Origin of the sequence: Anaplasma bovis, from assembly GCF_036903315.1 — a bacterium.
Taxonomy (GTDB): Bacteria; Pseudomonadota; Alphaproteobacteria; order Rickettsiales; family Anaplasmataceae; genus Anaplasma; species Anaplasma bovis.
Genome location: NZ_JAWLNY010000002.1, coordinates 1 through 46,863, shown reverse-complemented (window position 1 = coordinate 46,863; position 46,863 = coordinate 1). Strand labels below are relative to the sequence as shown.

At 44.0% G+C, this 46,863-nt stretch carries 58 protein-coding genes and 1 tRNA gene; 50 read left to right on the top strand and 9 right to left on the bottom strand.

Annotated features, from left to right (window positions below; all coding sequences use genetic code 11):
• The first annotated feature begins 59 nt into the window (after positions 1-59).
• The 28 genes from rpsJ to R4I06_RS00440 all read left to right on the top strand — a co-directional run bounded on the left by rpsJ (position 60) and on the right by R4I06_RS00440 (position 17,768).
• Positions 60-377 (top strand): 30S ribosomal protein S10, encoded by a 318-nt coding sequence (gene rpsJ, locus R4I06_RS00575; protein ID WP_334413549.1) that lies wholly within the window; start codon positions 60-62, stop codon positions 375-377.
• A 31-nt stretch (positions 378-408) separates the two neighbouring features.
• On the top strand, positions 409-1,068 hold the full coding sequence (gene rplC / locus R4I06_RS00570; protein ID WP_334413557.1) for a 50S ribosomal protein L3: 660 nt from the start codon (positions 409-411) through the stop codon (positions 1,066-1,068).
• 21 nt (positions 1,069-1,089) lie between these two features.
• Positions 1,090-1,716 carry a 50S ribosomal protein L4 gene (rplD, locus tag R4I06_RS00565; RefSeq protein WP_334413548.1) on the top strand — a complete coding sequence of 209 codons (627 nt, stop codon included), beginning with the start codon at positions 1,090-1,092 and terminating at the stop codon, positions 1,714-1,716.
• Entirely contained in the window at positions 1,709-1,999 is a 291-nt protein-coding gene (locus R4I06_RS00560) for a 50S ribosomal protein L23 (protein ID WP_334413547.1), read from the top strand. Before rplD ends, R4I06_RS00560 begins: the two co-directional genes overlap by 8 nt.
• Complete coding sequence (gene rplB, locus R4I06_RS00555) at positions 1,996-2,826, top strand: 50S ribosomal protein L2 (protein WP_334413546.1); 831 nt, start codon at positions 1,996-1,998, stop codon at positions 2,824-2,826. The genes R4I06_RS00560 and rplB overlap by 4 nt, the downstream gene beginning before the upstream one ends.
• Positions 2,827-2,832: 6 nt before the next feature.
• A complete protein-coding gene (gene rpsS / locus R4I06_RS00550) occupies positions 2,833-3,117 on the top strand; it encodes a 30S ribosomal protein S19 (RefSeq protein ID WP_334413545.1) in 285 nt (94 codons plus the stop codon).
• A gap of 2 nt (positions 3,118-3,119) precedes the next feature.
• Positions 3,120-3,458: a 50S ribosomal protein L22 gene (gene rplV / locus R4I06_RS00545; RefSeq protein WP_334413544.1), complete on the top strand. Its 339-nt coding sequence runs from the start codon at positions 3,120-3,122 to the stop codon at positions 3,456-3,458.
• A 3-nt stretch (positions 3,459-3,461) separates the two neighbouring features.
• Entirely contained in the window at positions 3,462-4,097 is a 636-nt protein-coding gene (gene rpsC / locus R4I06_RS00540; RefSeq protein ID WP_334413543.1) for a 30S ribosomal protein S3, read from the top strand.
• Positions 4,098-4,113: 16 nt separating this feature from the next.
• Positions 4,114-4,527, top strand: a complete 414-nt coding sequence (gene rplP / locus R4I06_RS00535; protein ID WP_334413556.1) for a 50S ribosomal protein L16 — start codon at positions 4,114-4,116, stop codon at positions 4,525-4,527.
• 12 nt (positions 4,528-4,539) lie between these two features.
• Positions 4,540-4,746, top strand: a complete 207-nt coding sequence (gene rpmC, locus R4I06_RS00530) for a 50S ribosomal protein L29 (protein WP_334413542.1) — start codon at positions 4,540-4,542, stop codon at positions 4,744-4,746.
• On the top strand, positions 4,739-4,969 hold the full coding sequence (rpsQ, locus tag R4I06_RS00525; protein ID WP_334413555.1) for a 30S ribosomal protein S17: 231 nt from the start codon (positions 4,739-4,741) through the stop codon (positions 4,967-4,969). The genes rpmC and rpsQ overlap by 8 nt, the downstream gene beginning before the upstream one ends.
• 6 nt (positions 4,970-4,975) lie before the next feature.
• The gene (rplN, locus tag R4I06_RS00520; protein WP_334413541.1) at positions 4,976-5,335 is read left to right on the top strand and encodes a 50S ribosomal protein L14; all 360 of its coding nucleotides are present in this window, start codon (positions 4,976-4,978) and stop codon (positions 5,333-5,335) included.
• The gene (rplX, locus tag R4I06_RS00515) at positions 5,335-5,649 is read left to right on the top strand and encodes a 50S ribosomal protein L24 (protein ID WP_334413540.1); all 315 of its coding nucleotides are present in this window, start codon (positions 5,335-5,337) and stop codon (positions 5,647-5,649) included. Before rplN ends, rplX begins: the two co-directional genes overlap by 1 nt.
• A 9-nt stretch (positions 5,650-5,658) precedes the next feature.
• Entirely contained in the window at positions 5,659-6,192 is a 534-nt protein-coding gene (gene rplE / locus R4I06_RS00510; RefSeq protein WP_334413539.1) for a 50S ribosomal protein L5, read from the top strand.
• A gap of 13 nt (positions 6,193-6,205) precedes the next feature.
• Positions 6,206-6,511: a 30S ribosomal protein S14 gene (rpsN, locus tag R4I06_RS00505; protein WP_334413538.1), complete on the top strand. Its 306-nt coding sequence runs from the start codon at positions 6,206-6,208 to the stop codon at positions 6,509-6,511.
• A gap of 19 nt (positions 6,512-6,530) precedes the next feature.
• Entirely contained in the window at positions 6,531-6,929 is a 399-nt protein-coding gene (rpsH, locus tag R4I06_RS00500) for a 30S ribosomal protein S8 (RefSeq protein WP_334413537.1), read from the top strand.
• Between the two features lie 12 nt (positions 6,930-6,941).
• Positions 6,942-7,487, top strand: coding sequence for a 50S ribosomal protein L6 (gene rplF, locus R4I06_RS00495; protein WP_334413536.1), 546 nt, complete (start codon positions 6,942-6,944; stop codon positions 7,485-7,487).
• A gap of 29 nt (positions 7,488-7,516) precedes the next feature.
• Complete coding sequence (locus tag R4I06_RS00490; RefSeq protein WP_334413535.1) at positions 7,517-7,885, top strand: 50S ribosomal protein L18; 369 nt, start codon at positions 7,517-7,519, stop codon at positions 7,883-7,885.
• Between the two features lie 9 nt (positions 7,886-7,894).
• The gene (gene rpsE, locus R4I06_RS00485; protein WP_334413534.1) at positions 7,895-8,416 is read left to right on the top strand and encodes a 30S ribosomal protein S5; all 522 of its coding nucleotides are present in this window, start codon (positions 7,895-7,897) and stop codon (positions 8,414-8,416) included.
• Positions 8,417-8,428: 12 nt separating this feature from the next.
• Positions 8,429-8,869: a 50S ribosomal protein L15 gene (gene rplO, locus R4I06_RS00480; RefSeq protein WP_334413533.1), complete on the top strand. Its 441-nt coding sequence runs from the start codon at positions 8,429-8,431 to the stop codon at positions 8,867-8,869.
• Between the two features lie 27 nt (positions 8,870-8,896).
• Complete coding sequence (secY, locus tag R4I06_RS00475; protein ID WP_334413532.1) at positions 8,897-10,207, top strand: preprotein translocase subunit SecY; 1,311 nt, start codon at positions 8,897-8,899, stop codon at positions 10,205-10,207.
• Positions 10,189-10,842: an adenylate kinase family protein gene (locus R4I06_RS00470; protein ID WP_334413531.1), complete on the top strand. Its 654-nt coding sequence runs from the start codon at positions 10,189-10,191 to the stop codon at positions 10,840-10,842. The genes secY and R4I06_RS00470 overlap by 19 nt, the downstream gene beginning before the upstream one ends.
• Before the next feature lie 60 nt (positions 10,843-10,902).
• Positions 10,903-11,274: a 30S ribosomal protein S13 gene (rpsM, locus tag R4I06_RS00465; protein WP_334413530.1), complete on the top strand. Its 372-nt coding sequence runs from the start codon at positions 10,903-10,905 to the stop codon at positions 11,272-11,274.
• 9 nt (positions 11,275-11,283) lie between these two features.
• A complete protein-coding gene (gene rpsK, locus R4I06_RS00460; protein ID WP_334413529.1) occupies positions 11,284-11,658 on the top strand; it encodes a 30S ribosomal protein S11 in 375 nt (124 codons plus the stop codon).
• Positions 11,659-11,679: 21 nt separating this feature from the next.
• Positions 11,680-12,771 carry a DNA-directed RNA polymerase subunit alpha gene (locus R4I06_RS00455; RefSeq protein ID WP_334413528.1) on the top strand — a complete coding sequence of 364 codons (1,092 nt, stop codon included), beginning with the start codon at positions 11,680-11,682 and terminating at the stop codon, positions 12,769-12,771.
• A 29-nt stretch (positions 12,772-12,800) separates the two neighbouring features.
• Positions 12,801-13,193 carry a 50S ribosomal protein L17 gene (gene rplQ / locus R4I06_RS00450; protein WP_334413527.1) on the top strand — a complete coding sequence of 131 codons (393 nt, stop codon included), beginning with the start codon at positions 12,801-12,803 and terminating at the stop codon, positions 13,191-13,193.
• Between the two features lie 34 nt (positions 13,194-13,227).
• The gene (pheT, locus tag R4I06_RS00445) at positions 13,228-15,621 is read left to right on the top strand and encodes a phenylalanine--tRNA ligase subunit beta (protein ID WP_334413526.1); all 2,394 of its coding nucleotides are present in this window, start codon (positions 13,228-13,230) and stop codon (positions 15,619-15,621) included.
• A 128-nt stretch (positions 15,622-15,749) separates the two neighbouring features.
• The gene (locus R4I06_RS00440; protein ID WP_334413525.1) at positions 15,750-17,768 is read left to right on the top strand and encodes a ComEC/Rec2 family competence protein; all 2,019 of its coding nucleotides are present in this window, start codon (positions 15,750-15,752) and stop codon (positions 17,766-17,768) included.
• A 14-nt stretch (positions 17,769-17,782) separates the two neighbouring features.
• On the opposite strand, the gene R4I06_RS00435 is transcribed toward R4I06_RS00440, so the two are convergent.
• From R4I06_RS00435 to rpmH, 3 genes are read right to left on the bottom strand one after another with little or no spacing between them, the layout of a single operon-like run.
• The gene (locus tag R4I06_RS00435) at positions 17,783-19,105 is read right to left on the bottom strand and encodes an alanine:cation symporter family protein (RefSeq protein WP_334413524.1); all 1,323 of its coding nucleotides are present in this window, start codon (positions 19,103-19,105) and stop codon (positions 17,783-17,785) included.
• 39 nt (positions 19,106-19,144) lie between these two features.
• Positions 19,145-19,498, bottom strand: a complete 354-nt coding sequence (rnpA, locus tag R4I06_RS00430; protein ID WP_334413523.1) for a ribonuclease P protein component — start codon at positions 19,496-19,498, stop codon at positions 19,145-19,147.
• The gene (gene rpmH, locus R4I06_RS00425) at positions 19,489-19,623 is read right to left on the bottom strand and encodes a 50S ribosomal protein L34 (RefSeq protein ID WP_334413522.1); all 135 of its coding nucleotides are present in this window, start codon (positions 19,621-19,623) and stop codon (positions 19,489-19,491) included. Before rpmH ends, rnpA begins: the two co-directional genes overlap by 10 nt.
• Positions 19,624-20,092: 469 nt before the next feature.
• Here rpmH and R4I06_RS00420 point away from each other — a divergent pair, with 469 nt between their 5' ends.
• The 4 genes from R4I06_RS00420 (at position 20,093) to pstB (ending at position 23,383) form a co-directional block, all read left to right on the top strand.
• Positions 20,093-20,953: a 4-hydroxybenzoate octaprenyltransferase gene (locus R4I06_RS00420; RefSeq protein WP_334413521.1), complete on the top strand. Its 861-nt coding sequence runs from the start codon at positions 20,093-20,095 to the stop codon at positions 20,951-20,953.
• A 204-nt stretch (positions 20,954-21,157) separates the two neighbouring features.
• A complete protein-coding gene (locus R4I06_RS00415) occupies positions 21,158-22,012 on the top strand; it encodes a 4-hydroxybenzoate octaprenyltransferase (protein WP_334413520.1) in 855 nt (284 codons plus the stop codon).
• Between the two features lie 9 nt (positions 22,013-22,021).
• Positions 22,022-22,516 carry a flavin reductase family protein gene (locus R4I06_RS00410; protein WP_334413519.1) on the top strand — a complete coding sequence of 165 codons (495 nt, stop codon included), beginning with the start codon at positions 22,022-22,024 and terminating at the stop codon, positions 22,514-22,516.
• 105 nt (positions 22,517-22,621) lie between these two features.
• Positions 22,622-23,383, top strand: coding sequence for a phosphate ABC transporter ATP-binding protein PstB (gene pstB, locus R4I06_RS00405; protein ID WP_334413518.1), 762 nt, complete (start codon positions 22,622-22,624; stop codon positions 23,381-23,383).
• Between the two features lie 41 nt (positions 23,384-23,424).
• On the opposite strand, the gene tgt is transcribed toward pstB, so the two are convergent.
• On the bottom strand, positions 23,425-24,618 hold the full coding sequence (gene tgt / locus R4I06_RS00400) for a tRNA guanosine(34) transglycosylase Tgt (RefSeq protein WP_334413554.1): 1,194 nt from the start codon (positions 24,616-24,618) through the stop codon (positions 23,425-23,427).
• 246 nt (positions 24,619-24,864) lie between these two features.
• Here tgt and rpmF point away from each other — a divergent pair, with 246 nt between their 5' ends.
• From rpmF to R4I06_RS00380, 4 genes are all read left to right on the top strand, one after another.
• Positions 24,865-25,041, top strand: coding sequence for a 50S ribosomal protein L32 (gene rpmF, locus R4I06_RS00395; RefSeq protein WP_334413517.1), 177 nt, complete (start codon positions 24,865-24,867; stop codon positions 25,039-25,041).
• 8 nt (positions 25,042-25,049) lie between these two features.
• On the top strand, positions 25,050-26,081 hold the full coding sequence (gene plsX / locus R4I06_RS00390; RefSeq protein ID WP_334413516.1) for a phosphate acyltransferase PlsX: 1,032 nt from the start codon (positions 25,050-25,052) through the stop codon (positions 26,079-26,081).
• Position 26,082: 1 nt separating this feature from the next.
• A complete protein-coding gene (locus R4I06_RS00385; RefSeq protein WP_334413515.1) occupies positions 26,083-27,042 on the top strand; it encodes a beta-ketoacyl-ACP synthase III in 960 nt (319 codons plus the stop codon).
• Positions 27,043-27,206: 164 nt separating this feature from the next.
• Positions 27,207-27,362, top strand: coding sequence for a 3-oxoacyl-[acyl-carrier-protein] synthase III C-terminal domain-containing protein (locus R4I06_RS00380; protein ID WP_334413514.1), 156 nt, complete (start codon positions 27,207-27,209; stop codon positions 27,360-27,362).
• 13 nt (positions 27,363-27,375) lie between these two features.
• Here the strand turns inward: R4I06_RS00380 and R4I06_RS00375 are convergent, their stop codons facing one another.
• Positions 27,376-27,813, bottom strand: coding sequence for a nucleoside deaminase (locus R4I06_RS00375; RefSeq protein ID WP_334413553.1), 438 nt, complete (start codon positions 27,811-27,813; stop codon positions 27,376-27,378).
• 127 nt (positions 27,814-27,940) lie between these two features.
• Here R4I06_RS00375 and R4I06_RS00370 point away from each other — a divergent pair, with 127 nt between their 5' ends.
• The 3 genes from R4I06_RS00370 (at position 27,941) to R4I06_RS00360 (ending at position 31,267) form a co-directional block, all read left to right on the top strand.
• Positions 27,941-28,363: a hypothetical protein gene (locus tag R4I06_RS00370; protein ID WP_334413513.1), complete on the top strand. Its 423-nt coding sequence runs from the start codon at positions 27,941-27,943 to the stop codon at positions 28,361-28,363.
• 5 nt (positions 28,364-28,368) lie between these two features.
• Positions 28,369-29,823 (top strand): replicative DNA helicase, encoded by a 1,455-nt coding sequence (locus R4I06_RS00365; protein WP_334413512.1) that lies wholly within the window; start codon positions 28,369-28,371, stop codon positions 29,821-29,823.
• Positions 29,824-30,184: 361 nt separating this feature from the next.
• On the top strand, positions 30,185-31,267 hold the full coding sequence (locus tag R4I06_RS00360; RefSeq protein WP_334413511.1) for an FAD-dependent oxidoreductase: 1,083 nt from the start codon (positions 30,185-30,187) through the stop codon (positions 31,265-31,267).
• A gap of 27 nt (positions 31,268-31,294) precedes the next feature.
• Here R4I06_RS00360 and R4I06_RS00355 read toward each other — a convergent pair whose 3' ends face one another.
• Together R4I06_RS00355 and R4I06_RS00350 are read right to left on the bottom strand one after the other, a co-directional pair.
• Positions 31,295-32,248, bottom strand: coding sequence for a hypothetical protein (locus R4I06_RS00355; protein ID WP_334413510.1), 954 nt, complete (start codon positions 32,246-32,248; stop codon positions 31,295-31,297).
• A 35-nt stretch (positions 32,249-32,283) separates the two neighbouring features.
• Positions 32,284-33,138, bottom strand: a complete 855-nt coding sequence (locus R4I06_RS00350; RefSeq protein WP_334413509.1) for a polyprenyl synthetase family protein — start codon at positions 33,136-33,138, stop codon at positions 32,284-32,286.
• A 336-nt stretch (positions 33,139-33,474) separates the two neighbouring features.
• On the opposite strand from R4I06_RS00350, the gene R4I06_RS00345 reads away from it, so the two are divergent.
• From R4I06_RS00345 to ruvX, 3 genes are all read left to right on the top strand, one after another.
• Positions 33,475-33,547: transfer RNA gene (locus tag R4I06_RS00345), tRNA-Glu, on the top strand.
• A gap of 164 nt (positions 33,548-33,711) precedes the next feature.
• The gene (locus R4I06_RS00340) at positions 33,712-35,499 is read left to right on the top strand and encodes a ribonucleoside-diphosphate reductase subunit alpha (RefSeq protein WP_334413508.1); all 1,788 of its coding nucleotides are present in this window, start codon (positions 33,712-33,714) and stop codon (positions 35,497-35,499) included.
• Positions 35,500-35,576: 77 nt separating this feature from the next.
• On the top strand, positions 35,577-36,053 hold the full coding sequence (gene ruvX / locus R4I06_RS00335) for a Holliday junction resolvase RuvX (RefSeq protein ID WP_334413507.1): 477 nt from the start codon (positions 35,577-35,579) through the stop codon (positions 36,051-36,053).
• 135 nt (positions 36,054-36,188) lie between these two features.
• On the opposite strand, the gene R4I06_RS00330 is transcribed toward ruvX, so the two are convergent.
• Positions 36,189-37,469 (bottom strand): adenylosuccinate synthase, encoded by a 1,281-nt coding sequence (locus R4I06_RS00330; protein WP_334413552.1) that lies wholly within the window; start codon positions 37,467-37,469, stop codon positions 36,189-36,191.
• Between the two features lie 272 nt (positions 37,470-37,741).
• Entirely contained in the window at positions 37,742-38,275 is a 534-nt protein-coding gene (locus R4I06_RS00325; protein ID WP_334413506.1) for an OmpA family protein, read from the bottom strand.
• 322 nt (positions 38,276-38,597) lie between these two features.
• On the opposite strand from R4I06_RS00325, the gene R4I06_RS00320 reads away from it, so the two are divergent.
• The 8 genes from R4I06_RS00320 to R4I06_RS00285 form a co-directional block, all read left to right on the top strand.
• Positions 38,598-40,070, top strand: coding sequence for a gluzincin family metallopeptidase (locus R4I06_RS00320; protein ID WP_334413505.1), 1,473 nt, complete (start codon positions 38,598-38,600; stop codon positions 40,068-40,070).
• A gap of 32 nt (positions 40,071-40,102) precedes the next feature.
• Positions 40,103-42,085, top strand: a complete 1,983-nt coding sequence (tkt, locus tag R4I06_RS00315; RefSeq protein WP_334413504.1) for a transketolase — start codon at positions 40,103-40,105, stop codon at positions 42,083-42,085.
• 28 nt (positions 42,086-42,113) lie between these two features.
• Entirely contained in the window at positions 42,114-42,371 is a 258-nt protein-coding gene (locus tag R4I06_RS00310; RefSeq protein ID WP_334413503.1) for a monovalent cation/H+ antiporter complex subunit F, read from the top strand.
• The gene (locus R4I06_RS00305; protein ID WP_334413502.1) at positions 42,368-42,649 is read left to right on the top strand and encodes a monovalent cation/H(+) antiporter subunit G; all 282 of its coding nucleotides are present in this window, start codon (positions 42,368-42,370) and stop codon (positions 42,647-42,649) included. The genes R4I06_RS00310 and R4I06_RS00305 overlap by 4 nt, the downstream gene beginning before the upstream one ends.
• A gap of 20 nt (positions 42,650-42,669) precedes the next feature.
• Positions 42,670-43,686 (top strand): DUF4040 domain-containing protein, encoded by a 1,017-nt coding sequence (locus R4I06_RS00300; RefSeq protein ID WP_334413551.1) that lies wholly within the window; start codon positions 42,670-42,672, stop codon positions 43,684-43,686.
• A gap of 36 nt (positions 43,687-43,722) precedes the next feature.
• Positions 43,723-44,052: a cation:proton antiporter subunit C gene (locus tag R4I06_RS00295; RefSeq protein WP_334413501.1), complete on the top strand. Its 330-nt coding sequence runs from the start codon at positions 43,723-43,725 to the stop codon at positions 44,050-44,052.
• A 33-nt stretch (positions 44,053-44,085) separates the two neighbouring features.
• Positions 44,086-46,026, top strand: coding sequence for an Rne/Rng family ribonuclease (locus tag R4I06_RS00290; RefSeq protein WP_410519360.1), 1,941 nt, complete (start codon positions 44,086-44,088; stop codon positions 46,024-46,026).
• A 256-nt stretch (positions 46,027-46,282) separates the two neighbouring features.
• On the top strand, positions 46,283-46,863 hold a 581-nt coding region (locus tag R4I06_RS00285; RefSeq protein ID WP_334413550.1), incomplete at its 3' end, for an Hsp70 family protein.

Genomic DNA, 46,863 nt, shown 5'->3' with positions numbered 1-46,863 from the left:
GAGGTAGAACTGTGGGTTCTGGTATTATCACTGAGATTTTAGGATAAAAAAGGGTAGATATGGTTACGCAGAAGATATACATTGAACTCAAGGCTTTTGATCATTGCCTCCTAGATAGGTCTGTAAGGAGTGTCATTCTGGCAGCAAAGAGGAGCGGGGCCAAAGTAAACGGGCCTGTGTTCTTTCCTCGTAGGATTGCGAAGTTCATTGTGAATCGCTCTACGCATGTGGATAAGAAGTCCAGGGAGCAGTTTGAGATTAGGACTCACAAGAGGCTGATTAGTTTGCCTAAAGCAACTTCTGCTGTATTGCAGTCTCTCATGAGTTTGCAACTTCCCGCAGGGGTCGATGTTAAGGTCAAGGTTGTAGGGGGGTAAAGCAGTGTCTGGCTGTAGAGTGGGATTATGGATGAAGAAAGTTGGCACTACTGCCATTTTTGATCCTGAGACGGGGAGTAGAGTTCCGGTAACTTTGTTATTTCTGGAGGACACTGTTGTCGTGGGCACCAAGGTTGCTAGTGTGCAAGGGTATAATGCCATTGTACTGGGGTACAAAAGTTCTTCTTCATGCAATAAGCCGCAAGCGAAAAGTTTGGAGGCTTTGGGATTGGAAGGCAGTCGCAAGCTGTTTGAGTCTAGAGTTAGTGCGATAGAGGGAGAAGTTACTCCTGGTAACAACGTGTGCGTTGATCATTTTGTGGAAGGGCAGTTTATTGATGTTACGGGCAAGACTATAGGTAAGGGTTTTGCTGGTGTTATGAAGCGGCATAACTTTGCTGGACTCAGAGCTTCTCACGGTGTTTCTATTTCGCATAGGTCTCAAGGGTCTACGGGGCAGTGTCAAGATCCGGGTCGTGTGTTTAAGGGAAAAAAGATGGCTGGACACATGGGGAGTAATAGGGTAACTGTGCAAAATCTTCAGGTGCTTACTGTAGATAAAGAAGAGTCTTTGCTTGTGGTCAAGGGCACTAGTGTTCCTGGGCATAATGGTTCATATGTGTTTGTGAGGGATGCTGTAAAGAGGCCTGCGCCGAGAGATGGTCTTTCCTTCGTTAGTGTTGCGAGTTAGGGAGAATTTGGGTCGTCTGTTATGGAAGTTGATGTTTTTAATGTTAGGAATGAGGTTGTTGGCAAGATTGATTTGCCCCATTCCGTGTTTAGTGTTGAAATGAAGCGCGCAGTTCTTAAGGAGGTCGTTAATTGGCAGCTGGCTAAGAGAAGGGCTGGCACTCATAAGACTAGGGGCATTAGTGATATATCTGGTACTACCGCGAAGCCGTACAGGCAAAAGCATACAGGTAGGGCTAGGCAGGGTAGTCTACGCAGTCCCCAATTTAGAGGTGGGGCGGTGATTTTCGGGCCAGTGAACAGAAGTCATGCCTATTCTTTGAATAAGAAAGTGAGAAGGTTGGGCCTGAAGATAGCCCTTTCTGCTAAGGTTGCAGAGGGGAAGTTGTTAGTTCTTGATGGTATGGATGCAGATATGGGTAAGACATCTGATGCTTTGGCGATGTGTGCTGCATTTGCTGGCTATGATTCATATCTGTTGGTATCTGAGGACGCTACTGGTGGCGTTGAGCGCTCTTGTAGGAATTTGCACCATGTAAATTTGTTAAGATGCGTAGGTATTAACGTTTTAGATGTACTTAGGCATGATTGTGTGGTACTTACCGTTGGAGCGGTGAAGTTTTTGGAAAATAGGTTGTGTAATGAGTGATTATCTCTCCATGATGGATTCTCCTGTGGTGACTGAGAAGGCTGTTGCGCTGACTGAGAAGCATAATAGGTATGTGATCTACGTTGCAGTGAAAGCGAAGAGGCCTCAGATAAAGAAGGCCATAAAGCTGTTGTGTGGAGAAGAGCCTTTGAATGTTTGTTCTCTTAGAGTTAAGGGCAAAAGCAAGCGTTGCAAAGGTATAAAGGGGGAGAGGAAGGACAGGAAGAAAGTTTATTTTTCTCTGCCGGAAGGTAGGGAGTTCAAGATTGTAGGGGCGAAATGAATCTTAAAGTTTTAAGTTGCGTCACTCCGTCTCTAAGAGGCACCGTACTCGTTGACAAGACGGCACTTTGGAAGGGAAAGCCTGAGAGGTCCTTAGTCTCTGGAAAGGGGTCTTGTGGAGGCAGGAATGCTCGGGGTGTTATTACTGTGCGTCATCGTGGTGGCGGTCACAAGCGTAAGCATAGGGTTGTGGACTTTAAAAGGGATAAAGAGGGTGTTGCTGCTGTTGTAGAAAGGATAGAGTATGATCCCAACAGGACGGCATTTTTGGCGCTGCTCAAGTATGAGGATGGCGAGCTTTCTTACATTATTGCGCCTCATGGATTGAAGGCATCTGATACCGTGGTAGCTGGAGCGGGTTCTGATATTTTGCCTGGCAACTGTTTGAGATTGTCTGCGATTCCTTCCGGTACTTTCGTGCACAATATTGAACTAAAGCCGGGTGCGGGTGCTACTGTTGCTAGGGCTGCTGGTAGTTATGCTCAGGTTATGGGTAGAGACGGGGCCTATGTGATTTTGAGACTTTCTTCGGGAGAAGTTAGAAAGGTTCTCGCAGTATGTAGGGCTGTTATAGGTGTAGTTTCCAACTTAAATAATCAGAATATAAAGCTTGGTAAGGCTGGTAGGAGTAGATGGTTGGGTCTTAGGCCGAAAGTTCGTGGTGTTGCTATGAATCCTGTGGATCACCCACATGGTGGGGGACAAGGTAAAACGTCTGGGGGTAGGAACTCTGTGACTCCGTGGGGTGTTCCGACGAAAGGTAAGAAGACGAGGAAGCGCGGAAAGAGTAGCGACAAGTACATTAAAGTTTCATCCGTTAAGAGGTAGGTTGCGATGTCTAGATCTGTTAAAAAGCCTCCCTTCTGTGCTCCTCATGTCGTTCGCCTCGCGAATAGGGCTATCTCCTCAGGTAGGATGGGTGTCGTGATAAATATTCACTCTAGGTCTTCTGTGATTTTGAATAAATTTGTGGGGCTGACTTTTGGGGTGTATAACGGTAAAGTATACGTGCCTGTCAAGGTTACAGATAGCATAGTAGGTAGGAAGTTTGGTGAATTTTCTCCCACCAGGAAGTTTCAGGGGCATGCGGGGGATAAGAAGGTGTCCAGGAAGGGGTAGGTATGTCTGTTACTATTGTTGCTAAAGGTTCTGGTCTTAAGTCTACGCCCGCCAAGTTGGGGTTAGTTGCAGATTTGGTCAGGGGGAGAGATGTCTCAGAGGCGGTTATGTACTTGACTTTCTGTAACAAGAAGGCTGCTTCTATTGTTGCGAAGGTTCTAAAATCTGCTATTGCCAATGCTAGAGCTAATTATGGGGCAGACGTAGATGATTTATATGTAAAAGAGATTCTTGTGGGTAAGTCATTTACGTTACGCAGGGTTAGGCCTAGGGCTCGTGGTAGGGCTTATAGGATTAACAAGCGCTACGGAAGCGTTGTTGTGAAGTTGTTGAAAAGGTAGATTATGGGGCAGAAGTCTAATCCTATTGCGTTGAGATTAAAGATAGTTGGTACGTGGGATTCCTTGTGGTATGCCAACAGGGATTACGCGTCTAAGCTGCACGAGGATCTTTTGCTGCGCAGCTTCGTGAAGAAGTCTTTTAGCCATGCTGCTGTTAGTAAGATAGTTATTGCTAGGAAGGTTGATGCGGTTGTTGTTAATATACATTCCGCTAGGCCTGGGGCTATTATAGGCAAGAAGGGTACCGATATAGACAGAATAAAACAGAAAATTGCTCAGATGGTGAATCGTGACGTGGAGTTGCACATAGTTGAAGTGAAGAAGCCCGATTTAAAGTCTGCGCTTGTTGCGGAAAATATAGCACAGCAGTTGGAAAAGCGTGTTTCTTTTAGACGGGCAATGAAGCGTGGTGTTCAGAATTGTCTGAAGTTGGGTGCTAAGGGTATAAAGGTAAGTTGTTCTGGTAGGCTGGGTGGCGCAGAAATTGCTAGAACTGAGTGGTATAAAGAGGGCAGTGTTCCCTTACATACTTTTAGGGCCAATGTGGATTATAGCTGTGTTGAGGCTAAGACCATATACGGTATAGTTGGTGTTAAGGTCTGGGTTTACGTGGGTGATCACAGGTCTGGTATTGAATAATAGGAGATAGGCTGTGTTGTTTGTACCTAAGAAGACGAAGTATTCTAAGAGTTTTAAGGGCCGTATCAGCGGGAATGCTAAGGGTGGCAGCGAGTTAGCTTTTGGTACGTGTGGTCTTAAGGCTTTGGAGCCTTGTAGGTTGACTTCGAAACAAATTGAGTCCGCTAGACGTAGTATATCTAGAAGTTTGAGACGTGTTGGGAAAGTCTGGATACGGGTCTTTTGCCATACTCCAGTTAGTAAGAAGCCCGTTGATGTGAGAATGGGTAAGGGCAAGGGAAGCGTTGATAGATGGGTGTGCAAAGTGCAGCCCGGCAGAATTCTTTTTGAGATTGGTGGTGTCTCTGTGGATTTGGCTAGGGAGGCTTTTAAGAAGGCTCAGTCCAAGTTGCCCATAAGGTGTAGTTTTGTAGGAGAAGGGTTTTGTTGAGGGTTTACTAGTATGGGATCAATTGCTGACATTACCGAGAAGTCTTCAGAGGAGCTGAAGGAGATGTTGCTCTCTTTGAGAATGGACTTGGTGAGATGTGTGTTTGAGGATAAGAGTACGGGGCGTTTGAATCCTTCTTATCGCAAGATGATAAAGAAAAAGATAGCTCGTATTCTCACCGTGCTTAGTTTGAGGAAGATAAGAGGGGGTGATGTCTAAGAGAGTTTTGGTCGGTATTGTTGCGGATGCTAGGCGAGATAAGACTGTAAAAGTTGCTGTTTACAGCATGGTACATCACAAGGTGTATGGAAAGATAGTGAGAAGGCGTAGGTTTTATTCTGTTCACGACGAGAATAATAGGTGTAGTCGTGGTGATGTGGTGAAGATAAGGGAGCACATCCCTATCTCGGCTACAAAGAGGTGGATTGTAGTAGAGGGGTAGGTTTGTATGATACAGAAGAATGCCATTTTGGATGTTGCGGACAATTCTGGTGCGCGCAAGGTCTTATGTATAGGCTTTCTAGGCGGCAAGAAGTCTGCTACCGTGGGAGATGTTATAGTGGTATCGACAAAAGTTGTTGCTCCTAGAGGCAAGGTAACTAAGGGTAAGGTTTGTAAGGCAGTTGTTGTTAGAGTTAAGGGTCCTGTAAGGAGATTGGACGGCAGCATAATTAGGTTCTCAAGCAATGCGGTTGTCTTGGTAAATGACCAAGGTGATCCGCTAGGTACTAGGGTATTTGGTCCAGTTAGAAAGTTGCCAGTTGGTGAATTCACTAAGGTTATGTCCTTAGCTGTGGAGGTTTTGTAGTGGCTAGAATTGTTAGTGGTGATGACGTGCTCGTCATTACTGGTGTTGACAAAGGGAAGGTTGGTAAGGTCATAAAGGTAGTGAAAAGGGGGGATCGCGTTTTGGCGAAGGTTTCTTCTGTAGCTTTGTGCAGGAAGAGTGTCAAGCCCACAAAAGAAAAAGAGGGTGGCATATTTAGCATGGAAAGATTTGTGGATATTTCGAATCTTGCGTTCTATGATGCTGATGCTGGTGTCGGTGCCAGAATTGGCTACAAATTTGAGGATGGCAAGAAAGTTCGTTATTTAAAGGGTTCTGGAAGAGTTTTGGATTAGGTCTTAGGGATGTTAGGAAGTCGGAGTAAAGCTGCTGTAGCAGAGAGCCTTGCGGGTAAGCTTGGGTGTAAAAATATAATGCAGGTTCCCAAGCTTGTTAAGGTGTGCCTTAATATGGGCGTGGGTCTTGTTGCTTCTGATGCTAAAGTCATTGACGCTTGCGTTAGGGACATGGCCGTGATAGCTGCGCAGAAGCCAGTTGTTACTCGTGCAAAAAAGTCTATAGCTGGATTCAAGATACGTAAGGGGTTTCCTTTGGGGTGTATGGTTACTCTCAGGGGGAAGAGGATGTACGAATTTTTAGATAGGCTGGTAAATATAGCGCTTCCCCGTGAGAGGGACTTTAAGGGTTTGACCATGTCGCAGTTTGATGGTCATGGGAATATATCTTTTGGAATAAGGGAGCATATATCTTTCTTGGAAGTCGATTACGACAGGATAGATAAGGTAAGAGGTTTGGATATAAGCATTGTCACTACTGCGGCTAATGACAGAGATGCTAAAGCCTTGCTCGTGGAGTTGGGATTTCCTTTTGTAAATTGAGGTTTTATACGTAATGTCGAAGAAATCTGTTGTGCAGAGAAATATAAAGCGGGAGATGTTGTCTTGTGTGTTGGGTGAGAAGCGTAGGGCTCTTGCTTCTAAGCTGAAGGATGAATCTTTGTCCATGGCGGAGCGATTTTCGTTGCAGGCCAAGTTGTCAAAAATGCCAAGGGATTCTTCAAAGATAAGGGTTAGGAATAGGTGTCTTATTACCGGTAGGCCTCGTGGTTACTATAGGAAGTTTAAGATGTCTCGTATAGTGCTTAGGCAGTTGGGTTCTGTGGGGCAGATACCCGGCTTAACTAAGTCAAGTTGGTGAGTTAAAGGAGGGTTGAGCTGTGTCGTTATCTGATCCCATTGCTGATTTTCTGACGCGATTGCGTAATGGGCAGGCTGGTATGAATAAGGTTGTGCGTATTCCTTCTTCCAAGGTAATTATTTCGATGTTGAAGATTCTTTTGGAGGAGGGTTACATAGAGTCTTTTGAGGAGCCGGAGAGTGAATCTGGTCCGAGATTTATAAAGGTGTGCCTCAAGTATTTTGATTGTGCCTCCGCTATAAAGAAGATAGTTCGTGTCTCTCGTCCGGGCAAGAGAGTGTATTTTTCCTCGAGTAAGATGCCAAGGTTTTACAATGGTCTCGGAATCTATATAGTCTCAACATCTAAGGGGATAATGTTGGATAGCAACGCCAGAAAGCTAGGTGTAGGCGGGGAGATTTTATGTGGTGTATTTTAGGAGAGGTTCGTTGTGTCTAGAGTGGGTGCTATGCCTATAGAAATCCCGGAGGGTATCCAGGTAAATGTTGAAGGTGATGGGGTTGTCGTTTCATCTAAGAGCGGTGGGTCTGTAGCTTTCAAGTTGGGCCATGGAATAAAGGCTGTACTTGACAATAAGACGCTGGTTTTGGTTAATGGGAACCGTGATTCCCCTAGGTCTAGGGTTATGTGGGGATCGTACAGAAGTAATATAAACAATGCTGTGCGAGGTTTGTATGAGGGATTTACGGTTGAGTTTGAAGTGACGGGTGTGGGTTATAAGGTTGCCTTTGATGGAAAGAAGTACCTTTCTGTGTATTTAGGGTATAGTCATGGCGTTAAGTATGCTATTCCTGAGGGGGTTACGGTAAAGTGTACTAAGCCTACTCAGTTTAGCATTTCCGGAAGTGATAGGGCTGTAGTTTGTATGGTAGCTTCTGATATATGTTCCATAAGGAAATACGATCCTTACAAGGGAAAGGGTATCTCTATAAAAGGAAAGTATATATACAGGAAGGAAGTTACAAAGAAGAAGTAGAAGTGGTGTGATTGGATGGTCTTGTAGGTATGGCTACGTTGGTTGATTTAAGGAGGGCTGAAAGGCGCAAGAGGAGGGTGAGATTGAAGCTTAGAGCTGGGTCCTCCATGAGGCTTTCCGTCTTCAAGTCGAATAGGCACTTTTATGTGCAGTTGATAAATGATGAAGTTGGTGGGACTGTGGCGTCCGCTTCTACTCTTGAGCCTGATGTTTTGGCTGTTGCGAATAGGAGAGTGAATGCAGAGTCTGTAAAGGTTGTAGCAAAGCTTCTCGCAGGGCGTATAAATGCCTTAGATGCGCCTTATCATAAGTTTGTTTTTGACAGAGGGGCTCGCAGATACGCAGGTGTAGTTTCTGTATTTGCTGATGAATTGAGGAGTTTGGGTTTTGAGTTTTAGGTATTCTTGATGAGTGTAGATAAAAAACCGCGCGCGTCGCATGATGGCCATGATTTTTCTGAACTGTTGGTATCTGTCAGGAGAGTTTCCAAGGTTGTAAAGGGGGGAAGAAGGTTTTCCTTCTCTGTACTTGTGGTTGTTGGTGATGAAAAGGGAAGAGTAGGCTGTGGCATGGGCAAGCACGCTGAAGTAGCGGAAGCCAAGACTAAGGCTGTAAATGCTGCGAAGAAGGGTATGATGAGGGTTTACCTGCGTGAGTCTAGGACTTTACATCATGATGTCACCGCAAAGTTTTGTGCAAGCAGAGTTGTATTGCGGTCTGCCAAAGTTGGTACTGGAATAATAGCTGGAGGCTCAGTCAGAGCGGTTTTTGAAGTCCTGGGGGTTCAGGATGTTGTTGCGAAGGTTATAGGCTCATCAAATCCTCATAGCGTCATTTATGCGGTGTTCACTGCTTTTAAGAATATGCTTTCTCCTAGACAGGTAGCTGGGAAGAGGGGTAGGAAGATTTGTGATGTGGTAAGTAGGTAGGGGTGCGCTGTCATGAAATTGAATGAGCTGTTTAGCGGGATTCCGAGACTAAAGGAGAAAAAGGTTCTTGGAAGAGGGATTGGCTGCGGTAAAGGCAAGACTTCTGGGAGGGGTCACAAGGGGCAGAAGGCTAGGTCCGGATGCTCGATAAAAGGATTTGAAGGTGGTCAACAATCCATACTGACCAGGTTGCCAAAGAGGGGATTTAGATCTATGTCGGATGTGAAGTATGAGATTTTGAATCTCAAAGTGATTCAGAGACTCATAGACGAGGGTAAAATTAGCGACGTTTCTAATGTTAGTAAAGAGCTCTTGGTGGAGTGTGGGGTTTTATCTTCTGTGAAGAGTAAAATCAAGGTTTTGGGAGATGGTGAGTTGAAAGTTAGGGTTGGCCTGCATTATGATGCTGTGTCTAAGTCTGCTAGTGATAAGGTGTTCCTTCCTGAGGGTTAGAGTGGTTTCTGGAGAAAAGGTTTGGTGGTGAAAGCAGGGTCCCCCAGTGGTAATAATAGTGATTTGCTTAAGAGGCTTTGGTTCACGTTATTTGCGCTGATTGTGTATAGATTGGGGACATATGTTCCCATACCAGGGATCAACATAGGCGTTATAGAAGAGATAATACACAGCCATGTTGAGGGGGTGTTCGGAATATTTAACGTATTTTCTGGGGGAGCGTTGGGCAGGATGACGATATTCGCGCTTAACGTAATGCCCTACATAGTAGCTTCCATAATGGTGCAGTTGTTATCTGTCGCAGTGCCGTTTTTGAATGAGATGAGGCGAGATGGAGAGCTTGGTAGAGCTAAGCTTAATACCTATACAAGGTATGTTACGGTACTGTTTTGTGTTATTCAGGGTCTAGTAATTCTATTGGGGTTGGAGCGCATAGGCTCCGATGAGATAGCGGTTGTTGTATATCCTGGGCTTGCCTTTAAGGTGGTGGGCGTTAGTAGCATGGTTGCGGGAACCATGTTTCTTTTGTGGCTGGGAGAAAGAATAAATGCTAAAGGCATAGGGAACGGCATTTCGCTCATAATATTTGTTGGTGTGGTGTCCGAGTTGCCTAGTTCCATATCGTCTGTATTTATGGCGGGGAAAAATGGCGAATTGCCCGGGGTGATGTTTTTTACCGTATTAAGCGCATTTTTCCTGTTATTTGTTCTGATAATTTTCTTTGAAAGGTCTTACAGGAAAGTTCTAGTGCAGTACCCAAAGAGGCAGATGGGTGGGCGCTTTTACAATGCTGACTTTAGCTATGTTCCCTTGAAGATAAACATATCCGGCGTGGTGCCTCCGATTTTTGCCAATGCTTTGATGATGTCTCTTATGACCATTATAAAGTTCAACTCTGGGGCTGAATGGTCCAACTTTTTACAGGAACGTTTTTCTCCTGACAGCGTGTTGTATGTCGCTGTGTATGTGGCGCTGATAATGTTTTTTGCTTTCTTTTACACTTCTCTTGTCTTTGATACTAAGGAAACTTCAGAGATGTTGAAGAAGAACGGGGGTTTTGTGCCCGGTAAGCGACCTGGTAAGAGTACTAAAGATTATTTTGATCAAATTATAAAGAGATTGACAGTTCTGGGTGCGCTATACTTGTCGGTTATATGCGTTATTCCGGAAGTAATAAGGCATTATTGTGCTGTGTCGTTCACATTGGGAGGTACGAGTTTTTTGATTATAGTTAATGTTGTAAATGATACGTTTTCCCAGGTTCAGACGCAGATTTACTCCAGTAGGTATGGTGCATTGATAAGAAAGTCTGAATCACTATGGAAAAGAGCAAAGTAGGACTGCTTATTTTCGGGGCTCCTGGTTCAGGCAAGGGGACTCAGACGCGCCTGTTGGCCGAGCATCTAAAGGGAATCACGGCAATTTGTGTGGGCGATCTGCTGAGGGAAGAGGTGAGAGCTTCTACTGAAATTGGTGCCGAAATCGCAAGGGTTATGGAGTCTGGAGCGCTGGTCAGCGATGTCTTGGTGTGCGAGATGGTTCTGCGTAAGCTGCGGTACATGGGTGAGGGTGGATTTTTACTCGATGGTTTTCCGAGAAATATGCTGCAGGCTGAGTTTTTAGAAATCGCTTTACGATTATTAGATTGCAAAGTGAATCTGGTGATAAAATTAGAGGTTGATCCCGTTTCTATAATCAAGAGACTTGAGGGGCGCTTGGTTTGCAACCAGTGTGGCAGTATATCGAACATTGGCTTTCAAGAGGATTCGTGTAGTAAGTGTGGGAGCAGTGATTACACGAGAAGAAGAGATGACGAATCGTATGTGGTTGAGCGAAGGATTTTAGAGTACGAACGTGTGGTGCGTGAGCTTGAGGGTTACTATGGCGATAAGGTTGTGAAAATAAACGGCAACAAACCGGTGGATGAGGTCTTTGCTGATATAAGGGGCAAAGTAGTAGGTATAAATAACTAGTTGACGGTGTTAGATACATTTGTTATAGAATTGTCACATTCGTATTTTTGGGGTGCTTAGGTGGCGCGTATAGGTGGGGTTAACATCCCCGTGAATAAGCGTGTAGTTGTCGCTTTGACGTATATATATGGCATAGGTCGTTCTTCTGCTTCAAAGATCTGTCAGGGTTGCGGTGTAGATGAAAATGCTAGAGTGTCTTCTTTGGGCGATGACGATATAGCCAAGCTCAGAAGTTATATCAGGTCTGGATATGTTGTTGAGGCTGACTTAAGAAAAGAAGTCGCCATGAACATAAAGTTTCTGATTGATATAGGTTGTTACAGAGGGTTAAGGCATAGAAAGAAGCTTCCTGTGCGAGGGCAGAGGACTCACACTAATGCGAGGACTCGTAAGGGGGGCTCTAGATTGGCTATTGCTGCAAAGAAGAAGTAGTGGGGTTTTATGGCGATAGTTAAGAAAAAAAGAAACGTAGTTGTCGGGAGAGTGCACGTTTGTGCCACTTACAATAATGTCATTGTGACTGTTACAGATCAGCAGGGGCATGTGTTGGTAACCACATCTGCGGGGGCTTGTAATTTTAAGGGTTCTAAGAAGTCTACACCGTATGCTGCGCAGGAGACTGTTGCTAGGGCAGTGAAGGCTGTTGTTGAGCGAAACGGGATGAAGACGGTATCGATTCATGTAGCGGGGCCTGGTGCGGGTAGAGAAGCTGCTATCAGGGCTGTTCAGACTTGTAATCTCAATGTGACATCCATAAAGGATACGACAAAGCTTCCTCATAATGGGTGTAAATTGCCGAAGAGGCGTAGGGTATAGTTTTTGATATGAGAAGTTTTTATGGTAGTTTCTGGCGAAGATGATGCTGGCGATCTATGCTATGGAGATGGTCTTTCCATGGCAGATCACTGGGATAAATTAACTAGGCCCTCCTCGATAAGGGTTGTGAGTGGAAGTGATCCGAAGCGTGTGGCTGAGTTGGTGGTAGAGCCCCTGGAAAGCGGATTTGCCCTGACTTTGGGTAATGCCTTGAGACGTGTGATGATGTCTTCTCTTAGGGGATTTGCGGTCTACGGCATAGAAGTTGAGGGTGTGTCGCATGAGCTGACCTCTTTATCGGGAGTCAGGGAAGATGTTGCGGATTTGGTACTTAATCTCAGTATGCTAAGGGTTAAGTTGTTAAATTCGGACAGTAGGGTTATAAGGTTGGTTGCCAAGGGGCCTGCGGAAGTAACTGCTGCTGACATTGGCGATTCGAGTGACTACGTTATTTTAAATAAGGACCTGCACATTTGCACTCTTGGGAAGGATGTCGACTTTAGTGTCAAGATCTACGTCAACAGCGGCAAAGGCTATGTGCCGGCATCTGTTGCAAATGGTGTCTCTCCCAGGGCCGCTGGTAGCGTTGTGCCCGGGTTTATTCCAACCAATGCGCTTTATAGCCCCGTGAAGAGGGTTTCCTTCAGGATAGAAAGCAGCAGGATAGGTCAGTTTACAGATTATGACAGGCTTATTATGTCTCTGGAAACTGATGGGTCTGTAGCTCCTGATGAGGCTGTTGCGGTTGCGGCAAAGATTTTGCAGGATCAATTCCAGGCGTTCATAAGCTTTGATGAAATTGAAGAATCTAGGAAGAAAGTTGATAAAGAGGAGGGTGTACTTCCTTATGATCATAATCTTCTGCGTAAAGTTGATGAACTAGAGCTTTCTGTTAGGTCTCATAATTGTTTGAAGAATGACAATATAACATACATAGGGGATCTGGTGCAGAAGACAGAGTCTGATATGCTGCGTACTCCGAATTTTGGTAGGAAGTCCCTTAATGAGATTAATGAGGTTCTTGCTAGTATGAATCTGCATTTGGGTATGAAGATTCCCAACTGGCCTCCGGAGTCCATAGAAGACCTCAGCAAGCAGTATAGTGAGGATTAGGTGTTTATAGTTTACGGTGGGGGTATTATATGAGGCATGCTTTAAGTTGTAGGAAGTTTTCTCGCCCCACGGCGCACAGGATGGCCATGATGGCCAATCTTGCAGTTTCTCTTCTAAAGAAGGAGAAGATAGTTACTACGCTTCCAAAGGCAAAGGATTTAAGGCCTTTTGTGGAAAAATTGATTACTATAGCCAAAAGGTATAGTACCAAAGATCCTTTGAGTGGTAGGAGGCTCCTGTTGTCTAGAATCGGTAGCCAGGAAGTGTCTGGTAAGCTTATGCAGGTTCTTGCGGAAAGATATAAAGCGCGTAATGGCGGGTATGTTCGCATCATCAAGTGTGGCAATCGTGTGGGTGATTGTGCTCCGACCGCTATTATCGAACTTGTAGATAGGGATGTCGGGATAGCGGTTCCAAAGTAGTTAGTGATGAAGTTGATGTGATGGGGGCTTGGGAGTGAGGTTTGCGTACTCCTGGTTGTTGGACTATTTGGGTAATATCCATTGCTCTGCGGATTTTCTTGTAGATAAGTTGTCCTCTATAGGAATTGAGGCGCAGCTTTTACCTAGTCTAAGGGAAGAGTATGGAGATTCTTTTGTAGTTGCCAAGGTAGAAGAAGTTAAGCCCCATCCGCGTGCAGATAAGCTGGTCATATGCGATGTCTTTGATGGGTGTGCCGTTAGTAAGGTGGTTTGTGGCGCGCCAAATGTCCGTAAGGGGATGCTGACTGTCTTGGCTAAAGAAGGTTCAGTGGTACCAAAGAGCGGCACGACTATTTCTAGAGTTTCAATTAGGGGCGAAGAAAGTTGTGGCATGTTATGCTCTTTAAGCGAGCTGGATGTTTCGGCAGAAGATTCTTCGGGTATTGTAGATTTGTCAGGCTTTGATGTGGGGGAGATTTTTTTTCCTGCAGATAAGATAATTGAAATTACCATTACTCCTAATAGGGGAGACTGTTTGGGCATATATGGCATTGCAAGGGAGTTGGCTGCTGCGGGTGTGGGGGCATTGAAGCAGTTTCCTGCTGCAAATCTAGGTGATCTGCATAGTGATGTATCGCCTATAGATGTTGAAATGCGCTGTGATGGTGCGTTCGCAGGCAGGGTTATAAGATCTGTAAAAAATGGTGAATGTCCTCCAAGGTTGATTATGGACAGATTGATGTCTTCAGGAATCAAGCTTGTTTCGTGTGTTGTTGACATACTCAACTATGTAATGCTATTGCTCAACAGACCTATGCACGTGTATGACATGGATGCTTTAGGGGGCAATTTACTTATAGGGAAAAGTGCTCCTCAGGAGAAAATCAAGGCTCTAAATGGCAAAATTTATGAACTTACTACGGATGATATAGTAGTAAAAGATTCTGGGGGCACTGTGCATTGTCTTGCGGGGATTATGGGTGCAGAAGTTAGTGCTTGCGCGCGTGCAACTAAAGACATTTTTCTAGAATCTGCGTGGTACGATCCTGTAACCATTGCAGTGTCATCTAGAGTTCATAACGTTTCCACAGAGGCTGCCCATAGGTTCTCCAGACATGTGGATTTGGGTACGATTAAGGCGGGGTTGGACCTTGCTACTTCTCTGGTTCTGCAGTATTGCGGTGGCAAACCTTGTGCAAGTGTAGAATCGTCTAGGAATGTGGACTTACCTGATGTAACTATAGATTTCAGGGTGAGTTCCATTGCGCGGATATGTAATGTTTCTATTGCCGAGGAGCGCGTGGCTGGAATCTTAGAGTCTCTAGGGTTTTCAGTGGGACGCAGTGATGATGAAAAACTATGGAAGGTAAAAGTGCCTTCTTGGCGGGTGCTTGATGTAAAATCTGAAATTGATTTAGTGGAAGAGGTCATACGAATACATGGCTATGACGATATTCGTATGGAGGAGGTGGGACCTCCGTGTAGCGGCGGGAGTTCTTGCGAGAATACGTCCCATTTAGAACAGAAGATGCGTACTTCCATGCTTTCCTCGGGATTGACTGAAGTTGTAACGTGGTCTTTTCTGGCTAGTAGTGTGGCAGAGAAGTTTGGTTTTTCTGTTGATGACATGCGTATAGAGAATCCTATAAGCAATCAGTTCGATGTTATGCGTCCGACCATATTGGCCAATCTGCTGCAAGTTTCTGCTGACAATCAGGCATGCGGAAGCGAGAGTGTAAGTATATTTGAGATGGGGGATATATATCTGTCTATCGATAGAAGTGAACATGTTGTATGTGCTCTAAGGTCGGGGAATTTTTTGCCCAAAAATTTGCATTCAGAAATAAGAGGATTTGATTTTTTTGATGTTAAGAGCGATGTAGAGCAGTTATTGGTACAATTTGGTGTAAGCGAAGATGATCTGCGGTATGTTCCGTCATCAGGTAGGAGCTATATGCATCCGGGTAGATCAGCTGATATATATCTTCGTGATGTCTTGTGCGGATATGTGGGGGAAGTCCATCCTGAGATTATCGAGTTTTTGAAGCTAAAGCATTCTGCCGTGTGTTTTGAGGTGTTCACAGAGAGTATTAAGAGATATTCTCCCGCAGAAAAGAAATCTGGATTTTGTGTCAATAAATATCAGCCCGTGAAGAGGGATTTTGCATTCGTGTTGGATAAAACTGTGAGTGCTGCTACGCTTGTTGACTCTATAAAATCTATAAGAAATGTCGAAGAGGTGAGGGTTTTCGACGTCTATAACGGTGATGGTATATCTGAAAACAAGACATCTATAGCTGTCTCTGTTGTTATATCATCGAGAGAAGGGACCATGACTGAAGATGACATCAAGAGTGTGTCCGATGATATTATTTTATCAGTTGAGAGAAAAACCTCCGGAAAGCTCAGATTAGATTACGAGCTTTAACTGCTATTTCCTAAAATTGTACCAAACCTAAGCATTCGGGTTCTTGCGTATCTGTAAAGTTTTTAATAGAATGCGTAAGTGCTATAAATCGTTCAATACCAAAGGTAATACACATTTGGGATGCATTCGTGTACGAGTTTTCGGAGCAGAAAACTCATTTTGTGACATGGGCTACAGTATTTTTATCACTTGGGATAGTTGCGTATTTTTCTTTCAATAGTGAGCCCGAAGTTTATTCACTTTTTATAGTCGGGACGACAATTATAGTTCTTATAGCATTTGGCATATTTAGCACTAAGTGGAGAATATTATACATTTGTTTAGCTATGGCAGGGCTGGGATTTGTAGGTGCATATGTACGAACACATATGCTTTGTCATAAACATACTATGATAAAACATAAAAGATACGTAAAAGGCGCGTTGGGTGTTATTAGTGAGATAAACTATAAACCAGGATATGCACAAGTGCTGTTCTGTAATGTAAGAGCCTACACATTCCACGATATTTGTGTCAGATTGGCGGTAAGAACAAAAATTGATCCTGCCATAAAAATAGGTGACACAGTAAAATTTTCTGCGGTATTAATGCCTCCCAGTGCGCCAGTTTCCTACATGGGGTATGATTTTGCGCGTGTTGCATATTTCAAAGGTATAAGCGCTGTTGGGTATACCACATCAATGGTCACTCTGCACAAAAGGTCAGACAAGATAACACTCATGCATTGGGTGGAAAGAACTAGGCTCAGTGCGTACAGAATATTTTCTCTGGGGTTGAGTAAGGATTGTGCGGAAGTCATGTCTGCATTGCTAATAGGAAAAAGACTGGGGTTGAGTAAGGATATACAAAAGAATGTCAGAAATTCAGGGTTAGCGCATCTTTTCGCAATTTCAGGAATACATTTGTCATTTGTTTCAGGAATGATATTTCTGTTCTTGAGGCACACGTTTGCATGCTTTGAGTCATTATCTCTCCTCTACAATATCAAGAAATTGTGTGCGGTTACAGCGATAGTAGGGAGTTTTTTCTATTTACTTATTTCTGGCGTATCAATCTCGGCACTCAGAGCCTTTATAATGGTGACGCTTGCTCTTCTAGGAATCATCTTTGATAGGCAATGCAGTGGGTTGCGCTCTTTATCAATTTCAGCGCTTGTAATATTGATCCACAATCCAGAAGCGCTCCTATCACCAAGCTTTCAGATGTCATTTGCAGCAGTACTTGCACTAGTGTCTTTTGGAGGTCGTGTGTCCGCTGCTACTGCGTCTATGAATGCAGTGATAAGATATATTATCCTGACATTTATGGCATCAACAGCGGCTAGTTTCGCTACTGCTCCATACGTTATATACCATTTCCACTATTTTTCTATCGTGGGCATTTTGGCAAATATCGTAGCTATACCTTTGACAACGTTTGTAATCATACCCATGGGAGTATTGTATGTGCTCTTCTATTGCATATTAGGTGGAGACATAGGTATTTCATATATTTTAGAATTGTCGGTACGATCCGTTCTTTACGTAGCGGAATACGCAGCAAGTACCAGGATGGGAATTCCCACTTTTTTCTGCATTCCCACCGCTTCCGTGTTGAGTTTGACTTTGGGATTAGTGGTAATATGCCTATGTAGAGGTGGTCTCAGAATTGTGGGAGGAGCCTTGTTCATAGGATGTGGTATTGCAGCAGCATTTTTCTACAGGCCTCCAGACATTTTGTGTGATTTTAAAGGTGCGGCAACTATGGGCAGAGACGGTAAGCTATATTTTGCCACTCTAACAGGTTCTGCATCAGGACTTACCTACTCTTCGTGGGCAAGAGATAATGGTCAAGCAAAGATAACAAAAAGCGAATACAACGATACAGAAGGCGATGAGAACAGACTTTTATGCACACAGGACGGGTGCGTATACGACAGAAGAGTTCTCATAAGTGGCAATGATGACTTCATAATGCGGCGTTGTACAGAGCAGATAGAGCTGGTAATAGATTTTGGGTCAGTGTTAGCTAAGTGCTACAAAGCGGCACACGTAGGAAAGAGTGACATGGAGCTCAAAGGAGTACACTACGTATGGCTGAAGAAACGCTCGATAATAGTCAAAACTGCTGCGACCAACAGATTGTGGCATAGAAATTTCAGACTCTAACCCATTGCAACTGCTTATCGCTTTTCACCCGTAGAATCGAACATGTCCCTATATTTTGAAAATATTAGTAATATACCTACGGTGTTGGCAATGGTTGCGACTGATACCGCCAAGTCTGCAACGTTCCATATAAAACTCACTGTGCATATAGAACCTATAGGAAGAACAGAAGTGAACAGAACAACCCAACACTTTTCATAGAAAGTATTGCCACCGAACACGTAGGATACCGCTTCTTTTGAACACACAAGCCAAGTGAGTATCGTGGTAAATGAGAAACAGAACAAAACTAGAGTCAGAGCATACTTCGCGTAAGTGCCTCCAATAGCATTAGAAAATGCTGTAAGGCACATATTTGTACTCTCGAGCGCCATGTCTCCCCATACTCCAGTGCACAGCAATACCATGGTTGTCATCAGCGCTACCACAGCTACTATAAGCGGCGATACTAAGGATATCAGACTCTGCTGTAGGGCAAAATCACGCTGCTTGAGCTCACTATTTACCAGCGAATGTACGGTCCCCTCCAACCCCAACCCTATGTCTGTGGCAAATATTCCTCGCAAAGCACCAACTTGAATAACAGCCAGGGTTTCAGCTATGAAAGCCAAAATCGCTCCGTTTTTGAAACTGCTTACACTGAAAACATTTTCATATATTAGCAACAGCGACGGAACTATGTTTTTCCCAAATTTTGTCAAGGTTATTGATGCTAATAGAAAATAAGACACCGTCATAAGGGGAACAACTTTCGAGATTAATGAACTTACGCCGCGCGTGTCCATAATGTTCACCATCACTAGTAGTAAAGTGATTAGCGCACCGGCAGCAAGTGGAGTGCCACCAACTATGTTCATGGAAATCGATAAAGAATTGACCTGCACCATGTTCCCAACAGTTAATGCGCATATCGCAGTTATTACCATTGAGACTATAGAGGCCCACTTTGACTTGAATGACTCTCTTAGAAACACCACAGGCCCACCAAAGGTTTTCTCACCCTTAGTTGTCCGTGTCATTATGCTAATGTAGCAGGTAGCGTACTTTATTATTGAGGTAACAATGATTATGAGAACCATCCATACTATAAATCCAGGGCCCCCAGCCCTCAGAGCTACAGCAGTTCCAGATAAATTTCCAACTCCAAGATTTCCCCCAACTATGGCGCATAATGCGGAAATTGAACTGAAATCCCTGCCCCTGTCCCTAAACAGCTGAGAAAAAGCCTCCGGCAACCTCCTAATTTGAATCCACCTGGAAGAAAAAGATAAGAAAAAACCCGTGAACAGAAGCAGAGCAACAGCTGGCGCGCATAAGAGCAGTTTCAGAATGTCCATACTTCAATATCCAAACAAGTACCTCGCTAACTCAGGCCCTCACAAATGCAATCTCAACCTCTTAAGGCAAACAACCAGGTTGCTCTTCAGTGTTTGTAGAGTAGCATCCGCAAGTCTGCTGCTACTAACCAATACATAACAAAAATCCTTATTAGCCCTCTCAGGTAAGATGTCCTGAGCAGCAACCCTCATCCTACGACGTATCTTATTACGGGTCACAGAATTCCCAGACTTCTTACTGACCGTAAATCCAACTTCAATAGCGTCTGGAGACGGGCTAAATGCACGAACTGCCTGCAACACCAGCCCTCCGCAACTTGCAGAGAGACCAGCAGACCTAACATGCACGAACTCCTTCCTATGCTTCAGTGTAACGAGACCCCTCAAGCGCACAAAACACTCCTGCCTTTTGCACGCCTACGGCTAAGAACCTTCCTACCCCATCTAGTGGACATCCTAGCACGGAAGCCATGTCTACGCTTTCTAACAAGCCTGCTCGGCTGAAAAGTTCTCTTCATCTTGTGTACAGACTCCGACTAGTAATAGCACTAGGCCAGGTTATAGTCTGCACCAAATTTTGTCAAGAACCTATGCCTCGCAAATATATATGTGTTTTTAAAACAGGTTGAAAACATGGCCAAGTCTTATTGCCCCAAGCCATAATTGATTGAGAAGTAGGCACTTTTTACGTGCTCCCAAATGTGTAGTGAGGATAATGAGTTGCTGGAGACAGTAGAAATGCGACATCTATTCCTGTTGTACTGGGACCTGCTGAAGTCAAGTATGAGTGACGCAACATTACTTTCCGTGTTCCCCCTGTGCAGGGGGCCTTGCTGCAGATGGCCCCGCAAAAGTATATGTGTTTTTAAAACAGGTTGAAAACGTGGTGAGGTCTTATTATTCTAAAGCCATCATTAATTGAGAAGTGGGCACTTTTTACGTGCCTCAAGTGTGTGTGAAGGTAATGAGTTGTTAGAGATAGTAAAAATGCGACGCCTATTCGTGTCGTACTGGGACCTCCTTAGAGGGCTAATAAGAAGCGATATAACGCTGCTTTCTATATTTCCGTCCTGTGCAAGTGTGGTCCTTGCTGCAAATAATAGCCTTTCAAAAATATTGTCGGCGTCTTTGCTGGTCACAATTGGTGCGGTTTTTATGCACACAATTGGCTGTGTAATAAATGACATCTTAGACAGGGATATAGATTCCAAAGTACAGAGGACGAAAAACAGGCCGCTTGCAGATGGGAGATTAACAGTAAAGAATGCTACCATACTGATAATGCTCATGCTCCCCGTTCCATGTGCTTTATTACTTTTTACGAACCCATTGACCTGTTACCTAAGTGTAATATGTGCGATTGGAGCTGCACTCTATCCATTGATGAAAAGGATTACAACATGTCCACAAATTTTTCTGGGTATTGTATGGAATTTTGGTGTTCTCATAGGTTGCGCAATAGTTGCTAATAAGCTGACCTTGGGATGCATTTTGATGTACATAGGCTGCGCATTCTGGACTGTGGCATTTGACACTATATATGCTCATCAAGATAAGGAATGCGATGCAATTTTGGGAGTAGGTAGTTCCGCACTTAAGTTTGGTGATAAAAGTCGTGCGTACATATTGGGGATGAACATTATAACCATTATAATGTGGACGTCCTGTGGAATTGTATCAAGGCTGAACTGGCCATTCTACATGTGCATGCTAGGCGCTATAGGCGTTTTCTACTATCAATATAGGTGCACAGATTTTGACAGTCCCGAAAAGTGCATGCATATGTTCTTAATGAATATACTCGCTGGGTGGTGGCTGTTTTTCGGGGTATGTTTGGGTAGCTTGTAAAGTTGATGCTTTACCGTAGTACTTTTTCTTTCGAAAGATCATCATCCAGATTTCCCGTATTTGGTGTGAGTGTTCCAGGTTTATGGTAAATATATTGGCAAAGGGAGGAGCACTGTGTAAGGTGTGACTTTCTAATCTCTGATGGTATGCCCATACTATGTGGCATAGTGTGTTTTGCGGTGTTGCTGGAGGTTGTAGAAAGAAATGCGACATATTCTGCTCTCATGTCGTGACCTAATAAGGCTCAAAAGTAGTGACATAACGTTGCTGGCCATATTACCGTCTTGTGCAAGCGTGGTTCTCGCTGCAGATAGCCTGATAAAGATATTGTCAGCGTTTTTGTTAGTGATAGTTGGCGGGCTCTCAATGAGATCTATTGGGTGCGCCATAAATGACATCTTCGACAGGGATATAGATTCTAAAGTACAGAGGACGAAAAACAGACCTCTCGCAGATGGGAGATTAACGGTAAGGAATGCCGTCATACTGGTAGTGCTCTTGCTTCCCGTTCCATGTGCTTTATTACTTTTTACGAACCTGTTGTCCTGCTACCTAAGTGTAATATGCGCAATTGGGGTTGTACTTTATCCATTGATGAAGAGGTTTACCACCTGTCCGCAAATCTTTTTGGGTATTGTATGGAATTTTGGTGTTCTAATAGGCTCTGCAATAGTCGCCAATAGGCTCACCTTAGAGTCTATTTTTCTATACATAGGGTGTGCATTTTGGACTGTCGCGTTTGACACTATGTATGCTCATCAAGATAAGAAATATGATGCAATTTTGGGATTGGGAAGTTCTGCGCTTAAGTTTGGCGACAAAAGTAGGACATACATATTGAGGATGAACCTAATAACAATTACGATGTGGTTGTCTTGTGGGATTATATCGGGGTTGAGTTGGCTGTACTATGTGTGTATACTGACCATTCTGGGCGTATTCTATTATCAGTATAGGTGCGCAGATTTTGACAATCCTGAAAAGTGCATGCATATGTTCAAGGCGAATATATACGTGGGGTGGTTACTGCTTTTCGGAGTATGTTTAGGTAGTCTGTAGAGTTTATGCATGCAGTTCGATAGTGGTGTGTCAGGAGAGCGCTTCAAAGCTTGTATGAGCAGGTTTGCCACTGGTGTGACCGTGGTTACAACTATCGATAGTGTGGGTGCAATGTACGGCGTCACCGTGAGTTCGTTTAACTCCGTATCATTAAATCCTCCTCTAGTGCTTTTTTCTATGGAAAGATCATCATCCAGATTTCCCGTATTCAGTGGATGTTCAAGGTTTATAGTAAATATACTGAGTGACGGCCAAAAAAGCATATCGGAAGACTTCGCTGAGAGAAGGGAAGGGCACTGGGAAAGATGTGACTTTCTAATCTCTGACGGTATGCCTATACTGTGTGGTATTGTGGCTTATTTAAAATGCTCCGTGTACGGCAGGTACGATGGAGGGGATCATGATATAATTGTTGGACGTGTCTTGGAATGTAATCTTCTGGATGAAGAGGATTCTCTCTTGTACTACAGGGGAAGGTACTGGATGATAGGAGATAGACTCTAGTGCAGTGTTGTGAGTATATGTTATAACTCAAATTGTCGTTTTTTGATATGTTTGCTGGGGATTGTTAATGCACCGTGTTTTTATGTATAGGGAACAGTAATTGAGATGCCTGAAGTACATGCTGTAGTTAAAAATTTAAATTTGTGGTACGACGAGAAGCAGATCCTGTTCGATATCAACCTTAATGTCTACAGGAGAGAAGTTACTGCGTTCATAGGGCCTTCAGGATGTGGGAAGTCTACGGTTTTGAGATGCTATAATCGCATGAACGACTTCGTTTCGAATTGCATAACCAGTGGGTCTATTTTTGTCGACGGGGTAGATGTTTATGCACCGGGAACGAATGTTGCTTTGTTGAGGGCCAGCGTGGGCATGGTGTTTCAGAAGCCCAATCCGTTTCCCAAGTCTATATACGACAATATAGCTTATGGTCCAAAGTTGCATGGTATGGCAAGAAGTAAGAAGAAACTTGACGACATAGTTGAGGAGAGTTTGAGGAATGTTGGTCTGTGGGAAGAGCTGCAGGGCAGACTGCGTGACGATGCTTATAAGCTCTCAGGTGGGCAGCAGCAGCGGTTGTGTATAGCGCGTGCTATTTCGGTTAAGCCTACAATGTTATTGATGGATGAGCCATGTTCAGCACTTGATCCAGCCGCGACAGTTGTGGTTGAAAATCTCATAAAGGACCTAAAAAAGAAGTTTACGATAGTTGTTGTTACTCACTCTATTAAACAGGTACAGAGAATATCGGATAGGGTGGCCTTTTTTGGTGCTGGTAAGATAGTTGAATACGGTATAACCAAAGAAGTATTCAATAACCCCAAGTCACAAGAAGTTAAGGAATATTTGTCAGGCAACAACTTCTAGAGTACGGATATCAGCGAATTTTATCTCCCCCACTTTTAGACTTAGCCCATGCGTATGCCTTCACACCACAGTGCCAGCTCTTTTTCTAATGTTTTACTTGCGATAGCTCTTCTAATCAACTGCATAACGTTATTCATGAAGTGTATGTTGTGTATCGTGAGGAGTGTGTACGCCAAAAGTTCTCGTGCTTTTAATAAGTGATGCAAGTACCCAGTAGAGTGGGTTTTGCATGTATAGCAGGTGCAACACTCTTCTATAGGGTTAGTGCTATTCCTAAATTCTGCGTTGTTCAGGTTTATATATTCTTTTGAGCTAACATTCCTGTTTTGTGGTTTGACTAGCGCAGAGCCATGCCTTGCTATTCTTGTGGGGTATACACAGTCAAAAGTATCTATTCCGTACAGCGCCCCCTGAAATACATCCACTATATTACCAATGCCTAGAAGATGTACCGGTCTTTTTTTATCCAATAACTCGTTGGTCATTGATACTGTGTCGTACATCTCTGATTTACATGCGCCTAGAGAACCTCCTATCGCATTTCCGAAGAAATTTGAGTTATTGGCAAATTCACAACTTTCCCTTCTCAAATCACTATATACTCCTCCCTGTACAACGCAATACAGTGCCTGTGTATAGTCATTAAAGTTTTCAAAAGCGGTAAGTGACCTTCGAGCCCACCGCGTACTTAAACGCATTGACTGTTTTGTGTATTCGTAGCTCGTATGGAAGGGTGTGCACTCATCTAGTACCACAACAAGGTCGGCTCCTAGCTTGCGTTGAATATCCATGGATACTTCCGGTGTTAGGTAGTACGTCTTGCCATTTATGTGTGACCTAAATCTTGCTCCGTCTTCATCTATTTTTAGCAAGGAAGCGCGATTTGTTTTACGCTTATTCTTGAGTTCTTCAGATACAGAGCCGTATCCAAGGCTGAAAATCTGATATCCTCCAGAATCCGTTAGCATTGGGCCATTCCATCCCATCATTTTGTGAAGACCGCCCAATGACTGAATTACATCTTCTCCAGGCTGAAGTGCCAGATGGTAGGTGTTCGATAGTATAATTTGTGTCCCACATTCACGTACAGCACCCATAGGTAGCGATTTTATAGATGCTTTTGTAGCGCAGAAAATAAAGGCGGGAGTATGCACTATCCCATGTGGTGTATGTAGGATTCCTATGCGGGCTTTATTGTATTCAGAGAGTACTTTGAAGCTGAAGTTTTTGTACACTATTTGCACATGCTAATAAAACAACCTGGTAATAGTAGCAGTTAGCTATTCCAGTGCACCAAAAAAGTTAACTTGCGGGATATGAGAGCTAAAGGCCAGGGGAGGCCACTGTAGATAAGTATGACTCACATTTTTGCTTGATATGCGGGGCACAATGAGTGAAAAGCTTCGCACAACTTAAAAGTGCTGTTGCCAATGCTCGTTTTCTAAGTGATAATCGATGGTTTCGTCAATGTGGGTTATGTAATGGCTGTACCTAAGAGAAAGAAATCGAAGTCGCGACGCAATATGCACAGGTCTCATCTTGGATTACAAGCTCCAAATGTTCTTGTTGATCCCACTACAGGTGAATATAAACTTTCGCATCATGTGTGTCTTGGCGGATATTACAACGGTAAACAAGTAGCGAAATCTAAGGTGTAGTTGTTAACATGAATAGTTCTGATGGAAGTGTATCTGTAGCGCTTGATGCTATGGGTGGTGATTCGGCTCCTGAGGCTGTAATAGGTGGAGCAGATCTTGTGTTATCCGGAGAGATTCCTTGCAATTGTAAAGTTCACTTTAGCATATACGGGAAAAAGGACGTTGTGCTACCCATTATAGACAAATACAAGAGGGTAAAAGAGAACAGCATTTTCATAGATGTACCGGGGGTGGTTCTTGCGTCTGACAAGCCGTCTTTCGCGTTGAGGCATCGCAGGAAAACCAGTATGTGGAATGCGATAGAAGACCTAAAGAAGGGTTTGGTGTCCTGTGTAGTGTCAGCAGGTAACACGGGAGCTCTTATGGCAATATCAAGGTACATTCTAGGTACTATGAATAGCATAGATAGGCCTGCAGTAGCAGGTTGTATGCCGTCCAGGGATGGTAAGTTTGTAATTCTGGATTTGGGCGCCAGCATAGAGTGTGGTGCGGATATTCTGTTTCAGTTTGCGGTAATGGGGGCCGCGTACGCAAAGGTAGTGTTGGGTATACAAAATCCAAGAGTAGGGCTTCTCAACGTAGGGGAAGAAGAATCGAAGGGAACATATGTTGTGCAGGAGGCGTCTTCTCTGCTCAAAGGGGCCACTTCTACGATAAATTTTCATGGTTATGTGGAGCCCGATGATGCGTTTTTAGGAGAAGTTGACGTGGTTGTTACTGATGGATTTTCGGGTAACGTGATGCTCAAGACAGCAGAGGCTGCAGGCAGGTTTACGGTTCACGTGTTCAAGGAAATACTGAAGTCTTCTCTAATTTGTAAAATAGCTTCATGTTTTATTTCTTCTGCCTTAAAGAAGGGCATGAGGTCCTTGAATCCAAAGGAGTACAACGGTGCCGTCATGCTGGGGTTGAATGGCGTTGTTGTAAAAAGTCACGGAGACAGTGATGATATTACTTACGCATATGCCATCAAAGTGGCTGTTGATGCAGCGCGCAACAACATCATATCAAAAATTGCTTCAGAGATAAGTGCGATTTGATATGAAGGCCATTTTGAGAGGTACCGGGCATTTTCTGCCTGAGAATGTGGTAACAAATGACGATTTGTCGAAGATGGTGGATACCACTGATGAGTGGATAGTTAAGAGAACTGGAATCAAGAGTAGACATATTGCCGGTCCACAGGATACTACGTTACATATGGCTTCAGAAGCGGCTGCATGTGCAATAAGAGATGCGGGAATCTCTGCTTGTGATGTAGATCTGATAGTGGTTGCCACATCCACTCCTGACAGGACACTTCCGAGTGTTGCAACTATGTTGCAAAGTAAGCTTGGATGTACAAATGCGTATGCGTTCGACATAAATGCTGCCTGCTCGGGTTTTGTGTACGCACTTTCGGTAGTTGATTCCTTAATCAAGAGCGGTCAGGCGAGGGTGGCATTGGTGGTGGGAGCCGAGGCGATGTCAAAAATCGTGGACTGGGAAGATAGATCAACTTGTGTGTTATTCGGTGATGGCGCAGGTGCGTGCATTTTGGGAGTTGACGAAAATGCGGGTGATAGGGGATTTATCTCCACTATTCTTAGGTCTGATGGAAGCCTAAGTGACATATTGTATACCGATGGAGGAGTTTGCACTACCAACACTGCGGGGCACATACGAATGAAGGGACCTGTACTGTTCGAACATGCAGTAATTAGGCTATGTTCGGTGATTAGAGATATTCTGGACAAAACTGGTATCAGCATCGACGACATTGATTGGTTCATTCCCCATCAGGCAAATGTTCGCATAGTAGACCTGGTAACCAAAAAACTTAACTTTCCGAATGACAGAGTTGCGTTGTATATAGAAAAGCATGCAAATACATCCGCTGCATCTATACCTTTGGCGATGCATTTCATGAGAAAAGAAGGCAAACTGCTGGAAGGACAGCTCGTGCTTTTTGCAGCTATGGGCGCAGGTTTTACCTGGGGAGCTAGTCTACTTAGGGTATGAGCAGAGTTGCGTTGTATATAGAAAGGCATGGCTAATACGTCTGCCATCTATACCTTTGGCGATTCATTTTATGAAAAAAGAGGGCAAACTGCTGGAAGGACAGCTCGTGCTTTTTGCAGCTATATGGGAGCAGGTTTTACCTGGGGAGCTAGTCTATTTCGAATATGAGCAGAGTTGCGTTGTATATAGCAAAGCATGCAAATATATCCGCTGCATCTATACCTTTAGCGATACATTTTATGAGAAAAGAGGGCAAATTGCTGGAAGGACAGCTCGTGCTTCTTGCGGCTATGGGAGCAGGTTTCACTTGGAGTATTTAGGGTGTAAGTAGTATCATTTGCGTATTTTCTGAAAGAAGGTTTTTAGTATCTTCGAATTCTCTTCTTCAAAAAAACCTCCGTACACTTCAGGCACGTGGTAGCAGTGCTTAAATATTCTTGCTCCATTTTCTATTCCTCCCAGCCTTGCGTTGTACGCTCCGAAGTATATTCTCCTGATTCTCGCAAAAGATATTGCTTGGGCACACATCGCGCATGGTTCGAGAGTGACATATATATCGCAGTTATTTAATATAATGGAACGCAGCTTTGTACAGGCTTCTCTTATCGCTAAAATCTCGGCATGTGCCGTAGGATCAACCTTGTATGAGGTAAGGTTATGAGCTTGCGATATTATAGTGTCGCAATTTACTACCACAGCTCCCACTGGGACTTCTTCTGTACTCTTCAAAGCCTCTTCCATTGCTAGTTTCATGTAATCTGAGGCATTCATAATGAGTTTGCGATCTTCATCCAAAGTTATACACTCCTGATAAGTGTGGGAGAGCAATGATATCCATGTCTTTTTCATTTTAACACATTGTGTTAGAATAGGTATATGCCCTTATCTCGTGATTAAAATGGCTTTCAAGGTTCTTGGTGGTGTCCTTATAATTATGCTTGCGTGCCTTGGGCTTTGGTGCCTGCGTGCGGGCTGTGCCTACATATATAGGCGTATAAGCGTTATTTTTCAGGAGCATGATGAGGAAGAGCAGCTCAGTGATGAGGAAAAGCATAAATTGTATCTGGAAAAGAAAAACAGGGAGCTTGCCAGAGAGCGAATTGCAATTCAAAATACGAAGCAGAGCAGTGTTGAGTACGAGAATCCTGTCAAAATAGTTGGGTTTATGGAACCCATAGGTAGGTGGACCAGGCTAGTTATGTCTGAGAAGCATCAGAGGCTTATAGGTGTAGATCAAAGTAGACTTAGGAATGGATTCTGGCAGATGTTGGTGAGCATGAAGGGCATGTATCAAGGTAAGCATAGAGGAAGATCTAGGTAGATGGCGTGACTTCGACAGGAAAATTACAGGAGAAGAGTTTGCTGGAAAACATATCTAGTCTTCCTAACAATATCGAGGCTGAGCAATTACTAATCGGTGCCATGCTGCGCGATAACAGGATTTGTGATGCTCTTGAGGACATGATAAGCACGGATGTGTTTTTCGACCCTTTACACAGGCGTATTTTTGACCAGATAGTAAAGATAAATAAGAGAGGCCTTTCTGCAAATGAGATTAGCCTCAAAATGTTTTTTGATAATGACGAAGCCCTTATTGAAAGTGGAGGTGCGGAATATTTAGCGAAAATTGCCGCCAAGGCTAGTGTCATTTTTGACATCAAGAGTGTTGCCAAGGTGGTTTTTGATGCACATATCAGGCGATGTTTGATTTCTTTGGGCAATGACGTCGTTTCTAATGCGTATGACTATGACTTTGACAATTCTGCAGAGCAACAGATAGAAGACGCATCACAAAGGCTATTTTTGTTGGGTACCAGAGGCAAATCTGACAAGAATTATCATAGATTTTCTACTTTGATAGAAGGTGTCAGAAAGAAAATAGAGTCTGCTCGCGGCGACGCCGGAGTGTTGCAGGGAGTGACTGTGGGCTTCAAAGATTTGGATGGCATACTAAATGGGCTGCAAAATTCTGATCTTATAGTTCTCGCAGCGCGTCCTTCCATGGGAAAAACTGCTATGGCACTCAATATGGCGTTGAACGCGTGTAAATCTTTGAGAGAGCAGGGTAAAAGTGTGGGCTTTTTCTCTTTAGAAATGTCTGCTGAGCACATTGCATCCAGGATCATATCCATTGAGTCAGAAATTAGCTCATATAAGGCACTATCGGGGAAGATAAGCAACACAGATCTACAACATGTGCTAAAAGCTAGCGAAGATATATGCGATCTGCCATTTATCGTAGATGATTCTTCTGTACTGTCCATTAGTGCCCTCAGGACGAGGATAAGGAGAATGCATCAGCTCTACAATGTGGGGGTAGTTTTCTTAGACTATCTGCAATTAGTAAAAGGTACGACAAAAAGAAGCGGAGAAAACAGGGTGCAGGAAGTATCGGAGGTAACTCAGGGCTTGAAAGCTATAGCAAAGGAGCTAAACATTCCTTTGGTAGCGCTATCTCAATTGTCTAGGCTTGTAGAACAACGTGATGATAAGAGACCTCAGCTATCAGATTTGCGGGATTCGGGAAGTATAGAACAAGATGCCGATGTCGTGATGTTTTTGTACAGGCAAGAATACTACGAGTTGAGAAAACAACCACCTGAAGGGACGTCAAAGCATGCGGAATGGCAACTGAAAATGGATGCCATTAGCAATATAGCGGACGTTTTTGTCTCTAAGCAGAGAAATGGCCCCATAGGAAATGTAAGGCTGTTTTTTGAACCGGAAAAGGGTAAGTTTCGAGATTATACAGCACGTTATGACATGTACGGGGTTGATTAGAGAAAAACTTCCCGTTCGTACTGTCAGTGTATGTGTTCAAAATAAAAAGTCATGGCTGCATCGCTACAATTTTCAGATTACACTGTAGCGGCGCTTAGGTGTGTAGGTTCTTTTTTGTGGTCTCCGGAGATTGTTTTTGAACCGGGAAAGGGTAAGTTTCGAGATTATACAGCACGTTATGACATGTACGGGGTTGATTAGAGAAAAACTTCCTGCTTTCATCCACACTGTTGGTGTATGTGTTCAAAATAAAAAGTCATGGCTGCATCGCCACACTTTTCAGGTTACACTATAGCGGCACTGAGGTGTGCATGGACCGCCCTAAGTAGTTTTTTGTATTTCATGTTTTCTGTGAGAAATTATGGCTAAAACTGCCGGTATTGTAGGAGCAGGGTTAATAGGTAGGATATTGGCTCTAAGGCTGATACGTGAGGGGTGGAATGTAACCATTTTTGATAAAGATGATACAGGTGGGAGAAAGAGCTGTGGCTTTATTGCAGGAGGTATGCTTTCTCTGTATTCTGAGGCGGAGATCATAGGAGATCTTGTAGTGCAATTGGGCCAAAAGTCTATTATTCTTTGGCCGGAAATTCTTTCTTTTCTGGGTGTTGAAAGCTACCTCAGGGTTCTCGGCAGTGTGATTGTTGCACATGCCAGTGATTTGTCAGACCTAGAAAGAGTATGTTTCATGGTGAGACGCAGGTTTCCAGAGATATTTAGTGACTTGTGTATCACAGACAACATTTGCGAGTTGGTTCCAGGACTATCAGTTTCACATGGCGTACACATCAAAGGTGAAGGAGACATAGATAGTATGCGTCTTTTTCGTAGCCTAGAGACTGCGTTAAAGAGCCTAGGGGCAATATGGAGAAGTCACACAGCTGTCAGAGAAGTTTCACCAGGTAAGATAGTGGGTGATGAAGGGTCGTGCCATTTCGATTTTGTTTTTGATTGTAGAGGCATAGGTGCAAGGTGCGACATAGAGGGCCTGCGGGGAGTAAGAGGAGAAGTGATATTGGTTCGTGCTCCAGGGGTCACAATTGAATTTCCCACCCGTATGATGCACCCACGATACAGCATATATGTTGTACCAAGGCCAGATAATACGTTTCTAATTGGTTCCACGGAGATAGAGAGTTGTGATTTTTCTGAAATTTCTGTGCAATCTGTGTTAGAGATGCTTTCTGCTGCATATTCCCTTCACAGGGGATTTGCAGAAGCGAGGGTGTTGGATATGATGACAGGTTGCAGGCCAGCATTTTCTGATAATCTCCCGAGACTATTTGTGGGAGAAGGCATTATGAGGATAAATGGTCTGTACAGATATGGGTACCTAGCAGCCCCTGCAATGGTAGAGGAGGTAATGTTGTACTTGAAAGGAAGCTGTGGTGACTATCCAGCCTTATACCGTAGCCTCAAATCCGAACAAGAGGCATGTTTCTAGAGACTATGCGTCGAGTTTGCCACAGTTTTATTCTTGCGTGCTGCGAGCGATTTGCAAATCCAGTATGCTCACACCTTTATAGTGTGCACCGCCTACATTGAACCCCTTGAAAAATTCTGGGGGTACTATAATCGATCTTGCAACATCAGACCTCAAATCTACTGCTCCCAAATCAAAGGCTAAAGGCATTTCCCTAGCTCCTATAGTGAACTCTCCGGTTTTACCCTGCGTTACTAAATCACCATTCAAATCACGAATTTTATACGTGACAGAAACTTTATCCCCGCACCTTGCAATCGTGATCGGGTCCTTCTTAGGCGAATTATTTCCCTTGTCGAATATCATGAAGCCCTTCATAGCATTAGTAGGATATCCAGTATTGTTGATGGACTTTACTGATATGTAATGATGACTTACGGCATTGCCGTCGCTATCTGTAACTGTTACAACCCTGCTGCCATTTTTTCTCATGCCTGCTAGCGAGTAATTTACCTCAGCAATCTCATGCGTTCCTATCTTCAAAGTAGATGGCACAACCTCCCCTGAGAAAGGCATTTTACTAGGGTTTATGGACTCCTTTATCGCAGATGCAGGAAGCTTTCCCAAAAGCTGTTTCGAAGCAGCTTTCAAAATCGACGTAGAGCCAGACATAACATCAGATACAGGAACACTGATCACTATTGCAGAGACCTCCTGCCCACACATTGCTTCAGGACCTTCACCGGATTCCACATCTATGAACGAGAAATCGCTTACAGGAAAAGCACGTGACTTCAGTTCTAGAAGGTACTCTTCCATGCCTTGATCCTTGAGATACTTGTCTATCCTGGACTCCACAATAGGTCTTAATATGGTTGCACCAAGCTTATACCCCAAGCTTTCTGTGTTACTAGAAAATGTTCTATAAGGCTTCTCTGCGGAGGTAGAGATAACGCTCACTTCAGCAAAATTTAGAGCTGCTTTAGCTACCAAACCTAACACAAAAACTACGGCGACACCGCCAAGTATACAACGTATTATTTTCCCCATGTTACCGAGTCTTCCATAAACGCAACAAACTCCTTGAGGATTGTAACATCTCTGTCTAATTTTTCTAGATGACTTTTACATTTGCACAACATTTCGTCTATATATGCGACGGTCTTTTCCACCCCCAAAATGCAAGCCATGTTTGAGTGTGCCTTATCTTCTTGCACGTCTTTTAAGTCGTCGTTTGCCTGAAATACCTGCCCCAGTGTCATGCCGTATTCAGATAGTATTTTGACTTCTTCGGGGCTTGCGCCGCCGAGTATTGCTCCAGCCTCACATGAAGCTGAAAAAAACATAGCGGTTTTAGATTTGTGCATTATGCATATAGCTGTGTCTTTCGATTCAGAGAATTCAAGCTCTGCTATATCCATAGCTTGTCCACCTACCATACCACTATGGCCACATGCTCTGGATATTAATTCTATAATCCTACATCTGGTAGAATATTCCTCGTCCATTGAGGAAAGTAACTCAAATGTCAGAGTTAATAGAGCATCACCAGTGAGAAGTGCTATTGCCTCACCAAATTCTTTGTGGCAACTGTTCTTCTGCCTCCTGATTGGTGCATCATCCATGGAGGGGAGGTCATCATGTATCAGAGAGTATGTATGCATAACTTCAATTGCTACACACAGTGGCAGGGTTTTTTCAAGTGCCGCGCCAAAAGCCTGCGCTGATGAACTTGCAAGGAATGAGCGCACACATTTTCCCGGGTTTTCTAGAGTATATGCAAGAGCCTGTGCGAGAATTTGAGATGGGCAACGATCTACTATTTTGCTCGATACAAGCTCCAGTAATGAGTTTCTCAACAAAACCGAAAAACTCTCTATACGCTTTCGCATTTACACCCTAAGATAGTGTATGAAAAATACAGGTGCCAGAGTATACAGGAGTTTTGCTGTATTTCCAGAACTTTGCGCGAGCACATGTTTTACAGTGTAAAATGTGTCGCTATGGACCCTGTCGCAAAAATTATTGCGGAATAATGAAAATTTTTCTTCAGCGCTTTTGCAAGAAGTAGTATCTACTACTATGAGTTGAGTTACGGTATTAGTATAACCTACTTTGGAGTGTGAAAAGTTTTCGTTTCTTCAAGAAAGGTTATGTAGTACTGTGACGGTTGTAGGAATTTTGTTTGACTATTAGGTGGCTGATGAATTATATAGTGGGACTGTCATGACTCCTTCGTCTAGTGGTCTAGGACACCACCCTTTCACGGTGGTAACGCGGGTTCGACTCCCGTGGGAGTCACTCCCAGGGCCGTTATGTGTTTTGGGATATGCTAGGGGAATTCGTTTCAGTTTACGTTTCTTTAATAGTTTTGAATGGAGTATGAGGGGGTATTCTGCCTTGTGACATAGTGCGTGGTGTATTCTTGAGTTTTTGGGTAATGTAGTCGTGTGGAGTGTGCTAGAGTGTCGCGGATTGTTATAGATTACAGTCGTGACAGCCTGTTGACCAATTTTGGTAAGGCTGTTTTGTCTGACAGATACCTGATGGATAATGAAGATTATCAGCAGCTTTTTGCCCGTGTTGCGGAGTATTACTCCGACGATGCTCAGCATGCACAGAGGCTGTACGACTATATGAGTAAGCTGTGGTTTATGCCTGCTACTCCTATACTGAGCAACGGTGGTACAAGCAGGGGGCTGCCGGTGTCGTGCTTCTTAAACGAAACAGAAGATAGCTTGGTTGGAATACTGAATCTGTGGAACGAAAATGTGTGGCTTGCTTCTCGTGGTGGAGGCATAGGTAGTTATTGGGGCAATCTGCGTTCCATAGGAGAAAAAGTGAGGGGCAGTGGTAAAACCTCTGGTATAATTCCATTCATAGTGGTGCAGAATGCTCTTACTTTGGCCATAAGTCAGGGTTCATTGAGACGAGGAAGTTCTGCGGTGTATCTTCCCGTATGGCATCCAGAGATAGAGGAGTTTTTGGACATAAGGAGACCTACTGGCGGTGATCCCAACAGGAAGGCATTGAATATTCATCATGGTGTTTTGCTAAGTGATGAGTTCATGATTGCTGTAGAGAAAGACAAGCAGTGGGATCTCATCAGCCCGAAGGATAACAGTGTGATATGCACGGTGAGGGCGCGGGATCTATGGATAAAAATCCTGACCACAAGAGTTGAGACTGGCGAACCGTACATTGTGTTTGTCGATACGGTTAACAGGACTAAGCCAAGTATATACAAGGACCTGGGATTAGAGATCAAAATGTCTAACCTGTGCACCGAGATAACATTGGCCACAGGGGAGGATCACTTGGGCAATTCTAGGACTGCCATATGTTGTCTGTCCTCCTTGAATTTGGAATATTATGACATGTGGAGCTCAAATCCCATCTTCATAGAGGATGTGATGAGGTTCTTAGATAATGTGCTAGAGGATTTCATACAAAAGGCGCCTCCAGAGATGAAGAGGGCGAAATATTCCGCTATGAGGGAGCGGAGTATAGGGCTGGGAGTCATGGGATTCCACTCTTTTTTGCAGAGTAAGATGGTTCCATTTGAGTCTTTCGCGGCTACAATGTGGAATAAGAGGATTTTTTCACATTTGAAAGCTCAGGCTGATGAGGTCTCTCGCAAGCTTGCTGCTGAAAGGGGGGCATGTCCAGATGCTATAGATGCCAACAAGTTGGAGAGGTTTGTGCACAAGCTTTCTGTAGCTCCGACAGCTTCTATATCAATTATTGCAGGCAATACATCGCCAGGAATAGAGCCGTATGCAGCGAATGCGTTTACGCATAAAACTCTTACGGGGTCTTTTGTGGTGCGTAATAAGTTTTTACAAGAGCTGCTGAAGTCAAAGAATCGTGACAATGATCAGGTTTGGTCTTCTATTTCCACAAACGAAGGTTCTGTACAGCATCTTGATTTCCTTACTCCGCACGAGAAGCTTGTGTTTAAGACAGCGTATGAGATGGATCAGAGGTGGGTTATCGAACACAGTGGTGATCGCACTCCTTACATTTGTCAGGCGCAATCCGTGAATGTGTTCTTATTAGCGGGTGTACACAAGAGGTATTTGCACAAAGTGCATTTCCTTGCATGGAAGAAGGGTGTGAAAAGCCTTTATTATTGCAGGTCTAAGTCACTCCAGCGGGCCGATAAAGTATCTCATGATGTGGGCAGTCAGGCTGTTAAGTCGCCTGTGCAGCTTACTGATTTCAGCTATGATGAGTGCCTTGCTTGCCAGTAATAGTAATGGTGGGCACGTTCGGTCGTTTCTTCCTTGTGGGTGCCTTTTAATTTGAAGGAAAGGGAGGGCCTTACTTAATGCTGATCAATGATGTGGGGTACTTCTTTTCCCTCTTGTCCAGTAGTAGGGTAATGTGTATAGATTTCGGAGAGAAGACTATGGGCATTGCGCTTAACGAGGGCAGTGTAGCTATGCCACTATGTGTTTATGATAGACGCAATACAAGGCAAGATCTGGGAGAATTGTGTGCCATCTTTAGGGAAAAGAAAGCAGGTGGCATAGTTATGGGTCTGCCACTTGAATCCGATGGCAGGGAAGGTCGCATGTGTGAGTTGGTGAGGGTATTTGCTGCCAAGCTTGTAAAAAAAATAGGGGCTAACGTATATTTACATGACGAAAGATACACCACTGCGGCGGCCAGCAAGATGACGGAAAGTGTGGGAATGCGTAGAAAAAAGTCACAAAAAATAGACGATATGATATCGGCAGCCCTAATCTTGCAACAGGTTTTGGATATCGCGAAAACCAAAGGCGTACAACTCAGTATTAATTGAGTAAAGACAGTACGTGATTTCTATCGGGACCTGTAGATATAAGATTTGTTAGCGTGCCTATAAACTTTCCTATTTCTCTTATGCACCTAAGCGCATTAGTTGGGAGTTCTGAGGCAGAAACTGCTCCTATCGGCATTAGTTGAGTAAAGACAGTACGTGATTTCTATCGGGACCTGTAGATATAAGATTTATTGGCGTGCCTATGAACTTTTCTATTTCCCTTATGTATCTTAGAGCGTTAGTTGGCAGTTCTGAGGCAGAAACTGCTCCCAATGTATTCGAACACCAGCCAGGAAAAGTCTCATATATAGGCTCCAGCTCTTCCTGTATGTGGTGGGCAGCCGGTAAATAGTTATAGTGTTTGGTTCCGTGCTTGTACCCTACACATACTTTTATCTCGTGCATTGTATCCAGTACATCTAACTTGGTCAGAGCCACCTCAGATACGCCAGATAGCTGTACAGCATGACGCACCAATACCGCGTCAAACCAGCCACATCTACGTTTGCGGTTGCTTACAGTACCAAACTCGCGTCCTCTAGAGACAAGAATATCGCCCACTTCTCCCACTTCCTCTGTCACGAAAGGACCATTTCCTACTCTCGTGGTATATGCTTTCGCCAAACCTATAACGCGCATATTGCCAAGTACTCCAACGCCGCAACTGACCTGCACGAAAGTTCCCAGCGTATTACTAGATGTAACATATGGGTACGTCCCGTGGTCTACATCTAAAAGTGCTCCCTGGGCACCTTCAAACAATATGGTTTTGTCCTGCATATACAAATCATATATGATCTCTCGGACATTTCTTATGAAAGGAAGAATTTCTTCCGATATAGACAGAAGTTTGTCCAAAACTTCCTGCACGCGTAATTCGTCCCTGTTTGATGCCTTCCTAAGAAGATTATGATAAGAAAGCAAGCACTCAACCTTATCTCTCAGTGATTCAGTATGTAGTAGATCACACACTCTTATAGAGCGTCGACCAACTTTATCTTCATAGCACGGACCTATGCCCATATGGGTGGTTCCTATAATTTTGCTTCCGCGCACCTCTTCCAGTATGAGCTCCGTTTCTCTATGGACATCTAGTACTAAAGGACAAGTTTCTGATATGTGCAATCTCTGCGGATCAACTTCAATTCCATCACTCCTAATATTCTCAATCTCCTTAAGTAGTAGGTGCGGATCCAGCACTACGCCACCACTTATTATGGACTTTTTATTCTCTCTGAGGATGGAGGAGGGAAGCAGACTCAGTTTGTATACCTTGTCCTCTACAACTATCGTATGTCCCGCGTTACTTCCACCTTGAAATCTAACAACTGCATCGGCATCTACGGACAGCCAGTCTACAACTTTACCTTTTGCTTCATCTCCCCACTGGAGCCCAACTACTACTATACATGCCATAGAATGCTCGAAAAAAACACCTGGCCAAGCTAGCAAAATAAAGAAATGGTGTCAAACAATGTTTACCTATTAAAGGTGCGAATGAAGGCTTATACCTAAAGTGCCTACGTTAGGTACACAACAAGCTATACACCAAAAAAATGGCACACCACACAACTTCCTACCCGCAACAGGTTACACAGCGCTTGCCCCTTTCTTTCAACGCGATGCGCAACTAGTACCCTACTTTGCCCCGCCATCTGTGATTTCTAAACTTTTGCAGCACAAGTAACTCACGCCGCTGGTTGCTGCGTTGCTTGAAGCACCAGGTGTGACATATCGCCCATGCCTGCCTCGCCTTTGCTAACGAACTTTACAGTTATAACTGCTCTCCGATTATGAGAATGCGCATCTTCTGCATCTGTACTGTCGCTTGAATACACAAGCACTTCAGGTTCGCTCTTTCCCTTTGTGTACGTAACCACCCGCGTCGCAAGCGACTTATCACAACTTACTATAAACTCCTTTACAGCATTTGCTCTCTTTTCCCCTAAAGCAAGGTTATACTCATCCGTACCAACAGCGTCTGTGTGCCCTACCACAGTCAAGTACATGTCCTTGTTATACTTCATCTGCTCAACAAGCTCCAGTATCAGCCTTTTTCCTGAAACCTTAAGATCATACTTCTCAGAATCGAAAAAAACCTTCTCAACCCGTTCCGCACCGAAATGCACACGATCGAGACGCAACTTCTCTGTGGGGAAAAAGGTAAAACATCCTGCAGTAGCAAAAAGTGCAAGGAGGCATAATAGCCTGCGTACCAGCATAAAAACTCCCTCCCGTACCAATGATTTCAATGTTAGAGTATCGACAAAATAAACAATTCCACCCTTCTGGTCCGATGATTACTTAAAACTGCATCAAGTCAAGGAAAATAATTTTTCCGTATTAGACTATATTGTTGTGGCTTTAGTCGTTATGTATGATAAAAAAGTAGTGTGCCTTTACAGGGGCGATAAAGGTGTATCTGTAATTGTGCAATTGATAGTGTGCATCGCAAGTACAGGTGTTGGTAGGTGTCCATTCGTATGTTGGGCGTCACGTGTGTAGGTGAACGATGCGTTAATGTAAAAATGTGAAGCTTGGGTTATGAAAAACTACGAATTTTTAGAGCAGGTATTTATCAAAGTTCGCCACATTAGTGAGATTATGGAGGGACTTTACCGCAGCAAAATGTGCGGTGCAGACGAAATTCTTGATAAAATCAACACGCTACGGGAAATAAGACAAGACATAATAGACAGCGATGTTGTGTCTGAAGCTATTGGCACTGCGTTGTCCAATAAAAGGCAGTTGGGAGACTGGGAAGTAGCCAATCTGTATTGTATCAGCAGGATTCATAGAATCTTGAAGGGGGTACCCGTAGGCTTGTCGTCATCGCTAGCCAAGGCCAAGATGGACTGTCTAAGTTCATGGACGCTATTCTCAGAGGGAAGAGAATCTCTTCAAAATGTTGTTGGTACGTTGTCTGAAGTGGTGAAATTGTCTTCTGAACTTGCATCCGTTAAATCCTCTGACATGGGTGTGGAAAATAAGTATGACGTCATGCTCAAATCTTATGACGGAGACATGGATACAAAGCGTGTTGATGAAGTTTTTACGGATTTAGGCGCGTTTTTCAGGCAGTTTTTTGGCGAAGTTTTAGACAGGCAAGGGCGCAACAAAGTGCATGTGGCAAAATCTGTGCCACTGGATAGACAAAAGGCATTTCACGAGTACATAAGGGGAACCATGTGTTCGGGAGTTGATGTTCCTGCAGAGGCGCTATGTTGGGATTCTCTTAATCTAGTGGAGTGGCCAGATGAATGTGTATTCTACGATGAGTCAGACTACAGAACGGGCCTAAGGGGGACGCTCGAGAGCATTGGAAGGTTTTTGTATCAGGCACATTTACCGAAGAAATGGATATCTCAGCCTGTGGGAAGGGTTTCCGGTAGCGTTATGTACGAGGCTCAGGGACTTATTATGTCTCTTCATTTACTGATGGAAGAAAATTTCTTTGAGTTTATGCTGCCGATGTTGAAAAAACATTTTTCTTTTCGCAGCAGAGTTGCCGATATGAACAATGTAAGGTTGTATCTTTTGGGTGTTGACTCAGACGTGCTAATGAAGAGGGCTAGTGAAGTTACTTCCCTCGCTCATGTGATGCTGCGTTACGCACTAGAAAAGGAGATGATAGATGGTGATTTGAGTGCGAGTGATCTACCTGATGCGTGGATGCAAGGCATGAAGTACTATTTTGATAAGGTTCCTGCGAATGAAATGGAAGGATTCCTGCAGGACGATTATTGGGCTAGGGGGATTTTTGGTTATCTGCCCGCCAGAGTGTTGGGAGCGATAGTTGCTGCGCAGATCTTTGCTGCAATGAAAAACCACAAGACAGATATCTTTGCGAACGTGAAGAACGGGGATTTTACCAGCGTCGTATCTTGGCTGAATAGGTATGTGTATTCCAATGGTAGTAGATACGGAAGCACTATGATGCTGAAGAAGATTACAGGTCGCAGGGTTGATGTAGACTCTTACAAGAATTACCTAGTAGGAAAATATCTGGGTATGTGAGGATAGTTGTGAATTGTAGCAATAGCGGATCAATGTTCAGTTCTCACAGTGTTATGGCGAATGCCATAAGGATGTTGTCTGTGGATGCGATATACAAAGCAGCTTCAGGGCACCCTGGAATGCCCTTGGGCATGGCGGATGTTGTTACCGTCTTGTTTGCGAACTTTATGAAATTCAGTGTAGATGATCCGCGTTGGATAAATAGGGATAGATTTGTACTGTCCAATGGGCATGGTTCTATGCTCATATATTCTGTGCTGCATCTACTTGGATATATAGGCATTGAAGATATAAAAAATTTTAGGCAGTTGCACTCGAGAACCCCTGGGCACCCCGAATACGGATGTACGCCGGGTATCGAGGTAACGACTGGTCCTCTAGGTCAGGGATTAGGTTGTGCCGTAGGATTAGCTATTGCGGAACGCGTGCTGGCTGAAAGGTATGGTACGGATATCATGGATCACTACACATATGCCATGGTAGGTGATGGATGTCTTATGGAGGGAATAAGCCACGAGGCGGCATCTTTGGCGGGTCACTTAGGATTGGGGAAGCTTATTGTCTTATTCGATGATAATGGGATTTCTATAGACGGCAAGACGGAGCTTGCTACCTCTGATAATGTGCTTACCAGGTTCAATAGTTACGGATGGGATACATGGGAAGTAGACGGGCACGACTATGAGCAGGTGTACGCGGCTATTGCGAGTGCTAGGGAGACTGATAAGCCATCTATCATTGCATGTAAGACTGTCATAGGTAAATTCATGCCGTCCAAAGAGGGCACATCTTCTGCCCACAGTTGGCCCTTTTCTGAGGGTGATGCGGCTGCTGTTAGAGAGTCATTGGGGTATCAAACTACAGCGGCTTTTGAGATTGGAGAGGAGGTTAGAGAGCTGTGGAGAGTAATAAGGGGGCGTGCAGAAGCTGAATATCAGTCTTGGTGCGCGAAATATAGGAATGGTAAAGGCTTTGCGGAATTGACTGCCGAATTTACTGACGGATTGCCAGCGGATGTTCTTTCGGGGTTAAGGGAACTTAAAAAATCTTTTTGTGATGCATGTTACTCAGAGGCTACTAGAAAGTCATTCGGTAGAGTTTTGGAGTTCTTATCTCTAAAAACTCGCAAACTTGTGGGTGGATCGGCGGATCTGACTTCTTCAAATAACACAAGATCACCGTCTATGACTCATATAAATAGGAATAAGTTTTGCGGTGAATATATACACTATGGGGTGAGAGAACACGCCATGGCGGCATGTATGAATGGAATGGCTCTTCATGGTGGGGTTATACCTTACGGTGGCACATTTTTAGTATTTTCTGATTACTGCAGGCCAGCTATAAGGTTGTCTGCTCTCATGGGTATACAGGTTTTATACGTAATGACCCATGATTCCATAGGTGTTGGGGAGGATGGTCCTACACATCAACCTGTTGAGCATCTGGCTTCATTGAGGGCTATACCTAACCTGTACCTGTTCAGGCCTGCGGATGCAGTTGAGGTATTGGAGTGTTGGGATGTTGCATTGCGAATAACTGATGCGCCATCTATGTTTGTGCTGTCAAGACAGGGAGTAAAGCCCATACGCAGTGATTATTCAGATGACAACCTTTCGGAGAGAGGGGGATATATCTTGCGTGATTCTGAGGGCTATCATCGCGTGACGATTATGGCCACCGGGTCAGAGGTTGGCATTGCCTTAGGAGCTAGGGATATACTGCAGAAGGAATACCACACGGGTGTGAGGGTTGTTTCCATCCCTTGTGATAGGATTTTTGACGTGCAGGGGCGGGAATACATTTTCGGTATACTAGGCGAAAACGTGTTAAAAGTGGCAGTGGAGGCGGCTTGCTCCATGAGTTGGCATAAATACATAGGTGAGAATGGAGTATTTATAGGGATAGATCAATTTGGTGCGTCAGGAAAATGTGAAGATCTGTATGCGCATTTCGGTATTACTGTGAAAGTTCTGGTAAACAGGGTATTGGAAAGACTTTGTCCAGACGCGTAGCTTGAAATATAAAAAGTGGGACTGAAGCATGATTTTTTTAACTATTGCGATACTTTTTTGTGCAGCATGTACTTTGGTTAGAGCAGTAAGTGTTACTGGGTTATGTGACAGAGTGCTCGCGCTTAATATGTTCAATACGTGTGTTGTACTCATGATTATTATGATGGGTGCACTGCTCGACATTGGGGAATATCTCATTGATATATCCTTGATGTACGCATGCGTTGGGTTGGTGTACTCTATAGGGTTTGCTAGATTTTTTTTGTATGGAGGGTGGGATAAGTGATTTCTTACCTTGGCATGGCGGTCATGGGGGCAGGGGTGCTTTTCATAATGCTGTCTATTGTGGGCATTGTAGTTCTGCCTGATTTTTGTTTGAGGATACACTCAGCGGGTATAGTTGATTCTGTGGGCATGGTGCTCGTTATTTTGGGTCTGGGCATGTACTATGAGTTTTCTATCTTTACGATAAAACTTTTAGTTCTTTTATGTCTGCTATTGATCACGAATGTAACTATGTGCAGCATTTTGTCTAATGTAGCGTGTAGTACAAATATCAAATAGTGTGAAGGGTTTACTCTGTGATGTCGCATGGTATGGAGATAATAGACTGTACGTTGTTGGGTTTTCTAGTTTTCATTGCTGTTGCGGTGGCGTTTTCTAAAGACATTTTAGTCAACACTTTGCTTATGTCTGCTTTTAGTTTGACTAATGCCACGTTATATCTAGTAATGAATGCTCCAGATGTGGCAATGACGGAAGCGGCAGTGGGCGCTGGCTTTACAACAGTATTGCTGTTGATCGTGATTTCTTACTTGAAACGTAGTAACACAGCAGTGCGTGCAAAGTTTAGTAAGGTTATCATGACAGGGCTTACGGCCACGGCAGTTTTCCTACTCTTGTTATATGTTGTGATGGATCTTCCGGAATATGGCTATGCTGGGTCTCCTGCTAACGTTGGTGATGCAGCGCATTATGTGAGAGATGCCTATAAATACACCGGTATTCCCAATCTTGTGACCTCGATTTTAGCAAGTTTTCGGGGTTATGATACCCTTTGCGAGACGATAGTTATTCTGAGTGCTTCCATGAGCATATTTTTACTCTTAGGAAGAAATGGGGAATTCACCGAGAAGGAAGGGAATTTACTGCGAGATAATTATGCATTGAGGTGCATTTCTTCATTCATGTTTGCCGTTATCCTGGTGTATGGATTTTATGTGCAAACTCATGGAGATTATGGACCTGGTGGAGGATTTCAGAGTGGAGTAATATTCGCATCCGCAGTGGTCTTGTACGCCCTGATGTATGGCAACAGGACTGTAGCAAAAGTGCTCCCGGAATCTCTTGTACGTATCGGATCTTCCACGGGTGTGTTGGTGTATATTGTGGTAGGCATGGTTTCGCTAATTTTGGGAGAGAAGTTTTTGTCGTACATCTTCCCTGTATTAGACCCCGTTCACGGACAGGAGCAAGGCGTGTTTATCGTGGAGTCTGGTGTGGGGCTGGCTGTGTTTGGATCTTTTGTCAGTATTTATTTTGACTTTTCATCATGGAAAAATAGATATACACTTGCGGAGCGAGAGTCGTTTCACTCATGATTTTAGTGGGTAAGGTGTATTAAAGAGACTACAGGAATGGAAGAGAGGCTTGTGTTTTTTGTTGAGCGTGCCAATTACGTAGTTTCTTTTTTGCTCATGGTTGTGGGCTTGTTTATCGTTATAGTTAATGACAGCCGTGTTAGAAGACTGATCGGACTTTGTATTTATCAATCTTCTGTGCTCCTATTTTATATTTCGTTAGGCTATGTGGGGGGTGCTAGTGTTCCTATACTGTCTCCTGGTGCTGAGATAGAGTACAACAACCCCCTGCCTAGTGTTCTTATGTTGACGGCCATAGTCGTAGGTGTTGCAACTATGGCTGTGGGGCTTGCTATGGTGATTATGATAGAGGCAAGAGACTCTTAGGGATTATTAGTTTTTGCGTGTGTGCTGACATGGATGGGGCACGACGCGTATGGGATTTTATATTGGCAGGTTTTTGTGTCTAGTGGTGGTGCAGGTAAAAGGATACTGGTTGATGCTGTATATGTCGATGAGATAAGGGTAGCGGTACTCGATGGTGGTAAGGTTGTCGAGTTTGACCAAGAGCTAAAGGATAAAAAACAACTCAGAGGTAATATATACCACGCGGTAGTGAAGCGTATAGAGCCTTCTCTTCAGGCCGTATTCATAGAATATGGAGTGGGGAAGCACGGGTTCTTACCTTTTTCAGAGATAGCTGTGAATTATTATCAGCTTCCGGATGAGGAAAAGGAGGCATTACTTCAGAGTGTGTATGGAGATGAGGTTGATGAGGAGAGTGCTGTTTCAAACGTTGAAGCCAACGTTGAAGCTGACGAGCAATCTCCTGGCGAAGATGCAGTTCCAGAGGCAGTCCCTGAGGTGGGTGCTGACGCGGAGTGTGTAGATCGTCCCAGCAACAAAAGGAGTGGTAAGAGTGGTGGCAAAGGGCCCAGCCATAAGTATAAGGTGCAGAACGTAATAAAAGTCGACCAAGAGCTGATGGTGCAGGTAATTAAGGAGGAACGCGGCAATAAGTGCGCTACGTTCTCCACCTATGTGGTTTTGGTGGGCAGATACTGTGTGCTAATGCCTAATTCCGGTACCAAACACAGCGGCATTTCCAGGCGTATAGAGGATTGTGATAGCAGAAAATGCTTAAAGGAAGTTTTGAGCTCTATGAAGCTGCCCAAGGAGTGCGGGGTCATAATACGGACTGCTGGAAGCAGCAAGGGGCAGAAAGAAATAGAGCAAGATTTACGGTATCTGCAGTCACTTTGGAGTGAAATCTCCGAGAGCTGTGCGTCTTTAGAGGCACCCGCGTTACTATATGCAGAGGCAAACATCATGCAGAGGGTGCTCAGAGATTTCTGTGATGAGAGTACTCATGATGTTGTTGTGGCAGGGGATGAGGCTTTTAATAAAGTCAAGGAATACGCAAGGTCGATGTTTGGGAACAAGTTGCGTGTCAGAATGTACAAGGGTGCTATTCCCATTTTTACCCACTACAGGGTGAATGCTCAGATTCTTGAGCTATACACGGATAAGGTTCACTTACCTTCGGGAGGATATCTAGTCATTACTCCTACAGAGGCTTTGGTTTCTGTGGATGTAAATTCAGGCAGGATGACAGGAGAGGATAGCATAGAGGAGACTGCCTACAAGACGAATATGGAGGCGGTGAAAGAGATTGCTAGGCAGGTAAATCTGAGGGGATTATCGGGCCTTATAGTGGTAGACTTTATAGATATGGTAAAGTACAGGTACTGCAGGGCGGTAGAGGCTGAAGTAAGGGAGGCATTCAAGGGAGATAAGGCTAAAATCCAGTTTGGGTACATCAGTGCGTTTGGATTGATGGAGATCTCGAGGCAGAGAGTTAAGCAGAGTATTCTTGATACAAATACTGTGCAGTGTTCTCATTGCAAGGGTGTTGGTAGGGTCAGATCTTTGGAGTCCATATCTGCGGATATTCTAAGGGACATCAGATATCTCGCTAACAAGAACTGTGAAAAGGTAATTGTGGTTGTTGTATCTCCAAAGGCGTTGTCACACATATTCAATAGTAAGCGTAAACACGTCAGCGACATAGAAAGTGAATTCAGGGTACTTGTAAGGTTTGATGTTGATGAGAACATGCCAATATCTGGGTTTAGTATACGCGCTGAAGGGGGATATGTTAGCAATAACGAAGGCCTTATGAATTCTCAGGTTGTAAATGGGTCTTCAAGGAAAGTAGATGTCGAGGATTCTCCTGCTGCAAATTCTGCACATAATGCTGCTGCACAGCAACAGGATACACAGCAGGCTATCGAGGTTAAGGCGTATTCTGCGACGTGGGTAAGTAGGTGGTTGGCACGTATTTTTGATGCGGCTTCATGAGTTAATCCCTCGTTTAATGCAGTGTGGCAAAGCAACAGAATACACAGCAGACTGTTGAGGTTGGAGCGTGTTCTGCGATGAGCGTAATCTGACAGCAAGCTTTTTTTTTCTTTAGGAACTTGAATAGTGGGATGGTATGTCGGTGCAAGACATTACCTTAGAGGTGTATTTTTCTAATAATTTAAAGATGGGGTTGTAATCTTGGTTTTAGGTGATTATATCTACCGTATCTGGGTTTTTGTATGAGGGTGTAGCTATGGCGGCTGAGCGTATAATAGGTATAGATTTGGGTACTACTAATTCCTGTGTCGCTGTTATGGAAGCGGGTACCGCGAAGGTAATAGAGAACAGTGAGGGGTCAAGGACTACTCCCTCTGTTGTGGCTTTCACGGAAAGTGAGAGGTTAATTGGAGAGTTAGCAAAGCGTCAAGCGAATATCAATGCTCAGAATACCATATACGCGAGTAAGAGAATCATAGGACGTAAATACGACGACATGCGTGACGTTCAGTGCGCGTATGAAATATTTCCCTCAAAGAACGGAGACGCTTGGATAAAAGCAAGGGGTGAAGGGTATTCCCCTGTTCAGATTGGTGCATTTATTCTGGAAAAAATTAAAGAAACCGCGGAGAGATATTTTGGAGCTCCTGTAAAGAAAGCAGTGATCACTGTTCCCGCGTACTTTAACGATGCGCAACGTCAGGCTACCAAGGATGCCGGCACCATAGCGGGGTTAGATGTAGTTCGTATAATAAACGAACCTACTGCAGCGGCTTTAGCATACGGTTTAGATAAAGGCACAGGGCAGAAGAAGGTTGTAGTATATGACCTTGGTGG

Bases quoted from the DNA above. Each gene is read 5' to 3' on its own strand.
- rpsJ (WP_334413549.1), top strand. From the start codon at position 60: ATGGTTACGCAGAAGATATACATTGAACTCAAGGCTTTTGATCATTGC.
- rplC (WP_334413557.1), top strand. From the start codon at position 409: ATGAAGAAAGTTGGCACTACTGCCATTTTTGATCCTGAGACGGGGAGT.
- rplD (WP_334413548.1), top strand. From the start codon at position 1,090: ATGGAAGTTGATGTTTTTAATGTTAGGAATGAGGTTGTTGGCAAGATT.
- R4I06_RS00560 (WP_334413547.1), top strand. From the start codon at position 1,709: ATGAGTGATTATCTCTCCATGATGGATTCTCCTGTGGTGACTGAGAAG.
- rplB (WP_334413546.1), top strand. From the start codon at position 1,996: ATGAATCTTAAAGTTTTAAGTTGCGTCACTCCGTCTCTAAGAGGCACC.
- rpsS (WP_334413545.1), top strand. From the start codon at position 2,833: ATGTCTAGATCTGTTAAAAAGCCTCCCTTCTGTGCTCCTCATGTCGTT.
- rplV (WP_334413544.1), top strand. From the start codon at position 3,120: ATGTCTGTTACTATTGTTGCTAAAGGTTCTGGTCTTAAGTCTACGCCC.
- rpsC (WP_334413543.1), top strand. From the start codon at position 3,462: ATGGGGCAGAAGTCTAATCCTATTGCGTTGAGATTAAAGATAGTTGGT.
- rpmC (WP_334413542.1), top strand. From the start codon at position 4,540: ATGGGATCAATTGCTGACATTACCGAGAAGTCTTCAGAGGAGCTGAAG.
- rpsQ (WP_334413555.1), top strand. From the start codon at position 4,739: ATGTCTAAGAGAGTTTTGGTCGGTATTGTTGCGGATGCTAGGCGAGAT.
- rplN (WP_334413541.1), top strand. From the start codon at position 4,976: ATGATACAGAAGAATGCCATTTTGGATGTTGCGGACAATTCTGGTGCG.
- rplE (WP_334413539.1), top strand. From the start codon at position 5,659: ATGTTAGGAAGTCGGAGTAAAGCTGCTGTAGCAGAGAGCCTTGCGGGT.
- rpsN (WP_334413538.1), top strand. From the start codon at position 6,206: ATGTCGAAGAAATCTGTTGTGCAGAGAAATATAAAGCGGGAGATGTTG.
- R4I06_RS00490 (WP_334413535.1), top strand. From the start codon at position 7,517: ATGGCTACGTTGGTTGATTTAAGGAGGGCTGAAAGGCGCAAGAGGAGG.
- rpsE (WP_334413534.1), top strand. From the start codon at position 7,895: ATGAGTGTAGATAAAAAACCGCGCGCGTCGCATGATGGCCATGATTTT.
- rplO (WP_334413533.1), top strand. From the start codon at position 8,429: ATGAAATTGAATGAGCTGTTTAGCGGGATTCCGAGACTAAAGGAGAAA.
- R4I06_RS00470 (WP_334413531.1), top strand. From the start codon at position 10,189: ATGGAAAAGAGCAAAGTAGGACTGCTTATTTTCGGGGCTCCTGGTTCA.
- rpsK (WP_334413529.1), top strand. From the start codon at position 11,284: ATGGCGATAGTTAAGAAAAAAAGAAACGTAGTTGTCGGGAGAGTGCAC.
- R4I06_RS00455 (WP_334413528.1), top strand. From the start codon at position 11,680: ATGGTAGTTTCTGGCGAAGATGATGCTGGCGATCTATGCTATGGAGAT.
- rplQ (WP_334413527.1), top strand. From the start codon at position 12,801: ATGAGGCATGCTTTAAGTTGTAGGAAGTTTTCTCGCCCCACGGCGCAC.
- R4I06_RS00435 (WP_334413524.1), bottom strand. From the start codon at position 19,105: ATGGACATTCTGAAACTGCTCTTATGCGCGCCAGCTGTTGCTCTGCTT.
- rpmH (WP_334413522.1), bottom strand. From the start codon at position 19,623: ATGAAGAGAACTTTTCAGCCGAGCAGGCTTGTTAGAAAGCGTAGACAT.
- R4I06_RS00420 (WP_334413521.1), top strand. From the start codon at position 20,093: ATGCGACGCCTATTCGTGTCGTACTGGGACCTCCTTAGAGGGCTAATA.
- R4I06_RS00415 (WP_334413520.1), top strand. From the start codon at position 21,158: ATGCGACATATTCTGCTCTCATGTCGTGACCTAATAAGGCTCAAAAGT.
- R4I06_RS00410 (WP_334413519.1), top strand. From the start codon at position 22,022: ATGCAGTTCGATAGTGGTGTGTCAGGAGAGCGCTTCAAAGCTTGTATG.
- pstB (WP_334413518.1), top strand. From the start codon at position 22,622: ATGCCTGAAGTACATGCTGTAGTTAAAAATTTAAATTTGTGGTACGAC.
- rpmF (WP_334413517.1), top strand. From the start codon at position 24,865: ATGGCTGTACCTAAGAGAAAGAAATCGAAGTCGCGACGCAATATGCAC.
- plsX (WP_334413516.1), top strand. From the start codon at position 25,050: ATGAATAGTTCTGATGGAAGTGTATCTGTAGCGCTTGATGCTATGGGT.
- R4I06_RS00385 (WP_334413515.1), top strand. From the start codon at position 26,083: ATGAAGGCCATTTTGAGAGGTACCGGGCATTTTCTGCCTGAGAATGTG.
- R4I06_RS00380 (WP_334413514.1), top strand. From the start codon at position 27,207: ATGAGCAGAGTTGCGTTGTATATAGCAAAGCATGCAAATATATCCGCT.
- R4I06_RS00375 (WP_334413553.1), bottom strand. From the start codon at position 27,813: ATGAATGCCTCAGATTACATGAAACTAGCAATGGAAGAGGCTTTGAAG.
- R4I06_RS00370 (WP_334413513.1), top strand. From the start codon at position 27,941: ATGGCTTTCAAGGTTCTTGGTGGTGTCCTTATAATTATGCTTGCGTGC.
- R4I06_RS00360 (WP_334413511.1), top strand. From the start codon at position 30,185: ATGGCTAAAACTGCCGGTATTGTAGGAGCAGGGTTAATAGGTAGGATA.
- R4I06_RS00350 (WP_334413509.1), bottom strand. From the start codon at position 33,138: ATGCGAAAGCGTATAGAGAGTTTTTCGGTTTTGTTGAGAAACTCATTA.
- ruvX (WP_334413507.1), top strand. From the start codon at position 35,577: ATGCTGATCAATGATGTGGGGTACTTCTTTTCCCTCTTGTCCAGTAGT.
- R4I06_RS00330 (WP_334413552.1), bottom strand. From the start codon at position 37,469: ATGGCATGTATAGTAGTAGTTGGGCTCCAGTGGGGAGATGAAGCAAAA.
- R4I06_RS00325 (WP_334413506.1), bottom strand. From the start codon at position 38,275: ATGCTGGTACGCAGGCTATTATGCCTCCTTGCACTTTTTGCTACTGCA.
- R4I06_RS00320 (WP_334413505.1), top strand. From the start codon at position 38,598: ATGAAAAACTACGAATTTTTAGAGCAGGTATTTATCAAAGTTCGCCAC.
- tkt (WP_334413504.1), top strand. From the start codon at position 40,103: ATGTTCAGTTCTCACAGTGTTATGGCGAATGCCATAAGGATGTTGTCT.
- R4I06_RS00310 (WP_334413503.1), top strand. From the start codon at position 42,114: ATGATTTTTTTAACTATTGCGATACTTTTTTGTGCAGCATGTACTTTG.
- R4I06_RS00300 (WP_334413551.1), top strand. From the start codon at position 42,670: ATGTCGCATGGTATGGAGATAATAGACTGTACGTTGTTGGGTTTTCTA.
- R4I06_RS00295 (WP_334413501.1), top strand. From the start codon at position 43,723: ATGGAAGAGAGGCTTGTGTTTTTTGTTGAGCGTGCCAATTACGTAGTT.
- R4I06_RS00290 (WP_410519360.1), top strand. From the start codon at position 44,086: ATGGGGCACGACGCGTATGGGATTTTATATTGGCAGGTTTTTGTGTCT.